Source organism: Enterococcus sp. GC34 (genome assembly GCF_040886645.1).
Classification (GTDB): Bacteria; Bacillota; Bacilli; order Lactobacillales; family Enterococcaceae; genus Enterococcus; species Enterococcus faecalis.
In genome coordinates, this window is the sequence record NZ_JBFOEF010000002.1 from 57,672 (window position 1) to 115,342 (window position 57,671).

At 36.4% G+C, this 57,671-nt stretch carries 51 protein-coding genes and 1 other RNA gene (2 of these 52 cut by a window edge); 40 read left to right on the forward strand and 12 right to left on the reverse strand.

Translation table 11 applies throughout. The annotated features are described in order from the left end of the window. The 8 genes from AB3I72_RS02700 to trpS form a co-directional block, all read left to right on the forward strand. Positions 1–1,087: the 3' portion of a glycoside hydrolase family 88 protein gene (locus AB3I72_RS02700; protein ID WP_368023531.1), read on the forward strand. It extends 56 nt beyond the left edge of the window; 1,087 of the gene's 1,143 nt are visible here — the last part of the coding sequence; its start codon lies beyond the left edge, outside the window; it ends in the stop codon at positions 1,085–1,087. A 50-nt stretch (positions 1,088–1,137) separates the two neighbouring features. Further along, positions 1,138–2,415 carry a sugar ABC transporter substrate-binding protein gene (locus AB3I72_RS02705; RefSeq protein WP_002356838.1) on the forward strand — a complete coding sequence of 426 codons (1,278 nt, stop codon included), beginning with the start codon at positions 1,138–1,140 and terminating at the stop codon, positions 2,413–2,415. Positions 2,416–2,565: 150 nt separating this feature from the next. Further along, entirely contained in the window at positions 2,566–3,468 is a 903-nt protein-coding gene (locus AB3I72_RS02710; RefSeq protein WP_002356840.1) for a carbohydrate ABC transporter permease, read from the forward strand. Continuing rightward, positions 3,441–4,358, forward strand: coding sequence for a carbohydrate ABC transporter permease (locus tag AB3I72_RS02715; protein ID WP_002383582.1), 918 nt, complete (start codon positions 3,441–3,443; stop codon positions 4,356–4,358). Before AB3I72_RS02710 ends, AB3I72_RS02715 begins: the two co-directional genes overlap by 28 nt. A gap of 12 nt (positions 4,359–4,370) precedes the next feature. Beyond that, positions 4,371–5,042: a hypothetical protein gene (locus AB3I72_RS02720; protein WP_002389950.1), complete on the forward strand. Its 672-nt coding sequence runs from the start codon at positions 4,371–4,373 to the stop codon at positions 5,040–5,042. Positions 5,043–5,142: 100 nt separating this feature from the next. After that, complete coding sequence (locus AB3I72_RS02725) at positions 5,143–6,111, forward strand: hypothetical protein (RefSeq protein ID WP_368023532.1); 969 nt, start codon at positions 5,143–5,145, stop codon at positions 6,109–6,111. Between the two features lie 10 nt (positions 6,112–6,121). Continuing rightward, on the forward strand, positions 6,122–9,901 hold the full coding sequence (locus tag AB3I72_RS02730; protein ID WP_368023533.1) for an Ig-like domain-containing protein: 3,780 nt from the start codon (positions 6,122–6,124) through the stop codon (positions 9,899–9,901). A gap of 161 nt (positions 9,902–10,062) precedes the next feature. Next, positions 10,063–11,067, forward strand: a complete 1,005-nt coding sequence (trpS, locus tag AB3I72_RS02735; protein WP_129193858.1) for a tryptophan--tRNA ligase — start codon at positions 10,063–10,065, stop codon at positions 11,065–11,067. A gap of 53 nt (positions 11,068–11,120) precedes the next feature. Here the strand turns inward: trpS and AB3I72_RS02740 are convergent, their stop codons facing one another. Next, positions 11,121–12,899, reverse strand: coding sequence for an ABC transporter ATP-binding protein (locus AB3I72_RS02740; RefSeq protein WP_002388273.1), 1,779 nt, complete (start codon positions 12,897–12,899; stop codon positions 11,121–11,123). Between the two features lie 52 nt (positions 12,900–12,951). Further along, on the reverse strand, positions 12,952–14,679 hold the full coding sequence (locus AB3I72_RS02745; protein ID WP_061101274.1) for an ABC transporter ATP-binding protein: 1,728 nt from the start codon (positions 14,677–14,679) through the stop codon (positions 12,952–12,954). Between the two features lie 66 nt (positions 14,680–14,745). Between AB3I72_RS02745 and AB3I72_RS02750 the strand changes: the two genes are divergently transcribed. Together AB3I72_RS02750 and AB3I72_RS02755 are read left to right on the forward strand one after the other, a co-directional pair. Further along, a complete protein-coding gene (locus AB3I72_RS02750; RefSeq protein WP_002395516.1) occupies positions 14,746–15,561 on the forward strand; it encodes a MerR family transcriptional regulator in 816 nt (271 codons plus the stop codon). 475 nt (positions 15,562–16,036) lie between these two features. After that, positions 16,037–20,143, forward strand: a complete 4,107-nt coding sequence (locus AB3I72_RS02755; RefSeq protein ID WP_368023535.1) for an isopeptide-forming domain-containing fimbrial protein — start codon at positions 16,037–16,039, stop codon at positions 20,141–20,143. 93 nt (positions 20,144–20,236) lie between these two features. Here the strand turns inward: AB3I72_RS02755 and AB3I72_RS02760 are convergent, their stop codons facing one another. After that, positions 20,237–20,824, reverse strand: coding sequence for a CPBP family intramembrane glutamic endopeptidase (locus tag AB3I72_RS02760; protein WP_002419528.1), 588 nt, complete (start codon positions 20,822–20,824; stop codon positions 20,237–20,239). Positions 20,825–21,174: 350 nt separating this feature from the next. On the opposite strand from AB3I72_RS02760, the gene AB3I72_RS02765 reads away from it, so the two are divergent. The 6 genes from AB3I72_RS02765 to AB3I72_RS02790 all read left to right on the forward strand — a co-directional run bounded on the left by AB3I72_RS02765 (position 21,175) and on the right by AB3I72_RS02790 (position 28,439). Beyond that, the gene (locus AB3I72_RS02765; protein WP_002356852.1) at positions 21,175–22,131 is read left to right on the forward strand and encodes a sugar ABC transporter permease; all 957 of its coding nucleotides are present in this window, start codon (positions 21,175–21,177) and stop codon (positions 22,129–22,131) included. A gap of 11 nt (positions 22,132–22,142) precedes the next feature. Continuing rightward, positions 22,143–23,066 (forward strand): carbohydrate ABC transporter permease, encoded by a 924-nt coding sequence (locus tag AB3I72_RS02770; RefSeq protein WP_002359877.1) that lies wholly within the window; start codon positions 22,143–22,145, stop codon positions 23,064–23,066. A gap of 23 nt (positions 23,067–23,089) precedes the next feature. Continuing rightward, complete coding sequence (locus AB3I72_RS02775; RefSeq protein ID WP_002369012.1) at positions 23,090–24,556, forward strand: ABC transporter substrate-binding protein; 1,467 nt, start codon at positions 23,090–23,092, stop codon at positions 24,554–24,556. Between the two features lie 70 nt (positions 24,557–24,626). After that, positions 24,627–25,262 (forward strand): YesL family protein, encoded by a 636-nt coding sequence (locus AB3I72_RS02780; RefSeq protein WP_086280156.1) that lies wholly within the window; start codon positions 24,627–24,629, stop codon positions 25,260–25,262. Beyond that, positions 25,216–26,946, forward strand: coding sequence for a sensor histidine kinase (locus AB3I72_RS02785; protein WP_002356857.1), 1,731 nt, complete (start codon positions 25,216–25,218; stop codon positions 26,944–26,946). Before AB3I72_RS02780 ends, AB3I72_RS02785 begins: the two co-directional genes overlap by 47 nt. A gap of 11 nt (positions 26,947–26,957) precedes the next feature. After that, positions 26,958–28,439 (forward strand): response regulator transcription factor, encoded by a 1,482-nt coding sequence (locus AB3I72_RS02790; RefSeq protein ID WP_002356858.1) that lies wholly within the window; start codon positions 26,958–26,960, stop codon positions 28,437–28,439. Positions 28,440–28,479: 40 nt separating this feature from the next. Here the strand turns inward: AB3I72_RS02790 and AB3I72_RS02795 are convergent, their stop codons facing one another. Further along, the gene (locus AB3I72_RS02795) at positions 28,480–30,621 is read right to left on the reverse strand and encodes a GH92 family glycosyl hydrolase (RefSeq protein ID WP_002374433.1); all 2,142 of its coding nucleotides are present in this window, start codon (positions 30,619–30,621) and stop codon (positions 28,480–28,482) included. Positions 30,622–30,793: 172 nt separating this feature from the next. Between AB3I72_RS02795 and AB3I72_RS02800 the strand changes: the two genes are divergently transcribed. After that, a complete protein-coding gene (locus AB3I72_RS02800; protein ID WP_086280159.1) occupies positions 30,794–31,906 on the forward strand; it encodes an FUSC family protein in 1,113 nt (370 codons plus the stop codon). Positions 31,907–31,949: 43 nt separating this feature from the next. Here AB3I72_RS02800 and AB3I72_RS02805 read toward each other — a convergent pair whose 3' ends face one another. Together AB3I72_RS02805 and AB3I72_RS02810 are read right to left on the reverse strand one after the other, a co-directional pair. Further along, positions 31,950–32,432: an SRPBCC family protein gene (locus AB3I72_RS02805; protein ID WP_002356863.1), complete on the reverse strand. Its 483-nt coding sequence runs from the start codon at positions 32,430–32,432 to the stop codon at positions 31,950–31,952. 21 nt (positions 32,433–32,453) lie between these two features. Beyond that, positions 32,454–32,834: a VOC family protein gene (locus AB3I72_RS02810; protein WP_002356864.1), complete on the reverse strand. Its 381-nt coding sequence runs from the start codon at positions 32,832–32,834 to the stop codon at positions 32,454–32,456. A 211-nt stretch (positions 32,835–33,045) separates the two neighbouring features. Between AB3I72_RS02810 and treP the strand changes: the two genes are divergently transcribed. After that, the gene (gene treP / locus AB3I72_RS02815) at positions 33,046–34,512 is read left to right on the forward strand and encodes a PTS system trehalose-specific EIIBC component (RefSeq protein WP_002388267.1); all 1,467 of its coding nucleotides are present in this window, start codon (positions 33,046–33,048) and stop codon (positions 34,510–34,512) included. Positions 34,513–34,639: 127 nt separating this feature from the next. Then, positions 34,640–35,644, forward strand: coding sequence for a nucleoid-associated protein (locus AB3I72_RS02820; protein WP_002356866.1), 1,005 nt, complete (start codon positions 34,640–34,642; stop codon positions 35,642–35,644). Between the two features lie 40 nt (positions 35,645–35,684). Here AB3I72_RS02820 and AB3I72_RS02825 read toward each other — a convergent pair whose 3' ends face one another. Further along, positions 35,685–36,038 carry a YxeA family protein gene (locus tag AB3I72_RS02825; protein ID WP_010822997.1) on the reverse strand — a complete coding sequence of 118 codons (354 nt, stop codon included), beginning with the start codon at positions 36,036–36,038 and terminating at the stop codon, positions 35,685–35,687. A 198-nt stretch (positions 36,039–36,236) separates the two neighbouring features. Here AB3I72_RS02825 and AB3I72_RS02830 point away from each other — a divergent pair, with 198 nt between their 5' ends. Then, positions 36,237–36,941 carry a zinc metallopeptidase gene (locus tag AB3I72_RS02830; protein WP_002384290.1) on the forward strand — a complete coding sequence of 235 codons (705 nt, stop codon included), beginning with the start codon at positions 36,237–36,239 and terminating at the stop codon, positions 36,939–36,941. Positions 36,942–37,024: 83 nt separating this feature from the next. Beyond that, positions 37,025–37,363, forward strand: a complete 339-nt coding sequence (locus AB3I72_RS02835) for a hypothetical protein (protein WP_002356871.1) — start codon at positions 37,025–37,027, stop codon at positions 37,361–37,363. A 25-nt stretch (positions 37,364–37,388) separates the two neighbouring features. On the opposite strand, the gene AB3I72_RS02840 is transcribed toward AB3I72_RS02835, so the two are convergent. After that, entirely contained in the window at positions 37,389–38,234 is an 846-nt protein-coding gene (locus tag AB3I72_RS02840) for a PhzF family phenazine biosynthesis protein (protein WP_368023536.1), read from the reverse strand. A gap of 56 nt (positions 38,235–38,290) precedes the next feature. Continuing rightward, positions 38,291–39,142 (reverse strand): CdaR family transcriptional regulator, encoded by an 852-nt coding sequence (locus AB3I72_RS02845; protein ID WP_061101269.1) that lies wholly within the window; start codon positions 39,140–39,142, stop codon positions 38,291–38,293. 77 nt (positions 39,143–39,219) lie between these two features. On the opposite strand from AB3I72_RS02845, the gene tadA reads away from it, so the two are divergent. Both tadA and ffs read left to right on the forward strand, forming a co-directional pair. After that, complete coding sequence (gene tadA, locus AB3I72_RS02850) at positions 39,220–39,741, forward strand: tRNA adenosine(34) deaminase TadA (protein ID WP_002362126.1); 522 nt, start codon at positions 39,220–39,222, stop codon at positions 39,739–39,741. 40 nt (positions 39,742–39,781) lie between these two features. Beyond that, an RNA gene (ffs, locus tag AB3I72_RS02855) (signal recognition particle sRNA small type) lies at positions 39,782–39,866 on the forward strand. A gap of 87 nt (positions 39,867–39,953) precedes the next feature. Here the strand turns inward: ffs and AB3I72_RS02860 are convergent. Continuing rightward, the gene (locus AB3I72_RS02860) at positions 39,954–41,192 is read right to left on the reverse strand and encodes an aminopeptidase (protein ID WP_010713248.1); all 1,239 of its coding nucleotides are present in this window, start codon (positions 41,190–41,192) and stop codon (positions 39,954–39,956) included. A 250-nt stretch (positions 41,193–41,442) separates the two neighbouring features. Here AB3I72_RS02860 and AB3I72_RS02865 point away from each other — a divergent pair, with 250 nt between their 5' ends. Next, positions 41,443–42,015, forward strand: a complete 573-nt coding sequence (locus AB3I72_RS02865) for a TetR/AcrR family transcriptional regulator (protein ID WP_002356883.1) — start codon at positions 41,443–41,445, stop codon at positions 42,013–42,015. A gap of 157 nt (positions 42,016–42,172) precedes the next feature. Beyond that, positions 42,173–42,646, forward strand: coding sequence for a TspO/MBR family protein (locus tag AB3I72_RS02870; RefSeq protein WP_002356884.1), 474 nt, complete (start codon positions 42,173–42,175; stop codon positions 42,644–42,646). A 73-nt stretch (positions 42,647–42,719) separates the two neighbouring features. Here AB3I72_RS02870 and AB3I72_RS02875 read toward each other — a convergent pair whose 3' ends face one another. Further along, positions 42,720–43,163, reverse strand: a complete 444-nt coding sequence (locus AB3I72_RS02875; RefSeq protein WP_176944577.1) for a flavodoxin — start codon at positions 43,161–43,163, stop codon at positions 42,720–42,722. 174 nt (positions 43,164–43,337) lie between these two features. Between AB3I72_RS02875 and map the strand changes: the two genes are divergently transcribed. The 12 genes from map (at position 43,338) to AB3I72_RS02935 (ending at position 53,423) form a co-directional block, all read left to right on the forward strand. Continuing rightward, on the forward strand, positions 43,338–44,102 hold the full coding sequence (gene map, locus AB3I72_RS02880; RefSeq protein WP_002356886.1) for a type I methionyl aminopeptidase: 765 nt from the start codon (positions 43,338–43,340) through the stop codon (positions 44,100–44,102). 15 nt (positions 44,103–44,117) lie between these two features. Then, complete coding sequence (locus AB3I72_RS02885) at positions 44,118–45,026, forward strand: YihY/virulence factor BrkB family protein (RefSeq protein WP_002383768.1); 909 nt, start codon at positions 44,118–44,120, stop codon at positions 45,024–45,026. 110 nt (positions 45,027–45,136) lie between these two features. Then, a complete protein-coding gene (locus tag AB3I72_RS02890) occupies positions 45,137–46,273 on the forward strand; it encodes an MraY family glycosyltransferase (RefSeq protein WP_002366956.1) in 1,137 nt (378 codons plus the stop codon). A gap of 121 nt (positions 46,274–46,394) precedes the next feature. Next, the gene (locus AB3I72_RS02895; protein WP_002359892.1) at positions 46,395–47,183 is read left to right on the forward strand and encodes a glycosyltransferase family 2 protein; all 789 of its coding nucleotides are present in this window, start codon (positions 46,395–46,397) and stop codon (positions 47,181–47,183) included. After that, positions 47,183–48,010 carry a glycosyltransferase gene (locus AB3I72_RS02900; protein WP_176944578.1) on the forward strand — a complete coding sequence of 276 codons (828 nt, stop codon included), beginning with the start codon at positions 47,183–47,185 and terminating at the stop codon, positions 48,008–48,010. Before AB3I72_RS02895 ends, AB3I72_RS02900 begins: the two co-directional genes overlap by 1 nt. A 3-nt stretch (positions 48,011–48,013) precedes the next feature. Further along, the gene (locus tag AB3I72_RS02905) at positions 48,014–48,727 is read left to right on the forward strand and encodes a glycosyltransferase family 2 protein (protein WP_010822994.1); all 714 of its coding nucleotides are present in this window, start codon (positions 48,014–48,016) and stop codon (positions 48,725–48,727) included. A 122-nt stretch (positions 48,728–48,849) separates the two neighbouring features. Continuing rightward, positions 48,850–49,716 carry a glucose-1-phosphate thymidylyltransferase RfbA gene (gene rfbA / locus AB3I72_RS02910; protein ID WP_002364387.1) on the forward strand — a complete coding sequence of 289 codons (867 nt, stop codon included), beginning with the start codon at positions 48,850–48,852 and terminating at the stop codon, positions 49,714–49,716. 12 nt (positions 49,717–49,728) lie between these two features. After that, the gene (gene rfbC / locus AB3I72_RS02915) at positions 49,729–50,301 is read left to right on the forward strand and encodes a dTDP-4-dehydrorhamnose 3,5-epimerase (protein ID WP_002356893.1); all 573 of its coding nucleotides are present in this window, start codon (positions 49,729–49,731) and stop codon (positions 50,299–50,301) included. A 24-nt stretch (positions 50,302–50,325) separates the two neighbouring features. Beyond that, positions 50,326–51,354: a dTDP-glucose 4,6-dehydratase gene (gene rfbB, locus AB3I72_RS02920; RefSeq protein ID WP_002359895.1), complete on the forward strand. Its 1,029-nt coding sequence runs from the start codon at positions 50,326–50,328 to the stop codon at positions 51,352–51,354. A gap of 92 nt (positions 51,355–51,446) precedes the next feature. Then, on the forward strand, positions 51,447–52,289 hold the full coding sequence (gene rfbD, locus AB3I72_RS02925) for a dTDP-4-dehydrorhamnose reductase (protein WP_061101265.1): 843 nt from the start codon (positions 51,447–51,449) through the stop codon (positions 52,287–52,289). A 58-nt stretch (positions 52,290–52,347) separates the two neighbouring features. Then, positions 52,348–53,073: a glycosyltransferase family 2 protein gene (locus AB3I72_RS02930; RefSeq protein WP_002366952.1), complete on the forward strand. Its 726-nt coding sequence runs from the start codon at positions 52,348–52,350 to the stop codon at positions 53,071–53,073. After that, positions 53,073–53,423 (forward strand): DUF2304 domain-containing protein, encoded by a 351-nt coding sequence (locus AB3I72_RS02935; protein ID WP_002356898.1) that lies wholly within the window; start codon positions 53,073–53,075, stop codon positions 53,421–53,423. Before AB3I72_RS02930 ends, AB3I72_RS02935 begins: the two co-directional genes overlap by 1 nt. Before the next feature lie 73 nt (positions 53,424–53,496). Here AB3I72_RS02935 and AB3I72_RS02940 read toward each other — a convergent pair whose 3' ends face one another. After that, positions 53,497–53,838 carry an EamA family transporter gene (locus tag AB3I72_RS02940; RefSeq protein ID WP_002356899.1) on the reverse strand — a complete coding sequence of 114 codons (342 nt, stop codon included), beginning with the start codon at positions 53,836–53,838 and terminating at the stop codon, positions 53,497–53,499. Positions 53,839–54,085: 247 nt separating this feature from the next. Here AB3I72_RS02940 and AB3I72_RS02945 point away from each other — a divergent pair, with 247 nt between their 5' ends. The 3 genes in view from AB3I72_RS02945 to AB3I72_RS02955 are tightly spaced (at most 12 nt apart) and all read left to right on the forward strand, a layout consistent with a single transcriptional unit that may run on beyond the window. Further along, the gene (locus AB3I72_RS02945; RefSeq protein WP_002356900.1) at positions 54,086–54,880 is read left to right on the forward strand and encodes an ABC transporter permease; all 795 of its coding nucleotides are present in this window, start codon (positions 54,086–54,088) and stop codon (positions 54,878–54,880) included. A gap of 12 nt (positions 54,881–54,892) precedes the next feature. Next, entirely contained in the window at positions 54,893–56,110 is a 1,218-nt protein-coding gene (locus tag AB3I72_RS02950) for an ABC transporter ATP-binding protein (RefSeq protein ID WP_002356901.1), read from the forward strand. After that, positions 56,100–57,671, forward strand: the 5' end (the start) of a protein-coding gene (locus AB3I72_RS02955; protein ID WP_368023537.1) for a glycosyltransferase. The gene runs 1,572 nt beyond the window's last position; 1,572 of the gene's 3,144 nt are visible here — the first part of the coding sequence; it begins with the start codon at positions 56,100–56,102; its stop codon lies off the right edge, out of view. Before AB3I72_RS02950 ends, AB3I72_RS02955 begins: the two co-directional genes overlap by 11 nt.

Genomic DNA, 57,671 nt, shown 5'->3' on the forward strand with positions numbered 1-57,671 from the left:
CAAAGTTCGAGGAAATTTAGAGATATTTAAAGAATTAGTTCCGCCCGCGGCAAGTTTAAATCAAATTTATTATCCTGAAGAAAATATTGACTGGACGGCCAGCTTTTGGCCAGGAATGTTATTTTTAGCAAAGGAATTAACAAATTCAACAGAGTTCGATGAAGTGATTACCACACAGATGGCTTCTTTTCAACATCGCTTGGATGAACAAATTGAGCTGGAAACACATGATATAGGCTTTTTGTATATTTTAACAGCCATTGCCGATTATCAAGTCAATGGTCATGAGGCCTCAAAAGAAATGGCCTTGCAAGCTGCGGACTTATTAATGAAACGTTATTCACCAAAAGCCAAGATTATTCAAGCTTGGGGGAATTTAGACGATCCAGAGCAACGAGGTAGAATGATTATTGATTGTTTAATGAACTTACCATTATTATACTTTGCAGCAAAAATGACTGGCAAGCAAGAGTATTATGAAGCTGCCTACAATCATGCGAAACAAACACAAAAATATATTGTGCGAGAAAATCACACTACGTTCCATACGTATTATTTTGATACGGAAACAGGCGAAGCCTTGTACGGGAAGACACAGCAAGGATATTCAGATGATTCTTGTTGGGCTCGCGGCCAAGCCTGGGGAATTTACGGCTTTACGTTAAGTTATTTATATACAGGAGATAGTAGTTTTCTGGAAACAGCAAAAAATGTTGCTGATTACTTTATTCAAGAATTACCAGAGGACAAAATCTGTTACTGGGATTTAATTTTCAATGAAGGGAGTGAAGAAGAACGTGATAGCTCATCTGCTGCAATTGCTGCATGTGGCTTACTAGAATTATCTCGTCAGCTTCCATTAAATGATGAAAAACATGGCTATTATGAAAAGGTTGCGCTAGAACTATTACAAGCATTAGCGGAAAAGTATACAACGGTTTTACGACCAGAGTCGAACGGCCTATTGCTTCATGGTGTCTATGATAAAAAAACAAATACAGGAGTCGACGAATGCATGATTTGGGGCGACTACTTTTATTTGGAAGCGCTAACTCGTTTAGCGAAAAGCTGGTATTCTTTTTGGTAATTCATGGAGGAAAACTCCTAAAAAAATAATAAATAGCGGAGGTAGTACAAATGAAATTTTGGAAAAAAGGCTTAACAGCGGCAGCGTTGTTAGCGGTGGCGGCAGTAACTTTAACAGCATGTGGTGGTTCAAGTGAAAAGAAAGCAACTGAAAAGAGTGAAGATGGCAAAACAAAATTAACAGTAACTACTTGGAATTATGACACGACCCCAGAATTTGAGAAATTATTCAGAGCTTTTGAAGCGGAAAATCCTGATATCACTATTGAACCGGTGGACATTGCTTCAGATGATTATGACACAAAAGTAACAACGATGCTTTCATCAGGAGATACGACGGATATTTTAACCATGAAAAACTTACTTTCATATTCTAATTACGCGCTACGCAATCAATTGGTGGATTTAACCGATCACGTTAAAGATTTAGATATCGCACCTGCCAAAGCAAGTTACGAGATGTATGAAATCGATGGTAAAACCTATGCTCAGCCTTACCGTACAGATTTCTGGGTATTGTATTACAATAAAAAAATGTTTGATGAAGCCGGAATTGCCTATCCCGATAACTTAACTTGGGATGAATATGAAGCGTTAGCGAAAAAATTATCTAAACCAGAAGAACAAGTATATGGTGCCTATCAACATACTTGGCGCTCAACCGTTCAAGCGATTGCTGCTGCTCAAAATAATGCCAATTTGATTGAACCGAAATACAATTATATGGAAACTTATTATGATCGCGCATTGAGAATGCAAAAAGATCAATCACAAATGGATTTTGGAACAGCAAAATCAACAAAAGTAACGTATCAATCACAATTTGAAAATTCAAAAGCGGCGATGATGTACATGGGTAGCTGGTACATGGGGACTTTATTAACCAACATTGATGATGGCAAAACAAATGTCGAATGGGGGATTGCCGAAATACCACAACAAGAAAAAGGCAAAGCAACTACCTTTGGCTCACCGACAAGTTTTGCAATTAATAAAAACAGTAAAAAACAAAAAGCTGCTCAAAAATTCTTAGACTTTGCTTCAGGTAAAGAAGGTGCAAAACTTTTAGCAGAAGTAGGGGTGGTTCCTTCTTATAAAACAGATGAAATTGACAAAATCTACTTTGCAAGAAAAGGAATGCCTTCAGATGAAGTCTCACAAAAAGCCTTCAACCCAGATACAATTAATTTAGAATTCCCATCTGATAAAAACGGTGCCGCAATTGATAAAGTATTACAAGAAGAACATGATTTAATTATGGTCGGCGACGAAAAACCAAAAGATGGTATTGCTAACATGGAAAAACGTGTCAAAGCAGAGATAGACTAACTATTATTTCCTGCAAAAACACAAAAGATTGATGAAAAAAATAAGCTGAAATGAGTAACCTACAATGAATTTCAGCTTATTTTTTTAAATAAAGAATGTAGCTTGAGTTTGGAAGGAGGGCCTGTTAAGTTCACTTAACAGAATACAATTATGGAAATTACTTCAAAAACAAAAACAGCAAATAAATTGAGACGAAAAAATACGTGGACTGCGTTATCTTTTATCGCACCAAACTTTATTGGCTTTTTCCTCTTCACTTTAATCCCGGTTATCTGTTCACTGATTTTAGCTTTTATGAGTTGGGATTCTTTTTCAACCCCTGAATTTGTCGGAATGAAAAATTTCACCAAAATGATTCATGATGATACGTTTTGGATTTCGTTAAAACAAACGTTTATCTATACGATTGGTGTTGTTCCGTTAACATTGATTTGCTCATTAGGACTAGCGATTTTGTTGAATCGTAAAATTAGAGGGATGAAATTTTTTAGAACGGCTTTTTTCTTTCCTTATGTAACGTCATTAGTTGCGATTGCGGTCGTTTGGAATATGCTATTTCATCCAACAATGGGACCAATTAATCAATTTTTGAAATTATTTATTGAAAATCCTCCTGGCTGGACATCTAGTTCTACTTGGGCTTTACCAGCAATTATCATCGTTAGTGTGTGGCGCTTTATGGGGTATTATATGATTTTGTATTTAGCTGGTTTACAAAGTGTGCCAAGAGAATTATATGAAGCAGCGTCAATGGATGGCGCGGGTAAATGGAATCAATTTTTAAATGTTACCTTACCTTCATTACGACCAACGACCTTTTTCGTGACTATCATGCTTGTAATTAACTGTTTCAAAGTGTTTGACTTAGTTCAAGTTATGACTGGTGGTGGACCAGGACGTGCAACGAATGTGTTAGTTTATGAAATTTACAATGAAGCCTTTGTCAAATTTAATTTTGGTTATGCATCAGCCATTGCGATGGTCTTATTCATCATCGTTCTAGCGATTACTGTGGCCCAATTTAAATGGAATCAACATCAAGAGAAAGTTTAGGAGGAGAAAAGATGGAAGCAACTTTTTCAAAAAAAGAAAATACTCGAAAAGCAAAAACGAAAAAAGCAGAAAAAGTCACACCTGGTGGGATCCTTGTAATCATTCTCTTAACTTTACTTGCGTTAATTACTTTGGTGCCTTTCATTTGGATGGTTTCAGCATCATTTAAAACAAACAATGAAGTTTTCACCATTCCAATTCAATGGATTCCTAAAAGTTGGCATCCAGAAAACTATTCCGTTATTTGGGAACGCATTCCGTTGTTAACTTTCTTTAAAAATACGTTATTTTTAAGTATTGTGATTACGATTATTCAACTATTTACTTCAAGTTTTGCAGCATATGGCTTTTCAAAAATGAATTTTAGAGGAAGAGATACACTTTTTATTACGTACATCGCAACAATTGCTATTCCTTGGCAATCGTATATGATTCCACAATTTATTATGATGCGTCAATTAGGTTTGACTGACACGTTATGGTCACTTGTTTTATTACAAGCATTTAATGCATTTGGAGTCTTTTTACTGAAACAATATTACAGCAGTATTCCAGATTCACTATGTGAAAGCGCGCGGATTGATGGGTTAAGTGAGTGGGGAATTTATTGGAAAATTATTTTACCATTAACTAAACCAGCTTTAGCTAGTCTCACGATTATTACTTTTGTGAATACATGGAATGACTATATGGGACCTTTCATTTATTTATCTTCTACTGAGAATAAAACGATTCAGTTAGGTTTGAAAATGTTCGTCGGTTTATTTGATGCTGAATATGCCTTAATCATGGCCGCATCAGTGGTTTCTATTTTACCAGTAGGGATTGTCTTTTTAGCAATGCAAAAATACTTTGTTGAAGGTATTGCTACATCTGGAATGAAGAATTAGGAGGAAGTTTGAATGTTTACTAAGCAAACCTTTGATAATAATATCTATATGAAAATTTTTCGCTGGCTTTACATTTTATTTATCGGTAATCTAGGGCTTCTCTTAGTGAACATTCCTTTTTTCATAGCGGTGATTAGCTTAGACATTGATCCACGAAACCTCCCACTTTTTGTAGTAACGTTGCTGCCGATGGGGGCAGGGATGATTGCACTTTTAGGCTTAATCGATACTTTTAAAGAAGAAAAGGAGCTGGATCCATTTAAAACTTTTTTCCAAAAGTTTCGTCAGTTTGGGTTAAGAGGCTTTCTTATCAGCTTGCTAGGCTTAGGAAGTAGCATCATCAGTGTGACAGATATATTCTTTTTTGCCAAAACAACGATTGGTAAATGGTTTATTCCATTGATGGTCCTTCTGCTAATTTTTGGGTTAGCTATTATGCTGAATGCTTGGTATTTTCAAGTACGAAACCCGCAAGCTTCTTTTAAAGATGTGTTTCGGATTTCAATTTACTATGGACTGCGGAAATGGTATGTCAGCTGTCTAAATGTTTTTTTACTATTCTCAATGTTTGCAATGATGTTTTTGAAGCCACAGTTTGGGTTTGTTGTAACCCCTGTCCTTTTCCTAGGGATTATTTATTTAAATACTGGGAAATTGCATGAAAAGCAAAAAAAGAATAAATAATTTTTACATAATAAGTAATCTCGATTTTCAGGAAAATGAATGAAGGTGGGGTTGCTTATTTTGTTCTTGCCTTGTGTATTAAAGTGGAGGGAGCGAACGAATGAAGAAAAAAATAATTATTTTAAGTAGCTTTTTGATAAGTGCTATTTTTGTGCTCGTTATTTTTACTACCAGCCAGCAAAGTATGATTAATAACGAAGCAATCCAAGTCGAAGAATTAATTGTTTATGGCGATAAAAATATGAATCGTGTAGCGAAGCAATTCTCTGATCAGAATAATTTAACTTCGTTTGGGAAAAATTTCTGGCGCAAAACGTATAACGGAAAATCACCCACTCAGGAACTACTGAAGGTTGCAACGGAGGATTTAGTACAACATAAAATGATTAAACAGCTGGCAACGGAGTTAGAAATAGCCCACTCACAAACATTTGGGCAAGAAAAAAAAGAATGGCAAGACCAAAAGAGCAGTTTAACGCTCTGGCAATTTTTAGATGCAAAAGATCAACAATTACAGGACCAAATAAAAGAGAAATTAATGGAGAAAGAAAAGCCAACGCAAAAAGAATTGCGGCAGGCCTTTGAGCAATTGGATGATAAATATAAAAAGACCGATTACTTTGTTGAAGCAATTGAAATTCCAACTTTTTCAGGTAAGCAAGCAGAATTAGAAAAAATAGCCGAAGCAATCTCTCCGAATCTATCTTATGAGGAGACGTTATTGGAGTGGCAAAATAAATTACCTAATCTTGTTATTGAATCGTATCAATTGAAGAGTGCAGAAATCCAAAAAGAGGATATTTATTCGTTGTCTGTTGGGGAGATTCTTAGTGAAAAAGCTGTTAGTACCGTGGTGAAAGGATACCACGAAAACCAATACTTTTATATTTTTAATAAGGAAGGAGGGCAACTTTTACAGTTTGAAGAAGCACCACAATTTAGCAAAAATGCCTATATCAACACGTGCTACAAAGAGAAATTAGCTACGTATCAACAAGCAACCAAAGTGGACTTGTTGGAGAAAGACAGAGAAAAGTTTTTTCAAAATTATCAAAATAAAAACAGTTAAGGAGCAGAAAATGAGAAAAAAAGCGTATTTTAAAAGTGTAACCATCTTCCTTTCTATTTTGCTTGTTTTTTCCCAGCTTCAATTATTTAGTCTTCCTGCTTATGGGGAAACAGTGAGCGATCAACCGTTACTTTTTCGTTCAGTAGGTGTCGCTCAAAATGGGACGACCTACTATGTGGATGGGGAAGGAGGAAATAATGCCAATGATGGGCAGTCTCCAGCCAGTGCTTGGCGTGATTTTGAAAAAGTGAATCAGACGGAGTTTCAGCCAGGCGACCATCTTCTGCTGAATGCGCAAAGTACCTGGAATAACCAATTGTTGCATCCAAAAGGGAATGGGACAGCGGCACAAAAGATTGTCATTGATTTTTATGATACGAATGACAGAGGAGAAACCATTTTTGAAACCACACGGCGTCCGATTATTAACGGTGGTGGCACCTACAGCACAGGGACTTTCAAACGTGCAATCTCAGGGACCGTACAGTTAGTGAACCAAGAATATTGGGATATTTCAAACTTAGAAGTGACAAATACACCAGAGCTAGATAATCTCGAAGGCTATAAGAAACCAGGAGATGCTCAAAGAGCGGGGATATTAGTCCTAGGATATGAACAAAATCGAACGTTCAATAGTGTTACGATACGGAATAACTATGTTCATGACGTTCAAACAGAATATTATTTGAATCTAAGTGGGAATACTGCAACCAAACGATTAAAAGCGGTAGGTGGAATTATTGTTTTAGGAAGTTGGTTTGATGAGAATGGCAATGTAGTAACGGCAGCCAATGATCATCGAACAACGACTGGATTTAATGATATTTTGATTGAAAATAATGTGATTCAACGAGTGGGACTTGAAGGAATTCGAACAAAAGCTGATTCAGATACCTCAAGAGGCAACACTTTCTACAAAACGTTTTCTAATATTACGATTCGTAATAACTATTTAGAAGATATTGCTGGCGACGGGATTGTCTTGTCAGAAGCCAAAAGTGGCGGTGTCGTCGAAGGAAATGTTGCTGTCCGAATGTGCAATGCCGATTATGGTACACAAAATTACGCGGGCGTTTGGGCAATGTCTGTAGATGACGGACTGTTCCAATATAACGAAGTATACGGAATCAAATATGGATTTAACGATGCTGAAGCTTATGATGTGGACATGCAGTCAAACAATGTTATTTATCAATATAACTATTCACATCATAATACTGGCGGCTTTTTATTGCTTATGTCTGATCAAAAAAATTCGGTTATTCGTTACAATATCTCAGCTAATGACGGCGGTGGTAACCGAGGAACAGGTAAAGACAATCCAGGCGGAGCTGGTGGCTACAATTATAAAGAACAAAGCATTTTCCATTATTGGGTAAAAAATGATGGAGCGGCAATGCCAACTATCCACAATAATACGATTTATGTTGGCGACGGCATTTCAACGTCATTATTTGGTGAAGGAAATAGTTCTGACAACAGTGGTACAGTAGCCAATTTTTACAATAATATTTTATACAAAGAAGGTACCGGACAATTAAAATTCTTATCTAATTATCCAACAAATGGGACACAACCAATTGAACGTAAAATGGTCGATAATCCAGAAAAATATTTCAAAAATAATGTTATTTGGCCAAAAGAAATTGCTACAGAAAAAAGTGGTGCAACTGTTGCAAAATTAGTATCAAGTGGAAACATTTTTGAAAAACCACAATTAGAAATCACAGATAACCCTGAAAAAGTGAAAGAGTTGGCAGAGCAAGAATTTACGACAATGAAACCAACAAAAGATAATGTGGTTGAATTTACTTCTAAAGAACGCTTACGTCAGCGAGCACAAATGTTCCAATTAAAAGAAACCTCGCCAGCGATTGGTAAAGGCTTGTCGGAAGTGAACAGTGCGGCCGAAGACTTCTTTGGAAATAGCTTGAAAAATAAAGTTTTAGATATTGGCGCGCAACAAGCGTCCACAATTGAAAAAAGTATTCGTTATCAAAATCAAGTGTTAGAAATTAGTTCGGCAACAGGTGTATATCCTAATTTGCCAGAGCAAGTTGAACTAACGTACGAAGAAGTCGTTAATGAAGAAGTGGTTGCGACAGGCAAAAAAGAATTTAAGTTACAATGGGAAGCAATCCCTCAAGAAAAAATTAATACAGCAGGTACAATTGAAGTTGCAGCAACAGTTATCGGCTTACCGATAGATGCTGTCAAAGTAACAGCCAAGCTCTCTTTTGAGGGCGAACTTGGTGAAGGAAAAGACACCGTTAAATTAAAAACAGCCCAAACAGCCTATGTTCAAAAGAGTGATGGTAACCGAGCATACTCTGCTATAGCAGGCGGTACTGCTGCCATTAGTTCAGGAGACGCCTATAAATATCCTTATGGAGTAAACTATACGGGCAATTACGCATTAAAATTAAAAAATGCTAGTTCTGCAGGGTATAATCGCCGGATTTACGTTGAAATTGATACACAAGAATTTAAGAACTATCAATCACTAAAAAGTGCTAATTTAGAATTAAATGTGATGCGTTATGATGCGTGGAATGGTGCTGGCAATACAAATGATGAACGTTTGAAAAATACGCAGTTCCAAGTAGATGTTTATGGAACAGATACTAATTGGATGAGTAACACCATTACTTGGAATAATGGTCCAAATAATTTAAATGTACCAAATGAAGAATTTATTGCTCGACAATCTTTTACAAATAGTTCAATTATGAATAATCAAAATACAATCTCTATTGATATTAGTAACTATCTACGGAAGCTAATTCAAAGTGGTGAGAAAATTCCAGCCAAGTTAAGTTTCTTATTAGCGATTACAGACAGTCGTTTGCCTGGTTATGATTCTGATAATGCTGGGTTTGATGCTTTTTCAAAAGAAGGTGCACAAAAGGCCTATCAAGACTTTTTAGCAGGCAAATTGACCTTGCCAACTGGTCAACAGCTAACAGAGGATAGTTTAGTTCCTAAAATTGTTTTATCGAATGTTTTCGAAGTCAAACATGAGTCGATTGAGATCACGACAGAAGCGGGTCAAGCCCCTAATCTACCAGAAAAAACAACTATTTTTTATTCGGATGGTTCACAACGAGAAGTGACTGTCAATTGGTCAGAAGTTCCAGCATCTTCTTATCAAAAAGAAGGAACATTCACTGTTGTAGGACGAGCAGCAGGTGTCTCAATGCCAATTATTGCCAATGTAAAAGTCACCGCTAAACATATTGTTGGATTCAAGGAATTGCCTACGCTGGATCGACTAACAGGCACCTCGCGAGGCGAACTGAATTTGCCAACTGAAGTAATTGCAAAATTAGATGATGGTAGCGAAACGAAATTGAAGGTTATTTCTTGGGATGACGATGTTAGTAATTATTCACCAAGTAGCCCGCCAGGTACTTACCAGTTCCCTGCTGCAGTAGAAGAAAAAATAGGAATTGCGAATCCTGATGAACGAAAAATTTTCCAAGTCGTGCAAACTCATGCGATTCCTGAAAGAATTCAATTTGCTGCAGAAACAGCCACTATAAAATCAGGCGAAAATTATCAAATTCAATCTAAAGTGATTGGTCAAGCGCCGCACACAGAAACGGATGCTTGGAGCTCGCAAGTCACGTATGAGTTGGTTACACCAGATGCTGGCAATACAGTAAGTGTAGATGAAAACGGTCTGATTAGGACAGAAGCAACGACTGCTGCAGGAAATTATCAAATCAAAGTAACAAGCAAAGTCTTGCCGATAGTAACTGCACAATTTTCAATTAAAGTCACAAAATAAATAAACTGTTTGAAGAGACTGGAACAAGAATTGCTGTAGCTTGCAATCTTTCTAGTCTCTTCGATTATCTAGAATCAATAAATATTCTTTTGCCTACTATTCATTCTTTTTAAAACAAGGTAAAATAATAAATGAAAGTAAACGATAAAGGTGTGTAGACAATGAATACTATCTTAACAGGTGATCGTCCAACTGGTAAATTGCACCTAGGACATTACGTAGGTTCTTTAAAAAAACGAGTAGAAATGCAAGCAGACCCTACAAATCAATTATTTGTCATGATTGCAGATTTACAAGCATTGACAGATAATGCAAAAAATCCCGAAAAAGTTTCAGCCAATGTTTTAGAAGTTGCTTTGGACTATTTAGCAGTTGGTTTAGACCCTACGAAAACAACAATTTTTATCCAATCGCAAATTCCACAGTTAGCTGAATTAACAATGTACTATCTAAATTTAGTGACCACGTCACGTGTTCGTCGGAATCCAACGGTCAAAGCAGAAATTGAGCAAAAAAAATTTGGGGAAGGTGTTCCGACAGGATTCTTTATTTATCCCGTTTCACAAGCTGCTGATATTACTGCCTTTCAAGCGAATTTAGTCCCTGTTGGGGAGGATCAAAAACCAATGTTGGAACAAGCGCAAGAAATTGTGCATAGTTTTAATCAGACGTACAGTGAAGTTTTAGTTAGACCGGAAGCTGTGTTACCACCAAAAGGCATGGGACGCTTGCCAGGAATTGATGGCAACGGAAAAATGAGTAAGTCGTTAGGTAATGGTATTTATCTTTCAGATCCAGCTGAAGTGGTACAGAAAAAAGTAATGAGTATGTATACCGATCCAAATCATATTCGTATAGAGGACCCAGGACAAGTTGAAGGAAATATGGTCTTTACTTACTTGGATGTTTTTGGGAAAAATAAAGAATATATTGAAGAATTAAAAGAGCACTATCGTCATGGCGGTTTAGGAGATGTGAAAATTAAACGTTACTTAATTGATGTCCTAGAAGAAGAACTTGCACCGATTCGTCGACGTCGTGAAGAGCTGGCTAAAAATCCAGAAGCGATTATGGAAATGTTGCATAAAGGAAGTCTTGCTGCTGAAAAAGTGGCAGCACAAACCTTAACAGAAGTCAAAAAAGCGATGGGAATTCAATATTTCTAAGCAATAAAAGAACTGGAACAAGTCAAAAGAAGAATGACTTGTTCCAGTTCTTTTTAAGTGGTTTGAAATTGACTATTATATAAGCTGGCGTAAAGAGTCGGAGCTTGTAATAGTTCCTGATGCGTTCCTTTTTCAATAATATCGCCATTTTTCATCACTAAAATTAAATCAGCATTTTCAATCGTGGATAATCGATGAGCGATAACGAAGCTTGTTCGATTTTCTGTGACAGTTTCCATCGCTTTTTGAATATGGGCTTCTGTTCGTGTGTCCACACTCGAAGTTGCTTCATCGAGAATAACAACGGGCGGATTTGCTAAAATGATTCGGGCGATGGTTAATAACTGTTGTTGCCCTTGTGATAATGCACCATTTTCGCTAGAAATAATTGTGTCATATCCTTGAGGAAGGGTCCGAATAAAATGATCACATTGAGCAATTTTAGCTGCTTCAATTATTTCTTCACGAGAAGCGTCTTTTTTTCCATAGGCAATATTATCTGCTACGGTTCCTTCAAATAGCCAAGTGTTTTGTAATACCATGCCAAATAAATTTCTTAGATTTTGTCGAGAAAGTTTCGTAATATCAATCCCATCAAAAGTAATGGCGCCTTGATTTATTTCATAGAAACGCATCAATAAGTTGACTAATGTTGTTTTACCAGCGCCGGTGGGTCCCACAATGGCCACTGTTTTTTTCGGTTGAACAGAAAAATCAACATTCTTCATTAAAATTTTTTCTGGTGTGTAGCCAAATTGAACATTTTTAAATTCAATGGCTCCTTTAGGAGAAGAAATAGTTTCTAAATGAGTTGCTTCTGGTTGTTCATCAGCTTCATCTAAGATAACAAAAATCCGATCAATGGAAGCCATCGCTGCTTGAATTGAGTTAATGACATAAGAAGCGGTAGAAATCGGCTCAGAAATTTGGTTGATATATTGCAAATACGCTTGCAAGAAACCAATCGTAATACCACCAGATAAAACGAGCATTGCGCCTAAGATAGCACTGATAATAAAAGCCAACTGATTAATAAAACGAATAGCTGGATAAATCGCAAAATTTAGAAACTGTGCTTTTTTAAAGGCACGATAATGTTGTTGATTAACAGCAGCAATTGTTTTTTCAGCATTTTGCTGTTGATTAAAGGTTTTTGTGACCAAATTTCCTGCTAAATATTCTTCCATTTTATTATTTAATTGACCTAATTCAGCTTGACTTTGATCAGCAAACACCTTGTTTTTATTCGCAATTTTCGTCGTCATGAAAGTACTACCGCCAATTAGTAGCAACACTAAAATAGTTAATTTTGCATCAATATAGAACAACATAATTCCTGCAAAAAGGATAGTCACGACGGAAGTGAAAAATTGGTTGATGCCTGTTAAAAGAACTTGTGACAATTGGTTTAAGCCAGTTGTTGAACGACTAATGATATCGCCCACTTGGTGATTGTCAAAGAAGGCCATTGGTAAAGTTTTAAACTTTTTTGTCACTTCTTTTCTAATTCTTAAAGTAACCCGTTCGCTTAAAGAAGCCATTGCTCGTTCCTGGATAAAAGAAGTGATACTACTAATGATTGAAAAGAGAATTAAAAGTAAGACGGGACCTAAGAGTGCTTCTTCAACTAAAGGAAGTGTCATGCCTTTGAGCCCGACACGCTTGATCGCTTCTAAGAGGTTATCAATCCCGATTGCCATAATATAGGTCATGGCAACAATTAATAAGTTTCCAATTAAACTGCAGATCATTAGACCATAAAAGATTGGATGCTCAGGTTTAATCATTTTCCAGAAACGTTTAAAGCTTTGAAGATTCATTGTTTTTTTCATTGTATAGCTTGAAAAGAAAATTTTCTTTCAAGCAGTCACATCCTTTCTTTAGTTACTTGGGTAAGATACCTTGCGATTTAGCAAAGTCTTGGTAATAGCTATTAGTGGTAAGTAAATCAGCGTGGGTGCCTTGACCAACAATCCTTCCTTCATCTAAGACGATAATATTGTCAGCGTTCATGATTGTACTTAACCGTTGAGCAACAATGAGTAAAGTTTTGTCTGCCATTTGTGCATGTAAAGCGGCACGTAGAGCGGCGTCAGTTTTGTAATCTAATGCGGAAAAGCTATCATCGAAAATATAAACATCTGCCGGTTTGATTAAGGCTCGTGCAATACACATTCTTTGTTTTTGACCACCAGAATAGTTGGACCCGCCTTGTGCTACGAAACTTTCAATCCCTAGTGGTAAGGAATCGATAAATTCAGAAGATTGTGAAATTTCTAGTGCCGTTCTTATTTCTTCTGTAGTTGCTTCGGCATTTCCCATTAATAAGTTTGATAAGATTGTCCCACTGAAAAGAAAGGCTTTTTGTGGCACATAACTGATGACTTGGCGAATCGTTTGCTGAGATAATGAGCGGATATCTGTGCCAGAATAGCTAATCGTGCCGGCTGTGACCTCATTTATTCGTAAAAGTAACTTAACTAAAGTACTTTTACCAGCGCCAGTTGCCCCAACAATCGCCGTTGTTTTTCCTTTAGGGATGACAAAACTAACATTTTCTAAAACAGGATCAGCTGTTTCTGTGTATTGAAACGTGACGTGATCGAAGCAAATCAAGGCTTTCTCAGGATGATAAGCAATGGTTGCTTCAGTATGAGGATCGCTAATTTCAATTTCTTCTGACAAAACTTCTTGCAAGCGATTCAAGGAAGCAACGGACCGTGGAATGACAACTAATACCATAGCCGCGATCATTAAGTAGGCCAAAGTTAGAAGCGTATATTCAATCACAGCTGTAACGGTGCCAATTTGTAGGGTGCCTACCGCCACTAAATTACCGCCAAACCACAAAATAGAGGCATATACAACGCCCATTAATAAAAAGGCAACGGGAGTAATCCAAGCAAAGATTCGATTCACTTTACTCATGCGTTCAGCATAATTTTTAAATGTTTGATTGGTTCGCTGCTCTTCAAAGTCTTGATTATTGAACGCACGAATCATATTAATTCCAGTAAAGAACTCTCGTAAAGTCGTAGTAATTCGATCCATTTTTGGTTGAATTTTTAAAGATAAAGGGGTACCTTTTTTCATTAAAAAATAAACAACGACTAAGTAAAATACGATGGAAGCCAATGTTACCCAAGCGAGTGAAACTGAATAAGAAAATGTCATCACTAAGGCAAATAAACTAATAATAGGCGCTGGAAAGATTAATTGGCAAAATAGCACAATCATTGTTTGAACATTATCTACATCGTTGGTTATTCTAGTTAGCAAAGAATTTGAACCAAACTTATCAACATTTTTCATCGAGAATTGTTGAAATTTTTTAAAGAACAATCCTCTAACTTGAAAACCAAATTTAGCAGCTACTAAAGCAGACAAATAGCTAGAAATAATTGCGGCAATTGTTCCAATGAATGCCACAAGAAACATTTGTATGCCAATCGTTTTAATTACTTGTTGGTCACCGCTAACGATGCCCACATCAATCAACTTGCCAACTAATTTAGGGACGCCAAGGGTTCCTGCGATTTGCAAACAGATGGTTAAAGTTGTCGCAAGAACAATCCATTTATTTTCTTTAATAAACTCTTTCATTAATTTCATGAAATTTCCTCCTTAAACAATACCGTTTTAGCTGTTACAAAGAGTCATTGTACACGTTCAAGTAACTTGAATGTCAACAGTAGAAATGCTAAACTTTTTGATGGAGGGAACAGTATGGAAAAAAATTACACAATAAAAGATGTTTCTGAGTTGTTAAATATCCCTAAGTCCACGATTCGTTATTGGGACGAGCAAGGGTTGATTAGTACAACACGCAATGAAGAAAACGGATATCGAACCTTTGATTTAGAAGATTTGTTCAAAATATATGATATTGATTTTTATCGAAAAATGGGGATTCCTATCAAAGATATGTTGAATTTGTATAAAAAGACGCCTACCGATCTCTATGCCACCATGGAAGCAACAGAAGAACAACTGGGGCAAGAAATAAAAAGGCTTCAGCATAAATACAAAGAAATTAAGAAAAGAAAATTACATTTACATGCGTTAATTGATTTAGAAACATTGGTTTTTTCAGATGAACCAATTCCTTTTGATAAAATTGTTGTTGTTGATATTGAGGATCCAGAAGAGATGAAAGTTTACATGGAACACATTTCAACTTTAGGTATTTACGGGGATTTAAGTGAATCCAATGAACTGACGTATGGGATTTGTTTGGCAAATCATGTGAATAAAAAAAGTTTAGACAAAGTGATTTGGCTCAAAGAACCAAGTAGCCAATACAAAGGCTTTATTTTAAAAGTCAATACACAAGATACCCGTTTAAATAATATCGAAGAAGTAAAAAAGCGTTTAGCAAAACAAGGATTTGAAACAGGCATCGTTGTCGGAGAGCATATCTTGACACAACTAGAAGAGGAAAATCAATATATTGAATATTATTATGGTTGGATTGAAATTTTAGGGGAAAAGTAAAACAATTTAAAAAAAAGAAACTAGTAATAGCAAATGTAGCTAAGCTAGTTTCTTTTTTTGGTAAATGTAATGAAAATTACATGAAAAAAAATTTAGTTTTTAAAACAATTTAGAACGAATGTTATTAAAGGGAAAACAATAAAAAAATTACTCTTAAAGCTAGAACTTACCTATATTTGTATTTTTTTAGGGAAAGTCAATATATTTGCTTCATATAAAACGTGTTATTTAATTCGTAATTTTTTGTTGAAATATCGGGTTTTTTTCTTTTTTTAGCCAATATAATGTGTTACTTTTTGATTATAAGGAGAAACGGAAAATCGTACGTTAAAAAAAGTTGTTGTAGCTAAATAAAGAAAGAATTGAAGGTTGAAAAATATTTTATGGAGGTGGATATTGAGAAACAATGAGTAATTGTAAAAGTTGTTTGAAGATGATTTGTTTAAGTAAATGAAAAGAACGAAGGAGAATGTAAATGAATAAAGCGGTTAAAAATTTTGTGAGTTACCTTATGATTACCATGCTGTTTATTTTAAATTTGTTACCAATGATGAACGCATTTGCTCAAGAAGTAACAAGTGATGCTGAGAATACTGTTGAAAAAGACGGGCTCAAAGTAATAGGAAAAATAGAAGATACATCGTCTCAAGAAGATATTAAAACGGTCACTTACGAAATAACAAATACACGAGATGTACCAATCAAAGATCTCATTTTAAAACAAAAAAATAACAATGATAGTCCAATCAAATTTGTATTAGATACTTTAAGCGAAGAGCGAGGACCTACGTCTTTAGAAGAACAAGCAAAGGTTGAAACAAATGAGAAAGATCAAACAACCGATATTAAACTGCTTAACCTTCAACCAAATTCGACAAGAAAGATTACCATAAATGGGCAAATAACTACAAAAGCGTCGAGCAAGTTATTGGTCAGCGTACTAATAGAAGATAATGAAAAAGGAACACTAGTAATTGATTTACCTAGTAAAGATATGCTAGCAGATAAAGAGTCGGTTTCGAAGGAAAAACAGGAAACTTCAGAAACAAAAGTAGAAAATCAGGCAAACGAAACAGCCTCTTCTACAAATGAAATGACCGCAACTACTAGTAACGAAACAAAGCCTGAAGCAGGAAAGGCGACAGAAAGTATTCAAGAGACAGCACTAACGCAGGCTACCGAAAGTCCTGAGCAACCTCCATTAAAGGCGCAACCTACTGGTCCGTTAGTGCCACCAACACCTGGCCGGGGGTTTAATACACCGATTTATCAAAGCGTTCATAGAGGAGAACTTTTTTCAACGGGAAATACCAACTTAAAAATTGCGAATGAAAATACGGCGGCTGCGCAAACATTTTTAAACACACGAGGAGCAAGTAGTGGTTATGCAATTAACAATTTTCCTTTAGAATTTGCAGATGTTGACAATGATCCAAATACGTATAACTCTAGTCGGGCTTATATTGATTTAAATGGTGCAAAAGAGATTGCTTGGGCGGGCTTATTTTGGAGTGCGTCTAGATATAAAGGCCCTGCTTACGGAACAAATCTTTCTGATGAAGAAATTAGTGCACCAGTTCAATTTACAACACCAAATGGAACCGTACAGCGCGTTTCGCCCCAAAGGTACCATCGTATCGATCAAGATGCAACAAACCCAGGACAACGTTTCGGGTACAATAACACTGGATTTTCTAATTATGCAGATGTAACTTCAATTTTACAAGGGGATAAAAGTGCGACAGGAAGTTATACGTTAGCAGATATTCCTATGACAAGTAGTTTAAATGGTCAATATCAATATTATAACTTTAGCGGTTGGAGTTTGTTTGTTGTTACAAAGGATCAGGCAAGTAAGTCAAGAGCTTTTAGTATTTACTATGGAGCACGTGGCAATGCTGCTGGAACTAATAATGAATTCACTATGAGCAACTTTTTAACAGCAAAACAAGGAAAGCTTGATCCAATTGTGACCTGGTTTACTGTTCAAGGAGATAAATACTGGACTGGAGACAACGCACAAATTAAAAATAGCGCAGGAACTTGGGTAAATATTTCGAACACGCTCAACCCAGTTAATAATGCTATGAACGCAACTGTGACAGATAACGATGAACATATGGTAGACAAGTATCCAGGTAAATTTGCGCCGGATCATCCTAATTTTTTAGATATTGATATCGATCGTATGGCAATTCCCGAAGGTGTTTTAAATGCTGGACAAAACCAAATTAATTTTAGAACAACAAGTAGTGGTGACGATTATTCTACGAATGCGATTGGTTTTGCTGTAAACGCAGAAACACCTGAATTTGAAATTAAGAAAGAAATTGTGGAACCAAAAGAAACTTACAAAGTTGGTGAAACAATCACGTATCGTGTCTCACTAAAAAATACAAAAGCTGATTCAGAAGCGATAAATTCAGTCTCGAAGGATGCGTTAGATGCTCGCTTAAATTATTTACCTGGCTCTTTAAAAATTATTAGTGGACCAAATTCTGGTGAAAAAACGGATGCTTCAGGCGATGATCAAGCTGAATATGATGCAACCAATAAACAAATTATAGTCCGTGTCGGCAATGGTGCAACTGCTACACAAGGAGGTAGCTACAAAGCTGATACAGCTGAAACAATTTACGAATTTAAAGCGCAGATAAATGAACGAGCAAAAGCAAATGAATTAGTGCCTAATAGCGCAACCGTTGAGGCAGTAGATATTTTAACATCTGCAAAAGTCAACGAAACTTCTAATATAGTAGAAGCAAAAATTGCGGACGAACAAGTAACTGGCAAATTAACCGCAACAAAAACCGTTAATAACGCTAAACCAAAACTAGGCGAAACTATCGAGTACACCATTAGCTTCCGCAACACTGTCGAAAATGGCGTCTTAAACAAAGTGGTTATCACAGACCAACTACCAAAAGGACTGACGTATGTCAAAGATAGCCTAACAAGTGTCGGTGATGAACCCAAGCCAACCAGCTTGAAAGAAACCAACGGCATAATCACGGCGGAATACCCAAGTATCACTGATACAAAAGAGCGGAGTATTCGCTTCAAAGTGATTGTTAATGAAGAAGCCAAAGCGGGCGAAACAATTCTCAACAAAGCCAAAGTAGATGACACAGTTAATCCGCCCGAAGAACCAGAGGTGCCTGTGGTACCAGAAGCGAAAGCAGGCAAACTAACCGCAACAAAAACCGTTAATAACGCCAAACCCAAACTAGGCGAAACTATCGAGTACACAATCAGCTTCCGCAACACCATCGAAAACGGCGTTTTAAACAAAGTAGTTATCACAGACCAACTACCAAAAGGACTGACGTATGTCAAAGATAGCCTAACAAGTGTCGGCGATGAACCAAAACCAACCAGCTTGAAAGAAGCCAACGGCACAATCACAGCGGAATACCCAAGTATCACCGATACGAAAGAACGGAGTATTCGTTTCAAAGTGATTGTTAACGAAGAAGCGAAAGCGGGCGAAACAATTCTCAACAAAGCCAAAGTAGATGACACAGTTAATCCGCCCGAAGAACCAGAGGTGCCTGTGGTACCAGAAACGAACGCAGGCAAACTAACCGCAACAAAAACCGTTAATAACGCTAAACCAAAACTAGGCGAAACTATCGAGTACACAATCAGCTTCCGCAACACCATCGAAAACGGCGTTTTAAACAAAGTAGTTATCACAGACCAACTACCAAAAGGACTGACGTATGTCAAAGATAGCCTAACAAGTGTCGGCGATGAACCAAAACCAACCAGCTTGAAAGAAGCCAACGGCACAATCACAGCAGAATACCCAAGTATCACCGATATGAAAGAACGGAGTATTCGTTTCAAAGTGATCGTTAACGAAGAAGCGAAAGCGGGCGAAACAATTCTCAACAAAGCCAAAGTAGATGACACAGTTAATCCGCCCGAAGAACCAGAGGTGCCGGTGGTACCAGAAGCGAAAGAAGGCAAATTAACCGCAACAAAAACTGTTAATAACGCTAAACCAAAACTAGGGGAAGAAATCGAATACACCATCAGCTTCCGCAATACCATCGAAAACGGCGTTTTAAACAAAGTAGTTATCACAGACCAACTGCCAAAAGGACTGACATATGTCAAAGATAGCCTAACAAGTGTCGGTGATGAACCAAAACCGATCAGCTTGAAAGAAGCCAACGGCACAATCACAGCGGAATACCCAAGTATCACCGATACGAAAGAGCGGAGTATTCGTTTCAAAGTGATCGTTAACGAAGAAGCCAAGGCAGGCGAAACAATTCTCAACAAAGCCAAAGTAGATGATACAGTTAATCCACCAGAAGAACCAGAGGTGCCTATTACACCCGAAGAACCAGCGAAAAATAAAAAGGAAACAAAAAAAGTTGTTACAGACCAGAACAAACCTACAAAAAATAGTAAAAATGAAATTGCCATAAACAAGAAAGAAACGTCTAAATCATCCTATTTACCAAAAACAGGAGAAAAAGTCCAAAAAATATTTGCGTATCTGGGTGTAGGACTGATCTTAATTGTATTAATTCTCTATGTTATAAAGAGAAACAAAGAAAAAGAGGAGTAAACAAAATCGATTGTTTTAGAACGACTAATTAGCTGAAAATTTAAGAGTTGGCAACATAAGTCATAATGACCTATGTCGCCAACTCTTTTTGATTTATAACAAGAAACCCAACATATTATTAACAATATGAATAGCCATAACAAATACAAGCGAACGATTTGATTTTAAGTAAGCTGCAGATAATAAAATAGCTCCTGGCAGATAAATGAGAAAATCAAGGGGCTGTTGTGTGTGCATAAAGGTGAATAAAAAAATTGAAATTATAGTCGCACTGGCTATACCAATTGTTTCCGATAAACAATTCATTAATACTTGCCGAAAAACTAGTTCTTCAGCAATTGGCCCCACGATTGCTAAGAAAAATAGAGTAACAAGCAATGGGACTTGTGCACCAAATGAGAGAACATCTTGTTGATTAGCAATTGGATTATTACTCATGATTTTTTGAATAATAACATCGACTAAAAAAATCAGCCCCACCCATAAGAAAATGCTAAAAATACGCCAAAGAGTCTCTTCTTTAAAATAGTCGAACCCAGCAACGATTTCTTTCCAAAATAAAACTATTCCCACAATAGCAGTAATAGTTAAACCTGTTACGAGATTTGCAAAAGATGATTCTACTAAATTATTATCAAATAACAGTGAAATAGCTAATAATAATAAAGAACCAGCTTGCATTAAAACTGTGAAAAAATATACCACAATTAAACTAATTGCTCTAGTGTTTTTACGGATAAAATTCAAAAATAGTCCTCCTCAAAAATAATTAGATAATATCCTTTGTGAAAATAACAAGTTCTCAGCTTTTATACAACAAATACGCACAAGTGAAACCGCTTTATGAGTGGAATTTATCCAATTATTTTTAATGTTCTTAAGAGGTTATAAAAAAAATATCAGATAAACGTTTTCACAAAGAACGGTCAATTCGGCAAATTTTTACCTTAAATGACACAAAATCTATAATTTGTTTCTCAAATCCTATAATTTGTTTCTTAAAAAGATATTATGAAAACGCTATTATATTTATGAAAGGAGCGAAACGAATGAAGAAGAAAAACGGGTTTTTTCAAAATGTATGGCGTTATAAGGCCTTAATCCTTATGGCGTTACCAGGATTTATCTGGTTTATATTTTTCTTCTATATACCAGTCTTAGCCAATGTGGTCGCATTTAAAGATTTTCATATTTCACCAGATGGTTTCTTAGCTAGTCTAAGAGAAAGTCCTTGGGTTGGTTTTGAAAACTTTAAATTTTTATTTGCGTCAAAAGATGCTTGGTTAATTACTAGAAACACCATTTTGTACAATGTCGTCTTTTTAGCCTTTAACTTATTCTTTGCGATTGCTTTTGCTATTATTATGAGTGAATTAAGAAATCGTCGCTTGGTTAAAGTTTATCACACGATGTCATTGCTACCATATTTCTTATCTTGGATGGTTATTAACTATTTTGTTTATGCCTTTTTAAGTCCGGATAAAGGGATTTTGAATCAATGGATTACTGGTAATGGCGGCACAATGATTAACTGGTATGCAGATCCACGTTGGTGGCCAGTAATTTTTGTCTTCCTAAATGTTTGGAAGAGTCTAGGCTACAACAGTATTATCTACTATGCTTCTGTGATGGGGATTGATCCGACATACTATGAAGCAGCGATGGTAGATGGTGCCAACAAATGGCAACAAATAAAAAATGTTACGATTCCACAAATTTTACCAATGATGTCTGTTTTATTAATTTTAAACATCGGCGGTATCTTCAGAGCAGACTTTGGTTTGTTCTACATCGTACCAAGAAATTCAGGTGCGCTTTACAACGTGACAAGTGTGTTAGATACCTATATTTACAATGGCTTAACGGCTACTGGTGATGTAGGCATGACGGCAGCTGCAGCGTTATATCAATCTGTCGTTGGGGCATGTTTATTATTAATTGCGAATTTAGTTGTTCGTCGAATTGAACCAGATTCAGCACTATTTTAGGAGGAAGGATTATGAAAAAGAAAAAAGTCACTAGCGTTAACGTTCGATCCTTCAACCCGACAGCGAATTTGATTTTCAATATTGTCATTGCTATTTTTGCTATTTCCTGTGTGGTTCCGTTTTTCTTTGTTATTATGATTTCATTGACAAGTGAAGGATCATTAGCAGCAAACGGCTACCGGTTTTGGCCAAAAGAATTTTCATTGGAGGCCTATCGTTACATTTTCCAAGGGGCAATGAGTCAACGCATTATTCATGCCTTAGGGGTAACGGTCTTCATTACGGTGACAGGGACGATTGTCAATGCAACAATGACGTCATTATATGCCTATGTCATTTCTCGTTCCAACTTTCCATTTAAAAAATTCTTTACATTGTTTGCTTTAATTACAATGTTATTTTCACCAGGGATGGTTGCGAACTATTTAGTAATGACAAACTTATTGCAATTGAAAGATACAATTTGGGCGTTAATTTTGCCTTTAGCTTTAGGACCATTTAATATTTTAGTGATGCGAACGTTTTTCAAGAAAACCGTGCCTGACAGTATTATTGAATCGGCACGTATTGATGGCGCAAGTGAAATGCGCATTTTTGTCAGCATTGTGCTACCACTAGCAGTTCCAGGGATTGCCACAATTAGTTTGTTTGCGGCTTTGGGTTATTGGAACGATTGGTTCAATGCGTTACTTTACATTCAAAAAGATACCTTGGTACCATTACAGTATTTATTGATGAAAATTCAAAACAACTTAGAGTTCTTATCAAGAAGTACGGATATGGGTGCAGCAGCACAAGAAGGATTAGGCGTTCTACCAAGTGAATCGGCTCGAATGGCGATTGTTGTCTTATCTACGTTACCAATTGCGTTAACTTACCCATTCTTCCAAAAATATTTCGTGGGTGGTTTAACAATCGGCGGCGTGAAAGAATAAAATTGTACAGGAGGAAATAAGGAATGAAAAAATGGCAAAAAGGATTAGCCGTAGCTGGCGCAGCAGCTTTAGCTGTAGGACTAAGCGCGTGCGGTAAATCTTCAAAAGATGCAGCGTCAAAAGGTGATGATAGTACACCAACGTTATTAATGTATCGTGTTGGGGACAAACCAGATAATTATGACCAATTAATCGATAATGCGAATAAGATTATCGAGAAAAAAATTGGGGCAAAATTAAAAATGGAATTTGTTGGTTGGGGCGATTGGGACCAAAAAATGTCAACAATCGTTGCTTCTGGTGAAAGCTATGATATTTCATTAGCACAAAATTATGCAACGAATGCACAAAAAGGCGCCTATGCTGATTTAACTGATTTAGCACCTAAATATGCCAAAGAAGCCTATGATCAATTACCAGATAACTATATTAAAGGAAATACGATCAATGGAAAACTGTATGCGTTCCCAATTTTAGGTAACTCTTACGGTCAACAAGTTTTAACTTTTAATAAAGAATATGTCGATAAATACAATTTAGATATTAGTAAAGTTGATGGTAGTTATGAAAGTGCAACGGAAGTTCTAAAAGAATTCCATAAAAAAGAACCAAATATTGCTGCTTTTGCTATCGGCCAAACATTCTTTGCAACAGGTAATTATGACTTCCCTATTGGTAACCAATATCCATTTGCAGTAAAAACAACTGATACTGGCTCACCAAAAATTATTAACCAATATGCCGACAAAGACATGATTAATAACTTAAAAGTCTTACATCAATGGTATAAAGATGGCTTGATTCCAACAGATGCTGCTACAAGTACAACACCATATGACTTAAATACCAATACTTGGTTCATGCGTCAAGAAACACAAGGTCCTATGGATTATGGTGATACAATCTTAACACAAGCTGCTGGCAAACCACTTGTTTCTCGTCCACTAACAGAACCATTAAAAACAACAGCACAAGCGCAAATGGCTAACTATGTTGTTGCAAATACGTCTAAAAACAAAGAAAAAGCTGTTGAATTGCTAGGCTTATTAAACAGCAATCCAGAATTGCTAAACGGACTTGTTTATGGTGAAGAAGGCAAACAATATGAAAAAGTTGGCGATGATCGTGTGAAATTATTGAAAGATTACACACCAACAACTCATTTGAGTGCTTGGAACACAGGAAACAACTTAATCATTTGGCCAGAAGAATCTGTCACTGAAGACATGGTTAAAGAACGTGATAAGAGCATCGAAGAAGCAAAAGATTCACCAATTCTTGGTTTTACTTTTGTAAATGATAAAGTGAAAACTGAAATCACTAACGTTGCTACAGTTATGAATCGTTACGCAGCAAGCTTAAATACAGGAACTGTTGATCCAGAAGAAACACTTCCAAAATTAATGGATGACCTAAAAACAGCTGGCTGGGATAAAGTTCAAAAAGAAATGCAAACACAGTTAGACGAATATATCCAATCTCAAAAATAATCACAGGAGGCTGAGGCATTAGCTGAGCGCTTTTGGCTCAGCCTTTTACATAATAGAAAGGAAGAGGAAGATGGAAAGTACAGGGATTCAGCGGTTGTTTTACCTTTCCTGGACAGTAATCAAACTAAATTTACTGTTTGTTTTATTTAGTTTAACTGGAGGGATTATTTTTGGTGTTGGTCCAGCACTCCAAATGATGACGGATTTCATTTTGGAAGAGGGCATGAATTATCAAGCAATCACCGTTAAACGAGCATTTGAATCATGGAAAGCACATTTTAAAAGAAGTAACTGTTATTTTCTACTTTTTCTCTTCACTTTAGGATTTGTTTTTTATAATATTTATTTAGCCGTTCAATTTACCGGAATAATGTGGTTAATTATTACATTTATTTTATTTTTTGTTTCCCTAATACTCGTTATTTTTTACATTTATATGCTACTATATGAAGGAAGCTATTTTATCTCAACTATTGATTTAATGAAGCTTTCATTTATCAGTATCTTTTTAAACCTCGGTGTATTTTTTAAAGTCTTATTCGGTGTAATTAGTATCGTTGCTTTAACTTGGAAAATGAAAGGACTGCTACTATTTGCTTCGTTTGCCTTAATTATGATGTGGTGTGCCTATGTCACGCGTAAAAATCGCCAGTTTATTGATGGAAAGTTGGAACAAAATGAAGCGAATCTTCAAAAAACTGTTTAAAAAAAAATATTTATTAAATCGATTAGTACAAAAATACAGTCTACTGTTAACAAGTATTATTTTGTTAACGGTGGCTGCTTTGTGCGTTTATGTTACTTATACAATTAACTTATCAATTGATTCACAAAAAAATAACGCCGTTTCCCAAATTGACAGCTATGTAACGAATAAAAATAATGCGGCGACGAATATGATTAATGAATTAGCTGGCTCTGCAAGTAAAATTGAAAACATGCGAAAATATATGGAACTTTCTCCTCCTGAGTATTTTGACTATACTTACAGCCAATGGTCGGAAGATCGGGTCAGTACCCACTTTGGAAATAATTTAAGTACATTATTTAGCACCTTTCCTGACTTAGAAGAAGTGATTATTCGCTTAGATGAATTTGATCAGGTTTTGTTCGCCAATCGCACAGCTACAAATGGGAAAAAAATGGATATGTCATCAATTAAAAAACATGGCTTTCAACTAATGCGAATTATCTCCGATCCTTATACAGGACAACCGCTGGGAGAGTTGTACACTGTGTTTTCAAGTCAAGAGTTGCTAGGCAACCAAGCAGACTTATTGAAAAAATCAGGTATTAATGCGTTTATCTATGATAGTGCTGGAAATCAAATTTTTTCTGAAAAAGCACAATTTACCAAAGAAGAAGAGCGGCAACTAGATAAAAGAATGCACACCGATAGTGACATTCAACAGGTTTTTCATAATCGCTACGATATTACGGAAATAGAAAGCAGTGGCCGGAGTACCATTCTCTTATTAACAAGCCGCCGAGTCTTATTTCAACAATTGTTTATGAATTATGCAGCCATTTTAGGGATTGGGTTACTTTTGATTGTTATTTTATTAGTGGGCTTAAACCGCCTATTTAAACGCTATTCTCAACAAGTCCAATTAATTTTAGAAGCGACACGAGCCATTGGCGATGGCAATTTAAAAGAACGAATTGACACGAATCAAGTTCAGGAAGAGTTGAATGATATTGCTTCCGCGATTAATTTTATGGTAGACAGTTTAGATCAATACATTCACGATATTTATACTTTAGAAATTAAGCAACGCGATGCCCACATGAGAGCATTACAGTCGCAAATTAATCCTCATTTTCTTTATAATACGTTGGAATATATTCGCATGTATGCCTTGAGTCGGCAACAAGAAGAACTAGCTGATGTTGTCTATGCTTTTTCAACGTTACTTAGGAATAATATTAACCAAGAAAAAACCACGACCTTGGCAGAGGAAATCTCATTTTGCGAAAAGTATGTGTATTTGTATCAAATGCGTTATCCCGATCAATTTGCCTATAAGTTCGAAATAGAAGAAACAATTGCTGATGTTGAAATTCCTAAGTTCATCATTCAGCCGCTTGTCGAAAATTATTTTGTGCATGGAATTGACTATCAACGACAAGACAATGCTATTAAGGTCCACGCCTACCGAGAAGGCGAAAAAATTATTGTGGCTGTTGTAGATAATGGAAAAGGAATTACCGCCAATCGGTTAGAGGAAATTCGCGAACGTTTAAATCAAACAGAAATAGAAACGGAACAATCCATTGGGTTAAGAAATGTTCATGAACGTTTACAACGCTTTTTTGGGGAGAGTTATGGTTTAACCATTGAAGGGAAAGAAGGAGAAGGGACGACAATTCGTCTTTCGTTTGTAGCATAAGGGGTGAAAAGATGTATCGAGTGATGTTTGTTGATGATGAATATATGATTTTAGAAGGCTTAAAATGGATTATTCCTTGGCAAGAGTTAGGTTTTGAAATTGTTAAAACAGCGCGTAGTGCGCAAGAAGCATTGGCTTTTTTAGAAACAGAATCTATTGATGTTTTATTAACAGATATTACGATGCCGGAAATGAGTGGGATCGAATTAATTGAGCAAGCAAAGAAAAAAGGACATCAATTTATTAGTTTAATTTTATCAGGTTATCAAGAGTTTGATTACGTCAAAAAAGGCATGGCTTTGCAGGTCCAAGATTATCTTTTGAAACCAGTCAATAAGCAAGAACTATTAGCCAATATCCAAAGAATCAAAACAGAATTGGACCAACAAAAAAAATCCCATGCTCGCGTGCGTCTATATTTAGAAAATGGCTTGATGCGTTGGCTTAATGATGAAATCAGCGAAGGGGAATACGAAGAGTTAATGCAGCAATTTACGACTATAAAACCAGGTGATTTTACCGTTTTATTGGTTGAAGCTGAGATGCCATTTTTAGAAACAATCAAGGAACTATTTATGAAAAAAGGTCAACTGTTATTCATTGAAAGTTGGATGAGTACGTACCACCAATTGTTACTTATCTATAAAGGGGCCAGACAAGAAGCGTTCTTATTTATTCGTGAAATTGAAGCGATTCTAGCTGGTCAAGGTCAGATTTTTGTAGGGGAATCTGTGAATGAATGGGAAACGGTTTATGAAAGTTATGAGAAAGTAAAACAGTTGCAAGCAATTGAAACGTTCTATCAAGAATTTCTGCCAAATAATCAAAAAGAACAAATGAATCGTTCGGCAGAAGATTTTACTTTTCTAGCGTTTAACCAAGCCTTGATGATTGGGGATATGCAGACCATTCAACGGGAATTAGATGCTATTTTCAATCAGTTAAGTCAACAACACGCTACGCCAGAATATGTACGCTATGTAGTCTTCTTACTTTTTTCAGATATTTCCCGTCAGTATCCAACTGTGTTAGAAGAAAACTATGAAAAAATCGTGGAAGAAATTCGAGCCAGCAACAATCTTAATACACTGTATGCGTTAATGCAGCAAGTCTTGGCAGAAGTGAAAAATAAACCTAAAATAAAAAAATATTCAGAAAGTGTTAGCCAAGCTGTAGAAAGAATTGAACAAGGTTATTTAGAAGAATTAAACTTAAAAACGGTGGCGGATGAGCTCCATTTGAACCCTAGTTATTTAGGCCAAATTTTCAAAAAAGAAACCAAGCGGAGTTTTTCTCAATATTTGAATCAAGTGCGTACCAAGCATGCCCAGAAATTATTATTGTACACGGATGATACAATCAACGAAATTTCAGAAAAAGTAGGATTTAACAATACCAACTATTTTTCAAAAATGTTTAAAAAATTAAATGGAATTACGCCAAAAGAATTTCGAGAGCAATACCAATCAAATTACGCAGGTGTCGAAGAATAAAAAGAAAGATGTTCAATTTTTATGAACATCTTTCTTTTTATTATTTTTCTGTACTTAATGAAAACGGTCGTTCTGCTGTGTTTTGTGGATTCGGGACAATCCCTAATTGATAATCTAAAGTCCCGCCGTTTAATAGTTCTTGATGAGTAAAATAAGGCGCAGTATGTTTTTCTTGGTTTAACTGAATTTCATGAATAAATTGTTGTTGGACTTTGTTTGGTGATGTCTGAATGGTTAATTGTTTACCATTTGATAGTTTTACTTCCGCCGTCTGGACTAAAGGCATCCCGATTACATATTCACCAGTTCCTGGTGTGACGGGATAAAAGCCTAAGCTATTAAAAATATACCAAGCAGACATGCTACCATTGTCTTCATCACCTGGATAGCCAGTTGGTGAAGCATCAAATGTTTGCATTAGTTGTTTTAAAAGTGGTTGAGCCATCTCTGGTTTGCCGATGTAGCTGAATAGAAACGGATAATGGAAACTTGGTTGATTTGAGATGGCTAATTGACCAAAATCAATTGCCGCCATTTCACTCATTTCATGAATTTCAAAACCATAGCCTTCAACGTTAAAGTTAGGCGCTTGATTGCAGAGCTGAATTAATTTTTTTTCGAAAGCTAACTCGCTACCATATAGTTTAATCAAACCTGCAAAATCTTGATAAACCGCAAAACTTGATTGCCAAGCACTTCCTTCGGCGTAATCTTTGCCCCAACGAATATCTAAAAAGTCAGGACGGAAATTGCCTTCAGTATCCTTGGCTTGCATAAAGCCAGTTTCAGGATTAAAAAGTTGTTGATAATTCAAGGCTTGTTGACGATAAAACGTTGCGGTCTCTGAATCATTCAGTGTTTTTGCAACTTGCGAAATACAGAAATCGCTGTACGCATAGTCTAAGGTATGATTGACAGATTCATGATAGGTTGAAGGAACATAGCCATATTTTAGATAATCCAGAGTTCCTTGACGTCCATAATTTTCTCGTTCGCTTTGTTGTGTGGCGCCTTTTTTCATCGCTTCTAGGAACTGAGGCATCAAGTCAGGACGAATCTTTTTCACGGCGGCATCAGCAATGACAGCGTCAATCAAGGTGCCGGGCATTAAACCACGCTCATCTGGCGATAACCATTTTGGCAAGAAACCTGTTTCGTTGTAACTATTTAAAAAGCCTTCTAGCATCTCTTCGTATTTTTCTTGAGCAATTAGTGAGAACAATGGGTAGACCGTTTTATAAGTATCCCAAAAGCCATTATTGGTATATAGTACACCAGGACGAACCGTTTGCGAGAACGTATCATAATGAATCGGCTGCTGATTTTCGTCCAATTCATAAAAGGTTTGCGGAAATAGGAATGTTCGATACAGTGTATGATAAAACGTTTTAGTATGTTCAGGATTTTCATGCGTTACTTTAAGGCGATCGAAATAATTATGCCAATCTGCGATTCCTTGTTGCAGCATCTCAGTAGAACGCAAAGAGATTTCTCGCGCTAAATTTAACTGCGCTTGTTTTTCAGAAATAAATGAACTACTAAAATGAACAACTTGTTGAGCAATATTTCCAAAAGAAAGAAGGATTTTGCCATCTTCACCTGAAGAAGGGGCAAACCATTTGGTTAAAGGCTGTTCAAAATGAAGCACAAAATAAAAACTAAAATCTGGATCTTCACAACCAGAATAGTTGATGACTTTTACAGCCACTTGATGGTCATCTAATTGTTTTACTTGATAACGTCCAGGCAGAGTTAGCAGTAAGTGATTATCTTTTTGTTGATAATCAATGGTTAAGATACCACCATACATGCTTGGGATTAATTGAGAAGTTATTTGATAGCGTAATTGAGTTAAGTTAATTTCGACAGGAGAAAAAAGGCTTTCTTCTGGACGATAAGAACTTTGGGCATGGAATAAAGAAAGTTCCGACAATGAACCACTGACAGGGGTCATTAATAAATGGCTAAAATCACCCATCCAAGGACTTGGTTGATGCGTTACTCGATAGCCTTGAAATGTTCGATCTTCTGGATGAAACCACCAGCTGCCTTTTTGGTCAGTTGTTTGCGGGGCGTAAAAGTTCATCCCAAATGGCACGCCAGTATAGGGTAGACAATTTCCATTTGAAAAACTATGTTGGTTGGCAGTTCCGTGTCGCGTATCAATCGCTTGAATATTCATGAAAGTAGCTCCTTTGTTTTAAATGATATATCATATAGGCTGATTATAGCACAAAAAACGAGAAATGAAAGCGTATTTATTTGCTTTTTTATTTATTTTTAACGAATTGGTATATTCAATTTGGAAAGGGAATTGACAAGCATGTTACAATGGATAAGGAATCGATATTGGAGTGATTGTTATTTATTTTCTTAGTACAAAAAGTCAGCAATTTTTTGCGTATGTTTGGGCCATTTTCCCAGTCATCGCCTTTTTTTTGGTTAGTTTTTATACATTGGATTTTTTATTTTCCCCAAGCTATTTAATTATGGTGCCTGTATTTACTATTATGTTTAAAATTAACTATAAAAAAGATTATTCGTTTGTAGCGCTGCTCAAAATGAGTATCAGGCAATTTGTGATCAGTTTTTTAGCATTTATAGCCAGTAGTTCCTTTAGCTGGTCTATTATTTTAAATAGTAGTGTGACATTTTTAATTGTTTATTTATTTTATTCATCTGCGACACCGATGCGGTATCATAGTTATTTGATGATGTTTACGTTTTGTCAGTTAATCCAGGTTAAAGGAAATACATTTTTGATGCAATCTCAAGTTGTGGCCTTTTTAATTGGTCTTTTTTTATTGGCTTTAACATTAAACGCTTGGTGGCAAACAGGATTAAGTCAGCTAACCAGCTTAAAGAGTAGAGGCCATGTTCGCTTTTTTAAAAGCATTCAATTAAATATGAAACAACAAAAATTGGCGGTTATTAATTTCTGGCACGACTTACAACAGACTTTTTTTGGGATCACAAGTTTCAAACAATTTTTAGAAAGTCCTGACGAAAGGGTGCAACGATTTCGTTTAGCTGTTCGTATGAGTTTCACCATTACGCTGAGTTTTATTTTAATGTGGAGTGTAGGAGGCATTAAAATAATTTGGATTCCGATGAATGTTTTTCTACTCTTGCATCCAGTGAAAGCAGAAATGAACACGCGTATTAAGACACGTTTTTGGGGGACTCTTTTAGGATGTTTCCTTAGTCTGTTTGTTGTCAATTGGCTTCAATTGCCAATGACACACCTCGTTGTTTCTAGTTTGATTGGCATTTTTGTTTATGCCCTAAAACCAGGAACCGTGTTACAAGTGACAATGGCAACGATTTTTGGGTTATGTTTGGCAACAATTAGTTTACGAGGGATGTACGCCGCAGAGTTGCGGGTCTCTTTTGTATTATTGGCAATTTTTGTTGTTTGTTTAATTGATTTAGGTTTATTTGTTTATCAGCGTATTTTACGTTTTTAAAAAGTGTGGCACAAAGGGTTATTTACCCGTTGTGCCACACTTTTTAATTTTCTAAATTCGTTAATTTTTCCAAGTAATGATTTTCTATTTGCGGAAAATCTATTTTTTCTGGTGCTGCATCAGGGGTTTCAACTACTTGCTTCAAGCGGTTGAGAACAATTGACCAACCAGCGATATCTTTATGGCGAGGTGTTGTAAAATTTTCTGGGAGAGATTCTGAGAAGACTAACAGGGTCTGATGAGGTGCTTGTTCTTTTAAGTCAAAATAGATGATACCAGTATCCCAAGTCACGCCCAGATATTTTTCCTCTGCATAATCAGTGAAAGGCATCGTTTCTTCAAAATCGGGCAGAATAAACCGCCAAAACCCGTTAACACCTAATTCACCAATCTCTAATTCTGGAAACCATTGTTTTAGCTTGTCTGTCTCAGTGAGGTAGCGCCAAATCGTTTGAGGGCTGGCTGAAATTGCCCGTTCTGTACCAAAATAAATCGTCTGGTTTTCTAAGCGAAAGGTATCTTTCATTTTGTTTCTCTCCTTTATTTATTATTCATGAAGTTCTAAAGGTAGTCCATCTGGATCAAAAAAGAAGGTCATTTTTTCACCCGTAAAATCATCTACTCGTAGCGGTTCTGTTTCAATTCCTTGCTCATTTAAAAAAGCAATCACTTCTTCAATATGTTCAACTTTAAAAGCTAAATGACGTAATCCTAAAGCTTCAGGATAAGAGGGGCGAGCGGGAAATTGATCAGAAATGAAAATTTCCAATTCTTGGCTGCCTAATTTTAAATCTAATTTAATATCGTTTTTTTCGGGACGATGATTTTCGCGAAGAACTTCAAAGCCCAACTTTTCGACATAAAAATTTTTAGTTGCTTGATAATTTGAGGCATTGATTGCCACATGATGAATTTCTTTAAAAAACATTTTTCATACTCCTTTTCGTTTTTTCCCTCTGTAGTATAGCAATAAAGAAGCAGCTAAAAAAGCGTTCTGTTTGACTCTTTAAGAAAAGACAAGGGATTTGTAAAAAAATAAAATTATTTTTTCGAAAGAAAGCGCTTGCCAAAAAAAGAATAATCGAGTATGATGTATATACAACTTAATTGTATATACAAGTTTGAGAGGAGAATGTAAAATGGGTAAGTTTCAAAGCGATGCACAACAGTTGTTGAAAGCAGTAGGAGGCAAAGAAAATATTTCAGCTGTTTCTCATTGTGCAACTCGAATGCGTTTTGTATTAAAAGATCCAAAAAAAGCGGATGTACCTGTGATTGAAGATATTCCTTCTGTAAAAGGAACCTTTACCAATGCTGGACAGTTTCAAGTAATTATTGGGAATGAAGTCCCACAATTTTATAATGATTTTTCTGCAATTTCCGGTTTAGAAGGGGTTTCAAAAGAAGAAGGGAAAGCAGCTGCCAAAAGTAATTTGAGTCCTGTTCAACGAGTTGTTTCTGTTTTAGCTGAGATTTTTACACCATTGATTCCTGCACTTGTTATCGGGGGATTGATTTTAGGGTTCCGCAATATTTTGGAAGGGGTTCCATTTGGCTTTCTTGATGGTCAAACAATCGTGGAAGTTTCTCAATTTTGGAATGGAGTCAATTCATTCTTATGGTTAATCGGCGAAGCAATTTTCCACTTCTTGCCAGTTGGGATTACGTGGAGTATTACGAAGAAAATGGGAACCACACAAATTTTGGGGATTGTCCTAGGGATTACATTAGTCTCACCACAACTTTTGAATGCTTATTCAGTTGCGACGACTAAAGCAGCAGAAATTCCTTTCTGGGATTTTGGGTTTGCTCAAGTTAACATGATTGGTTATCAAGCGCAAGTTATCCCAGCCATGTTAGCCGGCTTCTTACTTGCCTATCTTGAAATTTTCTTTAGAAAAGTGATTCCTCAAGCAATTTCAATGATTTTTGTCCCATTGTTTGCTTTAGTACCAACAGTATTGGCTGCACATGTCATTTTAGGACCAATCGGTTGGACGATTGGTAGTTGGGTTTCTGATATCGTAAATGCAGGATTAACGTCAACATTTAATTGGTTATTTGGCGCCGTCTTTGGCTTTATGTACGCACCATTAGTCATCACTGGGTTGCATCATATGAGTAATGCGATTGATTTACAGTTGATTGCTGACTTTCAGTCAACCAACTTATGGCCAATGATTGCTCTATCAAATATTGCACAAGGTTCAGCGGTTTTAGCAGTTATCTTTATGCATCGTGGAAACAAAAAAGAAGAACAAGTTTCGATTCCAGCGATGATTTCTTGTTACCTAGGTGTGACTGAACCAGCGATGTTTGGGATCAACTTAAAATATGTTTATCCATTTGTTGCGGGCATGATTGGTTCGGCAATGGCCGGAATGTTTGCCACTTTAATGGGCGTTCGTGCGACAAGTATCGGCGTCGGTGGCTTGCCAGGAATTTTATCTATTGTGCCACAATATTACTTGCCGTTTTTAGTCGCAATGGTGATTGCCATTATCGTACCAATGGGCTTAACTTATATTTTCAGAAAGAAAGGCATCTTTAATAAAGTCGATCCAGTTGATGAAGCAACAGGGATGTTATACAGCGAAGAAGGGTAATCGCTTTTTGAAGTTAAGAAGAATTCGTAGACATTTGTCTACGAATTCTTCTTCTTTTTATAGAAACTATTGGCTTTTTTCTCTCTTTCAGTTAGACTAAAAAGGTTGAGAAAAGGAGAGCGTAAAAATGGATATTTATTTAAAAAAAGCAATTTTACACATTATTGATCGAGAAACTGGGACGCCGGTTTTCTCTGAAAAGGAACTAGATTTAACCACTGAGTATATTCGAACGTATTTAACTGCAAAAATTTCAAAACTTTCGACTGCACAAACAAAGACTGGAACATTGGCGGAAAATAGTTCCTTTGTTGACACGTTACGTGGGATTCCTAGTGATTTTGTGAAGAAAAGCCAAGAAGTTACCCAACATTGGTATGATGTTTATTCAGGAAGCGAAGATGCGCCTAGTGCTGATATTTTGTTCATTTTATATGAATTAGATACGGTGTTACATGTCGCAATGATTAAATTAAACTATAAAGAAAGTTACACGCATTACGTCGACTATGAAGAAGAATCCGTTTATAACAAACTGATTATCAATCGAGCAATTTTGTCTTCAAAATCACAAAAACCAGATGAAGGGATTACGGTTGACTTAGATACATTAGCGTTTGAATTACTAGAGAAAAGATATGAATTTTCAGGAGAAAAAATCTGGTATTTCTCTGAAAAAGTGATTGAGACGCAAGCGGCGCCTTCCATGGAAGAAAATATCAAAGAAATTAAAAAAGCAGTCAAACGTATTGGAAAGAAATTTAACGAAGATGAGTTTGAACTAATGGCTTCTGTAAAAGAAGCGGTATATGATAGCATTGAGGAAACGGGAACGATTGACAATGAGCAGATTGCTGAGCAAGTGTTTAAAGAAAATGTATCAGCTAAATTAGCTTACCAAGAAGAAGTGAATGAGTCGAAGTTTGTCGACAAAACACCGCCAGTCAGAGAATCTCGCGAAATTTCTGAAAAGAAATTTGGCAAACAAAAGTTAAAAATGGATAATGGTATTGAATTAATTGTCCCATTAGATGTTTATCGCAATGGCGATTTAATTGAATTCGTCAATAATCCAGATGGCACAGTGTCCATCATGCTAAAAAATATCGAAAAAATTAGTAATCAATTATAAAGAAAAAAACCGTTGGTCGCTTACCAACGGCTTTTTTTCTTTATTTTAATTTTTCTAAAGCTTTTTCAGGGACTTCTTTTTCTGTCACTTCATTCCAGCTGATCACGCCTTTACGGGGATTAACTTTCAATTTTAGATAGGCTTTCATACGCAAAGGTTGATCACGGGATTCGTTTAATTCCACGGTTTTTTCTTCACCGTTTTTATTAAACGCAGATTGTTGATAGTAATAAATGGTCATTGCTTCACCAGAATTTGTTTTTTCATCTTTCTTTTCACCAGATGTTGTGATTTGTGTATAATAGGCTTCTCCACCGTAATAGTAATTATAAACACCCCAGCTACCACCGGCTAAAATGACTATGGGAATTAATATTTTTAGTAATGTTTTCATTTTCCTCACCTCAAGGAATAGTATGCCTTTTTTTTAGGAAATTCGCCATATTTTTTTCCGTTAATTGAGTGACAATTTTGTTAGTTTCGGCACTTTCTTGAAAAATTCATCATTTTTTTAAACAAAAGACAACGTTTGTCGCTCCCTTTTTTTCACTATCATGCTACAATAAAGAAAAAAAGATGGAGGTAGAGGACAATGATGCCCTTTTATTTTGGAATCGATCCAACCTATATATTGGTAATTATTGGAATTGCGATTTCTGGTGCGGCCTCCGCATATGTTAACAGTACCTTTCGTAAATATGATCAAGTACGAAGCAGTAAACATGTTACAGGCACGCAGGCAGCACAATATATTTTACAAAAAGAACAAATTAATGATGTTGGAGTTCAGCAAATTGCTGGTGATTTAACCGACAATTATAATTCTGGAAACAAAATGTTGAGCTTATCCGAAGCCACTGCTCAATCGACATCGGTCGCGGCTATTGGCGTGGCGGCTCATGAATGCGGACATGCGGTACAAGATCATACGAACTATGTGCCTTTACGTCTTCGTGCAGCCATTGTTCCAGTTGCCAACATTGGCTCAACCATCTCCTTTCCACTAATTTTGATTGGTGTATTATTTAGTTGGAATCAAACGTTAATCAACATTGGAATTTTGGCTTTTTCATTAGCCTTGATTTTTCAATTGGTGACCTTACCAGTGGAGTTTAATGCGTCTAGACGTGCATTAAGTATTCTTTCTGAAGGTGGGTTATTAACAGAAGAAGAAGTCCCTATGGCCAGAAAAGTTCTTTTTGCAGCAGCACTTACCTACGTAGCAGCGGCGCTTTCGACCTTTTTACAACTTTTACGTTTGGTTATTTTATTTGGTGGCAATAACCGACGAGACTAAGTGCTAGTAAAGGTCTTTCTATTACGCATAAAAGTAATAATATGTTATGATTAAAGTAGAAAATAACAGAGGAGCTGAAGGAAATGAAAGCATCAACAAAAATTGGTATCGGTTTAAGCATTGCTGCAGTTGCAAGTGTCTCTGTTGCAGTCATCGCTTCTGAAAAAATTATTAAGAAGGTATCTCATGTTTCCAATCGTTATAAAGTTAAAAAGTTTGTAGACGATAAATTTGATGGAAACCAAAAATTATTATCGATTGTCGATGATTTATCCGATGATGAATTAGATTCTGTTTTAAATGTTGTTGATCGTGTGAAAGATGGCGGTTCAAAATTAGCTGAATATGGCGAAAAAGTTAAAGACAATACAGATTCTTTAAAAGAACGCTTTTTCACATTTATTGAAGATGCAATGAAGTAAAAAAGATGGCCTAGGCCATCTTTTTTTATAAAAATAATTCTTTTGTTTCAACATAATAGCCTCTGCCACCAACTAGAACTTGATCAATTTTCTTTTGGGATGTAGTGTTCAAACGCACTAAGACTTCTGAAGGAGCGTTTAAGGTATAACCTTGGGCAAAGGTGTAATTGGTTTTTTGTAAAATTTGGTGATGGTACAGATAACAAGCTAACGCACCGTTTGATGTACCAGTAGCGGCTTCTTCATCGATGTCATAAAGGGGCGCAAAATTCCTACAAATGATATTTTCTTCAGACAAAGCAAAAAGATGCATCCCGATAACTCCGTACTTTTGACTAAGTAACTTAATTTTTGCAGAGTTTGGTTGTAAATCCTGTAATAATTGCGCATTTTTAATGGGAACCAAAATATCTTTTAGACCCGTTGACACAATCTGGATAGGAAAAGCAGTTGCCACTGCGTTTAAATCAAAGCAGCCGCTCAATTCTTCTAAAGTGAGCGTATCATAAAAAGTTGGGACAGTTTGTTCCATAAATAGTTGTTCATCGTTCGCCGTGATTGCGAGCAAACCGCTGTTCGTTTCGATTGTATATGCTGTTTGCAATAATTTATTTAAGTGCTTCATAATGGTGAAAGCGCCAATTGTCGCGTGGCCACACAAGTCGACTTCTTCTTTTGGTGTAAAATATTCAAGGCGGAAATCAGCAACCTTTGAGTCTGAAATAAAAGCAGTTTCTGCAAATCCTAGTTCTTTGGCGATGGCCATTTTTTGGGTTCTCGTTAAGGGCTGTGTCATAAAAACAACGCCTGCTTTGTTGCCACCTTCGTGGTTTTTACTAAATGCACTAGCGACATATGCGGTAATTTTCATTGGAACGCCTACTTTCTAATTGGGAATAAAAAACATACGAGTAAAAAACGGACGTACTACTTTCTTAATAACAAATAACAAAAGATTAAATCATCCATTTTTTTTAATGATAAGCCAGTTTGTTCAAAAAACTTTTCCAAACGATAGTGTAAAGTATTTCGATGCATAAATAAATCTTTTGCAGTGGAGCTGATATTGCCTTGATTTTTCCACAAAGCGCTGATGATTGGCTGAATATCGGTGTCTTTATTTAATAAACGACGATAATACTCAACAAGTACATTTTGGCTCATGGCTTCCTTGGTAAAATAGTGGAGGGCGACATCGGTTAAACTAAAAACAGTCGTCCGACTAGAGGAATTAAGTTCTTCTGAAAAAATACGTTGTTCTTCATGGAAACAACGCCGGAGAATGTCTTCAGAGGAATAAAAATTGCCAACAAATACAGCACTAGTGCAATCAAAGTCTGTATCTAATGTTAAAAAGATCCCTTGAATTTCTTCTTGTTGAAAGGTATTTTTTGACTGTTCTTCAACTAAAATATACATATTATTACTTGGACTGAAACAATCAACTGTATCTGGAAACATCTTTGTTAAATTAAATTGCCATTCGGCTTGTAATTCTTTTGTGACATTCGTCTGAATTTGCAACATACGAAAGGTCCCTTCGGCAGGTAATTTTGCCTGTTGAAATAAGTAACTGAACCAAGGATGGTTACCAGTAATGGTTGGGTTTTCAGAAATCGGGAAAAGCGCTTCCAACAAATGCTGTTCTTTAATACTTAAGAAAGCTTTATTCACAATGAAAAATTGTTCGTCAACAGGAATTGAATAGGTGGCTTCGGAACCAATTGTTTTTGATAAATAGCCTTTGGGATAAAGCTGAGATAAATTTTCAATAATCATAGACACACCTCACTGATTTATTGTACCATGAAGCAAGACAGAAGTTTAGTGGGAAAAAGCCGAAAGGTGGAAATTAATTGGGAAAAAAAGAAACAACGTTAACACAAGAAGAAAAAGAATTTTTTATGCGAGAAGCCATTGCAGAAGCGAAAAAAGCAGAAGGTTTGGCTGAGGTGCCTATTGGAGCTGTAATTGTTCGGCAAGGGGAAATTATTGGCCGCGGGCATAATCTGAGAGAAGCACGGCAAGAAGCAACGGCGCATGCAGAAATGTATGCAATCCAAGAAGCGTGTCGCGGGATAGAAAATTGGCGTCTAGAAGAAACCCAATTATTTGTAACTTTAGAGCCTTGTCCAATGTGTAGTGGGGCGATGCTTTTAGCACGAATTCCAGAAGTTTATTATGGCGCAACTGATCCTAAAGCAGGCACTGCTGGGACTTTGATGAATTTATTAGAAGATGAACGCTTCAATCATGTGGCCTATGTCGAAGCAGGCGTTTTAGAAGAAGAGTGTCGCTTATTGCTAGTTCAGTTCTTTAAAAAGTTACGGGCAAAGAAAAAAGAAGAGAAACTTTTAAAAAATCAAAAGAAAGACTAGTCAAAAGAATAAAAATACGTTATACTAGGTTTTGCCGAAAGGCTAGGACAATGGCGGGCTAGTGAATTGTGTCAGATCCGGAAGGAAGCAGCACTAAGCAAGTGCCGCCATGTGTCTGATTGAATAAGGAACGTATCAAGGCTGAGAAGCCTTTTTTTATTTGAAATAAAAAGAAGCAAGCCGTAAAAATAACGGCTTGCTTCTTTTTAAATTTATGCCCAATCGCCATTTCTAAAAACAGGAACAATCGTCCCGTCTTCTTTAATGCCGTCAATATTCATTTTGTCAGATCCTACCATAAAGTCCACATGCGTTTGGCTACGATTTAAACCAGCTGCAGCTAATTCTTCTTCGCTCATCTCCGTGCCACCTTGTAAGTTGAAGGCATAGGCCGAACCAAAGGCTAAATGATTAGAGGCGTTTTCATCGAACAATGTATTATAAAAAATCAAACCGGATTGTGAAATTGGTGAAGGGTCTGGCACTAAAGCAACTTCTCCTAAGTGTTTGGCACCTTCATCAATAGCTAAGAGATTTTTCAATGCTTCTTCACCTTGTTCAGCTGAGAAGTCAACAACTTTTCCATCTTTAAATGTAAATTTCATTCCCGAAATGATTGTGCCAGCATAACTTAGTGGTTTTGTACTAGAGACATAACCATCAACGCGGCGACTATCTGGAGCGGTGAAAACTTCTTCTGTTGGCATATTAGCCATGAATTCTTCTCCACGCGCGTTATAACTACCAGCGCCTTCCCATAAATGGTTTTTAGGCAAACCAATCGTTAAATCTGTCCCAGGAGCTGTGTAGTGTAAAGCAGTAAATTGTTGTTCGTTTAATTCAGCCGCTTTTTCTTGTAATTTTTTATCATGGATATCCCAAGCAATGACTGGGTTTTCTTCATAAATTCGTGTTGTTTTAAAAATTTCATTCCAAAGTGCATCAACTTGTTCTTCACTTGTTGCTAATTCTGGAAAGACTTTAGCTGCCCAGCCTTCACTAGCAGCAGCTACAACAGTCCAACTTACTTTGTTGGCTTGCGTTGCTTTTCGTAGGTTAACCAATGCTTTCCCATTAGCCGCTTGGAAAGCTGCTACACGTTGTGCATCCACGCCAGCTAATGCATCAGGATTAGAAGAAACCACGCTAATTCGGCTTGCGCCTTTGGCAATCCAATCATCGGTTTGATCAATTTTATATTGAGGAACATTTTCAATACGATCAGTTGCAGCATGAGCTAAAAATTCACGTTGAATGGTTTCGTCGCTCCATTGAACAATTACTTCGGCCGCGCCTAAGCGATAAGCTTCTTCCGTAATTAAGCGGGCAAGGGGCGCTTGATCGACACTGATTTGTAAAACAACCGTATGATTGTCCTGAACATTGACACCCGTTTCAGCAATTAAACGTGCATATTTCTTTAGATTTTCATTAAAATTCTCTAAGGTCATTCGTGATTCCTCCTTCATTTTGATGGGTAATGACTGCTCATATCATAACACGGAAGAACAGGGAACTCAACGAAATAAAGCCTTTATCAACTGTTATTTTAAGTCGGGGTAAAAGTTGTCGTGCTCCCGCTCAGTGAACTTTTGTACAAAGAGTTGTTCTAATTTTGCATAATAGAAAAATCGTGTTACAATAACCATAAGCATTTATTTGGAAGCGTTGTATATGAATGAATAAAGGGGATAGGGAATTATGGCAAGAAAAAAAACCATTACGAAAGAGCAGATTTTAACAGCTGCCTATGAAGTAGTCGCCACTGAAGGATTTTCGAAGTTCACTGCACGTAATATTGCTAATAAAATGAAATGTTCCACCCAACCGATTTATTTGGAATTTAAAAACATGGATGATTTACGCGATGCTTTATTCCAAAAAATTCATAAATACTTAGCGAAAGAAGTATTTCCAGTAAAACATACCGGGAATACAATTGTTGATTTGGCTTTAAACTATATTCATTTTGCGACAAGTGAAAGTAAGTTATACCGTGCGCTTTATTTAGAAGAATATGGTGGCGGCAAAAAAATGCAAGAATTCTCTTATCACTATTTTACTGAAGCGGTAAAAGCTGATCCTGAGTATGCTAATTTAAACGATGTTCAAATTGACTCTTTACACATGGGAACATGGGTGGTCGCTACTGGTGTGGCTGCATTGATGACTTCTGGAATTATCCATCCTTCAGAAGAACAAATCATTCATTTAATGAAAGATAGTATTGAAGCAATTCTTGAACGAGATGAACCAATTGATATTGACCTATAAAAATTAAAAAAAGTGTAACCTCATGCTGATAACTTCTGTGAGGTTACAGCAAAAGACTGTTTCTTAAAAGAACGGTCTTTTTTTGTTAAGTGTATTAATGGTAGATTATTCGCAACCATGCTACAGTAAAGAAGAGAAATGGAAAGGGGCAAAAAAAATGAACCGAGTGAAAGATAAGCGTTTATGGCTAAGTATTGTAGGAATTACCGGACTAGGGCTCTTGTCGGGCTTATTTTCAGTAAATGCGAGAGAATATTATCAAGCGTTGAGATTACCAAGTTTTGCTCCGCCAGGCTGGTTATTTGGACCGGTGTGGTTGGTGTTGTATATTTTTATGGGCATCACTTTTTATTTCATCTTAGTTCATCCAAATAAACAACAGAAAAAACGGATGATTACGCTATTTATTTTACAATTTATTGCGAACTTTTTCTGGACATTTTTCTTTTTTTCTTTACAAAATAATTTATTATCTGTGATTGATATCTCATTGTTATGGCTATTATTAATAGTTCAACAGTGGGACTACTTGCGTTATAAATTAATAACGCGTGGCTGGTTGATGATTCCTTATATTCTTTGGGTTACTTTTGCGGCAGCTTTAAATTACAGTATTTTATTTTTAAATTAGGAATATCAAAACACCAGAGAAAAATGGGAACTAGCCATTTTTCTCTGGTGTTTTTTTATTTATTTCAACGTAGTTATTCTGCGGCAGTTGCTAATTTTTTCGCAAATTCTTCTAAACGTTGGATGTCGTCTTCTTCAGCGGCTAGATCAACTTTAACGCTGTCGGCGCCTTTTTTTGCCCCAATTTGAGTAAAGGCTGATTCGAAGTCGTCCACCGATTTACAAAAATCATCATAAAACGTGTCTCCTGAACCACAAACGCCGAAGATTTTTCCTGATAAGTCAATCTCTTGTAAGTCTTCATAAAAGTCGACAATTTCATCAGGTAAATCGCCATCGCCATACGTATATGTAGCTACTACACAGATATCGGCCTCTTCAAAATCAGCGGCATCGACTTGCGTACACTCATCAATTTCGACCTCTAATTCTAAATCTTCAAATGCTTCTGCAACAATGTCGGCAATTTCTTCTGTATTCCCAGTCATGCTTGCATACACAATTTTAGCTAACGTCATAAACTTTCTTCCCCCTCATACAATTCTGTCACTTATTATAGCAGATGCGCATTTCTTATAAAAGACTAGCGAGTGCTTTTATTAAGGGACTTTTTGAAAATTGGTGTTTGAACAATCTTTTTTGCAAAAAATGTGATAAAATAATTTGAATGAAACAAGTTTAGGAGAGATAGTATGATTACATTAAAATCACCACGAGAAATTGAAATGATGGATGAATCAGGGGAATTATTAGCGGATGTTCACCGTCATTTACGGACGTTTATTAAACCTGGCATTACAAGCTGGGATATTGAAGTATTTGTGAGAGACTTTATTGAAAGTCATGGTGGCGTGGCGGCTCAAATTGGCTATGAAGGTTACAAATATGCTACTTGTTGTAGTATCAACGACGAAATCTGCCACGGATTTCCTCGTAAAAAAGTATTAAAAGATGGCGACCTAATCAAAGTAGATATGTGTGTCGACTTAAAAGGCGCAATCTCTGATTCATGCTGGTCTTATGTCGTGGGTGAATCAACACCTGAAATTGATCGCTTGATGGAAGTAACCAAAAAAGCGCTATATCTTGGGATTGAACAAGCACAGGTAGGAAATAGAATTGGCGACATTGGTCATGCAATTCAAACGTATGTAGAAGGAGAAGGCTACGGGGTAGTTCGCGATTTTGTAGGCCACGGCATTGGCCCAACTATCCATGAAAGTCCAATGATTCCTCACTATGGTGAAGCAGGTAAAGGACTACGTTTAAAAGAGGGAATGGTTATTACCATTGAGCCAATGGTTAACACAGGAACTTGGCGCATGAAAATGGACCCAAATGGTTGGACTGCTTATACTGAAGATGGCGGTCTAAGCTGTCAATATGAACATTCATTAGCGATTACGAAAGAAGGTCCAAGAATCTTAACGTCACAAGGCGAAGAATTGACTTATTAATAAGGAGAGTGTGTGATGAAGTTTCTCGACAACATCAAAAAGAATCAATCTTTGATGCGTTTTATTGAGACAACGCAAAGTCACATGGTCACAGCCGAAATAGGCAACAGCTCAGTGGTTGTTGCCTATTATTTATTACTCTCGCTGTTTCCATTACTGATTGCGGTAGGTAATGTCTTACCTTATTTAAGAATCGACCCTAATTCTGTGTTGCCTTATATTGCAGAGGCGATTCCGAAAGATGTTTATAAGAACTTAGAACCAGCGATTCGTTCATTGTTGACTCAGCGTTCAGGGGGGTTGCTTTCTGTTTCCGCTTTAGCAGCATTTTGGAGTGCCAGTCAAAGTATTAATGCACTACAAAACGCGATGAATAAAGCTTTTGGTGTCGAACAAAGGAAAAATTTTATTCTCGTAAGAGTGGTCTCATTTTTAGTTATTTTGTTATTTATGGTAGCGATTGTTGGTGTAGTAGTAATTTTAGGTTTAGGGCAGTACATTATTGAATTACTGCAACCAATTTTCCATTACTCAACATCTGTAATCGATACTTTCCAAGCGTTAAAATGGCCGTTAACGACCGTTGTTTTATTAGTGATTATGTGTTTGATTTATGCGGTCGTTCCTAATCGGAAATTATCGTTACGTTCCATTTTGCCAGGGGCTATTTTTTCGACAGTCGGTTGGATGTTATTATCACAAATTTTTGGTTTGTACGTAAAATATTTTAGTTCTAGAATCGCAAGTTATCAAATCATCGGGAGTTTTATCATCTTGATGTTATGGCTGAATTTTGCTGCCACGATTATTATTTTAGGAGCAATTGTCAACGCTGTTGTCGATGAATACTTATCTGGAGATAAAGAAAAAAAACAACCAAGTTTTGAACAACGCTTGTTTAGATGGTTTAAAAAGAAAAAATAAATGGATTTCTTTAAAAAAGTCTAAACCGTTGCCAGAACACATGTTTCAGCTTGTAAATGCTTCAGTTTACGGTATAATATACCCTGAACGAGAAGAAAGTGGGTTCGACTATGTCACTATTTATTTATGAAGTTTTGATACGTTTATTTATGACATTTATCTTATCTTTGCTATTAACACCACTTGTTAAGCTTCTAGCGTTTCGGATTGGCGCCTATGATGCACCAGGAGAGCGACGAATCAATACCAAAAATATGCCTACAGCAGGAGGACTTGCAATCTACATTGCTTTTGCTAGTTCATGTTTATTGATTTTTCGTTCGATTATCCCACAAGATTATATTTGGCCGATTATTTTGGCTGGTGGAATGGTTGTTTTGACAGGCCTCATTGATGATATTAAAGAGATTACTCCAATGAAAAAAACAATCGGTATTTTGTTAGCAGCATTAGTTATTTATTTTGTTGCTGGAATTCGGATAGATTTTGTGACGTTGCCAGTCGTTGGAATGATTGATTTGCGCTGGTTTAGTTTACCATTAACTTTATTGTGGATTTTAGCGATTACGAATGCAGTAAATTTAATTGATGGTTTGGATGGTTTAGCATCAGGCGTATCCATTATTGGATTAACCACGATTGGTATTACAGGGTATTTTTTCCTACATGCTAAAACGGTCTATATTCCAATTGTTATTTTTATTTTAGTTGCGAGCATTGCGGGATTTTTCCCATACAATTTTTATCCAGCTAAAATATTTCTAGGAGATACTGGGGCGTTATTCCTCGGGTTTATGATTGCGGTAATGTCGTTACAGGGATTGAAAAATGCTACGTTTATTACGGTAATTACGCCAATGGTGATTTTAGGTGTGCCAATTACGGATACGGTTTATGCAATTATTCGACGGCTATTGAACAAGAAGCCCATTTCCTCAGCAGATAAAATGCATTTGCATCACCGCTTGTTATCTTTAGGTTTTACCCATAAAGGGGCGGTCATGACTATTTATGCATTAGCGTTAGTTTTTTCCTTTGTCTCTTTATTGTTCAGCTATTCAAGTACAGTAGCATCAATTTTATTAATTGTCTTTTGTTTAATTGGCTTAGAACTATTCATTGAACTAATCGGTCTAGTTGGCGAAGGGCATCAACCGTTGATGTATTTGTTACGGATTTTAGGGAATCGTGAATATCGTCAGGAGCAAATGAAAAAGCGACTTGGCAAGCATTCTAAGAGAAAGTAAAGAAATCTTTAGGTTGCTTTGCGAGAGCGTAAACCTATGATATAATTCCATTAAACTTAAAAAAGTATATGTGTGAAACATATGCTTTTTTTTTAAGACGATGTTTCAGTAGTAAGGAGAAATGAGCATGCAAGAAATGGTAACAATCTCGATTGTCACTTATAATAGTCGTTACATTTTTAATGTACTAGACCAATTAAAAGCCGAACTAGGTACTGATAGTATCTATGATATTCATATCTACGACAATCATTCTGAAACAGCGTATCTTGAAAAATTAACAACATATGAACCATTTATTACTATCCATCGCGCTGAAGAAAATCAAGGGTTTGGTCATGGTCATAATCAAGTGTTATTCAATGCTTCGACAAAGTATGCAATTATTTTTAATCCCGATGTTTTGGTTACTAAAGACGTGCTTGATCGTCTATTAGACCGTATCAAAATAGATAAGAACATTGCAGTCGTTAGCCCCAAAGTGTTAAATGAAGATGGCACGACGCAATATTTAGTTCGTCAAAAATTAGATGTCTTCGATTATATGTTACGTTTTATTCCCTTTCAATTTGTAAAGAAAATTTTTGATAAACGTTTGAGTATTTATGAATGTCGCGATTTGTCGGATACAGAAACAACGGATATTAAAATGGGCTCAGGCTGTTTTATGTTGATTGATCGTGAAAAATTCGTTGAAATTGGTGGGTTCGATGAACGTTTCTTCATGTACTTTGAAGACAACGATTTATGTTTACGTTTTGGCAAAGCAGGCTATCGGATTCTCTATACGCCTTTTGAAACGGTTGTTCACATGTATGAAAAGGGCGCCCATAAAAGTCGGAAATTATTTAAAATCTTTATGCAATCAATGGGAAAATTTTTTAACAAATGGGGCTGGAGGTTCTTTTAATGAGTCAAAGATTAGCGGTAGTCATCGTCTTATATCAAATGAAAATGGCTGATACACCGAATTATTTGTTATTAAAAGAAGTGGTAAATCATCCCGAATTGCACTTATTTATTTATGACAACAGTCCACTTCCTCAAGAAGATGCATTATTTTTACAACAAAATGTTACTTATCGACATAATCCTGATAATCCAGGCCTAGCGACCGCTTATAATGAAGCGATTGCTTTTAGTCAAGCGAATCAATGTGAATTATTGTTGCTCCTTGACCAAGACACAGAAGTGCCAGCCTCTTATTTTGATACGTTGATCATCATGCCATTAGATCCGACTGTGGCAGTCTATGTTCCAATTGTAGAAGCAAATGGACAACAAATTTCGCCAGTATATAGTGATCAATACGTTGGGCTTAAAGGAGCAAAGCCAACAGCAGGGATAGCCAACCAACCGTTGATGGCTATCAATTCTGGTACAGTCATTACGGCAGAAACACTGCGCTGGTTGGAAGAATTTTCGGAAGAATTTCCTTTGGACTATTTAGACCATTGGTTCTTTTATCAATTAAATCAAGCCAATAAAAAGATTGAAGTCTTACCAATCCACCTAAAACAAGAATTGTCTGTTTTAGATTATCGTACAATGAGTCCTCAACGTTATCGCTCTATTATTGAAGCAGAAACGTTATTTTATCGTCGATATGATCAAGAAAAGTTTTCCCATCATCGACGCCATTTATTTTTACGCAGTAGTAAGCAATTTTTAACTGTCAAAAATCGCCAAATTTGGCGGCAAACATTGGCAGAATTTCTCAAGTTAATGAAAGGATAATCTATGATCTCAGTTTGTATTGCGACATATAATGGAGAAAAATATCTCGCGGAACAATTAGATAGTATTCTTTTACAAGTCAGTGAAGAAGATGAACTAATTATTTCAGATGATGGTTCTACTGATCATACGTTGGAAATTTTGAGGACGTATGCAGCGAATTATCCCCAAATTCAATTGTTACAAGGTCCAGGGCAAGGAGTGATTGCTAATTTTGCATTTGCGCTTACGCATACGAATGGCGAAGTAATATTTTTAGCAGATCAAGATGATGTTTGGTTGCCAAATAAAGTAACGACGGTGACAGAATATTTTGAAACGCACCCTGACATCCAAGTGGTTATTAGTGACTTGAAAATTGTTGATGCGGATTTAGAAGTTACCAATCCCTCTTATTTTAAGTTTCGAAAAGTCAAACCAGGGTTTTGGCGAAATGCGATAAAAAGTGGCTATATTGGGGCAGGTATGGCCTTTCGTCAAGAGATGAAAAACGTCATTTTACCCATTCCGCCAGAAGTTCCTATGCATGATATGTGGATTGGCTTATTAGCTGCACGGAAGAAGCAAACGGGTCTCATTAAAGAACCACTAGTGCTTTACCGAAGACATGGAGCGAATGTCAGCCCCATTATTACCAAAACAAGTTTCCAACAAAAATTAAATTGGCGTGTGAATTTATTAAAAGCTTTACATCAGCGTTTAAAGGAACAGCGCTAAACTTTTACAGATTTGTAAAATTTACGTAAAAAACATGACAAACCCTATGCTTAATGCGATAATAGGGAAGGATATTTGGTTTTATAGAAACTAAAAATAGAAGTTATTTAAGGAGATTGTTCATGAAAGGAATTATTTTAGCAGGCGGAAGCGGGACACGCTTATATCCGTTAACAAAAGCAACATCAAAACAATTAATGCCAATTTACGACAAACCAATGATTTATTACCCAATGTCAACGTTAATGTTGGCGGGAATTAATGAAATTTTGATTATCTCTACACCAGAAGATACACCACGTTTTGAAAGCTTATTCGGCGATGGCCATGATTTAGGCATTCATATCGAATACGCGGTGCAAGAAAGCCCAGATGGTTTGGCGCAAGCATTTATTATTGGTGAAGAATTTATTGGTGATGATAGTGTCTGCTTAGTTTTAGGGGACAATATTTATTATGGTGGTGGCTTATCAAAAATGTTGCAACGAGCGGCTTCTAAAGAGTCAGGGGCAACAGTCTTTGGTTACCATGTAAATGATCCAGAGCGTTTCGGCGTGGTAGAATTTGATGAAGAGATGCGGGCGCTTTCTATTGAAGAAAAACCAGCACAACCGAAGTCAAATTACGCAGTGACAGGTTTGTATTTTTACGACAATGAAGTGGTTGAAATTGCGAAAGGGATCAAACCGTCAGAACGTGGGGAATTAGAAATAACAGACGTTAATAAAGTCTACCTTGAAAAAAATAAACTTTCTGTTGAGGTAATGGGCCGTGGCTTTGCTTGGTTAGATACAGGCACACACGAATCCTTATTAGAAGCGTCAACATTTATTGAAACAATTGAAAAACGTCAAAATTTAAAAGTCGCTTGTTTGGAAGAAATTGCTTATCGAATGGGCTATATTACAAAAGAACAATTGGTAGAATTGGCACAACCATTGAAGAAAAATGGCTACGGCCAATACTTGCTACGTTTAGCAGCAGAATAGGAGCGAAGAAACGTGAAAGTTATTGATACAAAATTACAAGATGTCAAAATTATCGAAATGGATGTTTTCGGTGATCATCGTGGCTTTTTTACAGAAAGTTATTCCAAAGCTAAATTTGCAGAACATGGATTAGACTTTGATTTTGTCCAAGATAATCATTCATTATCAACAGAAGCAGGTGTCTTGCGTGGATTGCATTTTCAAAAGGGCGAAGCTGCGCAAACAAAACTAATTCGTGTTGTAACAGGTGCGGTATTAGATGTGATTGTTGATATTCGTAAAGGGAGTCCAACCTATGGCCAATGGGAAGGCTACATTTTATCAGAACATAATCACCGTCAACTTTTAGTACCAAAAGGTTTTGCCCATGGTTTTGTCACTTTGACACCGAACGTGAACTTTATGTACAAGTGTGACAATTACTACAATGCGGCAGCAGACGGCGGTATTGCTTTTAACGATCCAGCGTTAGCTATTGATTGGCCAATTGCGCCAGAAAAAGCGATTACGTCAGAAAAGGATCAAAAACATCCAACCTTAAAAGAATTTGAAGCGGAAAATCCGTTTATCTATGGCGAAATTTAAGAAAAAAGTAGGAGAGTTTCAATTATGAAAAAAATCATCGTAACAGGTGGAGCTGGTTTTATCGGCTCAAATTTTGTTCATTATGTTGTAAAGAATCATCCAGAAGTTCATGTAACTGTATTAGATAAATTAACGTATGCAGGAAATGAAAAAAATCTTGAAGGTCTACCAAGTGATCGCGTGGAATTAGTCGTAGGAGATATCGCTGATGCTGAATTAGTTAATCGTTTAGTCGCTGAAACAGATGCGGTCGTTCACTATGCTGCTGAATCGCATAACGACAACTCATTAAACGACCCATTCCCATTTGTACAAACCAATCTGATTGGGACGTACACATTGATCGAAGCTTGCCGTAAAAATAATGTCCGTTACCACCATGTATCGACTGATGAAGTTTATGGCGATTTACCTTTAAGAGAAGATTTACCAGGACATGGAGAAGGCGAAGGGGAAAAATTCACTGCCGAAACGCCTTACAATCCTTCAAGTCCTTATTCTTCAACAAAAGCAGGATCTGACTTGTTAGTCAAAGCATGGGTTCGTTCTTTTAACTTACAAGCAACAATTTCAAACTGTTCAAATAACTATGGTCCATATCAACATATTGAAAAATTTATTCCTCGTCAAATTACCAATGTCTTAAGTGGCATTACACCAAAACTTTATGGTGCTGGTAAAAATGTTCGTGACTGGATTCATACAAACGACCATTCTTCGGCTGTTTGGGCAATTTTAACAAAAGGGCAAATTGGCGAAACATATTTAATCGGAGCCGATGGTGAAGAAGACAATAAAACAGTGATGGAATTAATTTTAGAATTAATGGGACAACCTGTTGATGCCTATGAGCATGTCAACGATCGTGCAGGACATGACTTACGTTATGCGATTGATTCAACCAGATTACGCGAAGAATTAGGTTGGGAACCAGAATTCACGAATTTCCGTGAAGGCTTGGCAGAAACAATCAAGTGGTATACAGAAAATGAAGACTGGTGGCGTGCAGATAAAGAAGCTGTTGAAGCAAAATATGCACAAAATGGTCAGTAATTTTTTCTGACATGTGAGATAACAGTCGAAAGGCGATGGCAAAGTACAAAAGCTACTTTGCCCTGCCTTTTTTTCAAGAAGGAGCGAAAATAATGATTTTAATTACTGGTGGAAATGGCCAATTGGGCACAGAATTACGTCACCTATTAGATGAACAAGGAATTGAGTATGTTTCAACGGATTCCACAGAATTAGATATTACTGATGCGAATAGTACGTTGGCAAAAGTGAAAGAAATTCAACCAAGCGTCATTTATCATTGTGCTGCTTATACAGCTGTTGATAAAGCAGAAGACGAAGGCAAGGAATTAGATGAAAAAGTGAATGTAGATGGCACACGTCATGTTGCAGAAGCTGCTAAAGCAGTGGGGGCGACACTTGTTTACGTAAGTACAGATTATATTTTTGATGGAACTAAAAAAGAAGGCGTCTATGCGATTGATGATCAACCGAATCCTTTAAATGAGTATGGTCGGACGAAGTTATTAGGTGAACAAGCGGTCCAAGAAATCCTGGATGACTATTATATTATTCGAACATCATGGGTATTTGGCCAATACGGTCATAACTTTGTCTTTACCATGCAAAAATTAGCGGAAACAAGAGACCAACTAACGGTAGTGGACGATCAGTTTGGCCGCCCAACTTGGACAAGAACGTTAGCCGAATTTATGGCATTTGTTATTGCAGAAAAAGCGCCATTTGGTGTTTATCATTTGTCTAATGAAAACAGCTGTAGCTGGTATCAGTTTGCTAAAGAAATTTTAAAAGATACTGAAGTGGAAGTACTGCCAGTGGATTCAACTCAATTTCCACAAAAGGCGCAAAGACCACAATATTCTGTCATGGATTTAAGTAAAACAGAAGCGTTAGGCTTTAAAATTCCTACTTGGCAAGAAGCCTTAGCACAAATGTTAGAAAATGTTCAACAATAAATTGTTTTGTGTAAGTGAGGGGTTTTGTTAGAGAAAAAGTGGAAAGGTGTTTCTCTTTATGAAGGTACTTTTAATCATTCCTGCTTACAATGAGGAAGAAAACATTTTGCGGACGATTGCTTCCATTGAAACATTTAAACAGGAAGTTACGCATTTTCAACATGAATTGGATTATGTGGTAATTAATGATGGCTCGACAGATGGAACCAAACAAATTTTAGAAGCCAACCAAATTAATGCCATTCATTTAGTGTTGAATTTAGGTATTGGCGGGGCGGTACAGACCGGCTATAAATATGCCTTAGAAAATGAGTATGATGTGGCGGTTCAGTTTGATGGCGATGGTCAACATGATATCAATAGTCTACCTATTTTACTGGAACCATTAGCAGAGGGTAAATGTGATTTTTCGATTGGCTCTCGTTTCATTCCTGGAAACGAAGCGGCTTTTCAAAGTACGAAAATGCGCCGTTTTGGTATTCGTTTGTTATCTTTTTGCATTCGAATGGCTTCTGGTAAAACAATTTATGATGTGACTTCGGGGTATCGAGCAGGAAATCGGAAAGTGATTGCTTTTTTTGCAAAGCGTTATCCGACAAATTATCCTGAGCCAGAATCGATTGTTCACTTAATTAAAAAACGCTTTGTGATTGTTGAAAGACCTGTCAATATGATGGAACGGCTTGGTGGTGTTTCTTCGATTCGTGCATTGGCTTCTGTGAAGTATATGCTGGAAGTCGGCTCAGCAATTCTGATTGCTGCCTTTATGAAGGAGGGAGATTAATGCTACCAACCGTGTTATGGCTAGCTTTATTTTTATTTGCAATTGGCTTTTTCTTATACATTATTCGAGGGATTAATAAAAATATTTTTCTCCTAAAAAATGCTTTGATTTGGTTATTAATCTCAATTGTCTTAATTATTTTTGCTATTTTCCCGCATGTGGCAGAATGGTTAGCAATGGCCTTTGGGTTTGAAACAACATCAAACTTCTTATTATCAGCTGCGGTGATTGTCCTGTTAATCATGGAAATTAAAAATTCTGTGTTGATTTCAAAACACGAAAATCGCATTAAAACATTATTGCAAGAATTATCTATCATGAAATCTGAAGAAAATAAAAAAGATCGCTAATGTGTAGTGACCCTTAAAAGTTGGACCTGAAAGTCTAATATTTAAGGGTCAGCTCAATGAATAGCGATCTTTTTTATTTAAGATTCATAATCACAATGCCGACAATAATAACCACAGCACCAATAAGGGCATTCGTTGTGATCGTCTCTTTTAGAATCAGATTTGAAGCAATTAAAATAGCGATGTTTGTACAGGCAACGCCTAAAGGAACAATGTAAGAAACATCGGAACGACTAATAATTAACATCCATAAAATAAAACTAATTAAATAACAAAATAAACCTAATAAAGATATAAGTGAGATATTCATTGAAAAGATTGTTTGTTGGAGTTGGATGTTCAAACTGCTAGAACCTAGTTTAAATAAGACCAGACCAGCAGAAGACAGAAATACGTAAATAATAAAAAGAACCATAATTTCCCTTCTCTCAAAAATAGTTTCCGTGCAAAAAAATGCAAGACCTCCATTATTGTAGCATAATCTCCTAAAAATTGGACAAGATTTTTTAATATAGCGAAATCAGTTAAATTTTTCTTTATAAAAAGGGGTCTACTATTGAAAAGCTAGGCGTTTATCGATAAAATAGAAATGTTGTTTAAAATGGCATTTTTGTATCCAAAAATTTTAGTTAAAAATAGTTTATTACGGAAGGAATAAGTATATGTTTAAAGAAACATTTTCAATTTTCAAGAATATTTTTCAGAACAAAAAATTGTTATTACAATTTTCATTTAATGATTTTAAGGCCAAGTATGCTGGTTCAGCACTAGGAATTGTCTGGGCATTTTTAACGCCATTAGTAACTGTTTTGACGTATTGGTTTGTCTTTTCTGTAGGCCTTCGTTCTAGAGCTGGCGACAATATGCCATTCATTGTCTATTTAGTAACAGGGATGGTACCTTGGTTCTTCTTTTCAGATTCGTTATTATCAGCCACGAATGTGTTTCGTGAATATAGTTATTTAGTTAAAAAAGTCGTGTTTAATGTACAAATTTTACCAACGTCTAAAATTTTATCGAACTTGTACACCCACTTGTTTTTCATTCTAATTGGTTTTGTAATTACTACAGCTAACGGTTATTACCCAAGTCTGTACAGTTTGCAATTAATTTACTACTTAGCTTGTTTATTAGTCTTTTTAACAGCAATTACGTGGATTACTGCTTCAACACAACCATTTTTACCTGATATTATGCAATTTATCAATATCATTATGCAAACAGTTATGTGGACATTGCCAATTTTATGGCAACCAACTGGAATGATTGCGACAATCTTAAAAATCAATCCATTATATTATATTGTTCAAGGATACCGCGAATCTTATTTAGGCGGTGCATGGTTCTGGGAACATTGGCAATATAGCTTATATTTCTGGGGAGTTACTATTGTTTTACTATTAATTGGCTCAACCGTGTTTAGACGCTTAAAACCACATTTTTCAGATGTACTATAAGGAGAGAACGACATGTCAGAATATGCAATCGATATCCAACATATTACCAAAACATACAACATGTATAAAAAGCCGTCCGATCGGTTTAAAGAAGCGCTTAGTCCAACCAAAAAATCCTACCACGATTTGTTTTATGCGTTAGACGATGTCACGATGCAAATTAAAAAAGGCGAGATGATTGGCTTTGTCGGCGAAAATGGCTCTGGGAAATCAACCATGTTAAAAATTATTACAGGAGTACTGACACCAACCTCCGGGTCCATGGTGATTAATGGGAAAATTTCAGCGTTGCTTGAATTAGGTTCAGGTTTTAACCCTGAATATTCAGGATATGAAAATATTTTCTTAAATGGAATGGTCTTGGGTTTTTCCCGAGAAGAGATGGAAGAGCGTGTCCAAGATGTCATTGATTTTGCTGACATCGGCGATCATTTGTATCAACCAGTTAAGACATACTCTAGTGGTATGTTTGTCCGCTTGGCTTTTGCGGTAGCTATTAACGTGGATCCCGATATTTTAATTGTCGATGAAGCGTTGGCTGTCGGGGATTTAGAGTTTCAATTAAAATGTATGGAAAAATTTACGGAAATTAAAAATTCTGGTAAAACAATTTTATTTGTTTCTCACGATGTAAACTCCATCCGCCGTTTTTGTGATAGAACTTTTTGGTTGCAACACGGGAAAGTCGTTGAATATGGAGATACGATGGACGTGACGACCAATTACGAAAACTTTTTGAAAAAGAAATCAATTAAAACAGTTGACCGCGAAGCGACCATGAAAGATGAAACCCCAACACCAGATATTATTGAGGTGGATCATGCGGAACTTTTAAATGCGGATTATGAACCATTAGAAATGGTAACGCAAGATGAAAAAGTGATTGTAAAAATTGAATATACTGTCAAAAATGACCAAATTAAGAAGCCTGTTTGTGGGGTCGCTATTCGAACAGTGGACAATCATTATGTCTGTGGCTTAAATACGTTGTTAGATGGCGTGCAAATTCCTTGGAAAAAAGGACGGAATGTTTTTTATTTAGAATATGAAAAAATGTCATTATTAACAGGTGAATATTATTTTGATATTGCTTTCTTTGAGGAACATGCAACGGTACCATTAGTCTACAAAACAAAATACGTGACGATGTTTATTACCGGTCGTTATGCCGGAGAAGGAATTGTCATCTTAGATCATAAATGGAAGGATACGACAAAAGATGAAGTATGATTTTGAAATGGAAACAGACGAGAGTACCAGTGTTGGGAAAATCGTAGCACAAATCAAAGAAAATAGTGATGTCTTGGAATTTGGTCCAGGTAATGGGCGGATGACTAGCTATTTGATGGAAGAAAAAAAGTGCCAGGTCTCAATTGTTGAATTAGACAAAGAACTTTATGATCATGTCAGTCAATTTTCAACAGATGCCTTTTATGGCAATATTGATGAAAATGATTGGGTCGAATACTTTGCTGGTAAGACGTTTGATTATATCGTTTTTGCAGATGTGTTGGAACATTTAATGAATCCTCAAAGCGCCTTAGCAAAAGTCAAACCGTTTTTAAAACCAGGCGGTCAAATCTTAATCACTTTCCCTAATTTGGCGCATAATTCTGTCTTAATTGATTTATTTAATAATCGTTTAACGTGGAATGAAACTGGGCTGTTGGATGCTACGCATAAATCATTCTATTTACAAGAAGGATTTGAAAAAGTTTTTGCAGAAGTTGGTTTATACATTGCCAAAGAAGATTTTACATTTAATCAAGTTGGCTACAACGAAATTCCTACGACGTATGAAGCGTTACCTGTAGAAGTACAAGCAGCTTTTAAAGCGCGTCCCTTTGGCGAAGTGTATCAGTACTTTTTTGCCTTGACTGCTGAACCAGTAGAACAGCCAGAGCGAGTGACACCTGTAAATTCATACAATGAAAAAAACGTTCATATTTTAATTAATTGCGGCGAAGAAAAAGAGACTGAGTTGGATCAACCGGTTGATTTACAAAAACCTGAAACAAAACAGTTCCAACTGAAGATACCAGAAGACGTCCAACTGATAAAATTATTCCCAAGTTTAACGGGGGCAATTGTCAAATTATCCATGACGATAGACGGCCAGACAGTCCCAGTCGCAGCCACGAATGCTTTTCTGGTACAAGAGAATGTCTATTATTTCTTAGATACGCAAGTACCTGTAATCGAAGTAACCGATGCACAAATGGCAGGCAAAGACCTGACAGTAGACATTGATTATTTCTTTGAAGGCAACTATTCAGAACGTGAAAATACCTTTATTCATGCACTGTTAGATGAAAGAAATCAATTTTTAGAAGAAATGAATAAACAGACGGAGACTGCCCCTATGCCTACTGGAAAATATAAACGAATCACGTTAACTAAATTTGATAAAATGATTAATTTAACCATTGATGATATTGCTCGCGATGTAGAAAATAACGTTTCTGTTATCAGAGGGTGGGCGTATGACAAACAAACAAATTATCCGCTAAGATTCAGCATTGCAGAAGCTAGTGAATCAGTCACTTATACGGTGGAAACAGAATATCGTCGGGATGTTATTGATATGTTTGAATTAGAAGGCGATCAAGATTATGGTTTTGTCATTACGATTAAAGATCCAGAAGATTTACCAGCCTACACGTTAAACATTGATACCAAATCAGGCCAGAAGGTTCAATACGTGGTGGAGCGTCCAAACATGGTTCAACCGGGCACGAAATTTGATCGAGCATGGCGTTCGATTCAGACACGTGGCTTCATGGGCTCAGTG

What these genes read in the sequence shown, in the direction of transcription:
- AB3I72_RS02705 (WP_002356838.1), top strand. Translation starts at nt 1,138, where the DNA reads ATGAAATTTTGGAAAAAAGGCTTAACAGCGGCAGCGTTGTTAGCGGTG.
- AB3I72_RS02710 (WP_002356840.1), top strand. Translation starts at nt 2,566, where the DNA reads ATGGAAATTACTTCAAAAACAAAAACAGCAAATAAATTGAGACGAAAA.
- AB3I72_RS02715 (WP_002383582.1), top strand. Translation starts at nt 3,441, where the DNA reads ATGGAATCAACATCAAGAGAAAGTTTAGGAGGAGAAAAGATGGAAGCA.
- AB3I72_RS02720 (WP_002389950.1), top strand. Translation starts at nt 4,371, where the DNA reads ATGTTTACTAAGCAAACCTTTGATAATAATATCTATATGAAAATTTTT.
- AB3I72_RS02725 (WP_368023532.1), top strand. Translation starts at nt 5,143, where the DNA reads ATGAAGAAAAAAATAATTATTTTAAGTAGCTTTTTGATAAGTGCTATT.
- AB3I72_RS02730 (WP_368023533.1), top strand. Translation starts at nt 6,122, where the DNA reads ATGAGAAAAAAAGCGTATTTTAAAAGTGTAACCATCTTCCTTTCTATT.
- trpS (WP_129193858.1), top strand. Translation starts at nt 10,063, where the DNA reads ATGAATACTATCTTAACAGGTGATCGTCCAACTGGTAAATTGCACCTA.
- AB3I72_RS02740 (WP_002388273.1), bottom strand. Translation starts at nt 12,899, where the DNA reads ATGAAAAAAACAATGAATCTTCAAAGCTTTAAACGTTTCTGGAAAATG.
- AB3I72_RS02745 (WP_061101274.1), bottom strand. Translation starts at nt 14,679, where the DNA reads ATGAAATTAATGAAAGAGTTTATTAAAGAAAATAAATGGATTGTTCTT.
- AB3I72_RS02755 (WP_368023535.1), top strand. Translation starts at nt 16,037, where the DNA reads ATGAATAAAGCGGTTAAAAATTTTGTGAGTTACCTTATGATTACCATG.
- AB3I72_RS02760 (WP_002419528.1), bottom strand. Translation starts at nt 20,824, where the DNA reads ATGCAAGCTGGTTCTTTATTATTATTAGCTATTTCACTGTTATTTGAT.
- AB3I72_RS02765 (WP_002356852.1), top strand. Translation starts at nt 21,175, where the DNA reads ATGAAAGGAGCGAAACGAATGAAGAAGAAAAACGGGTTTTTTCAAAAT.
- AB3I72_RS02770 (WP_002359877.1), top strand. Translation starts at nt 22,143, where the DNA reads ATGAAAAAGAAAAAAGTCACTAGCGTTAACGTTCGATCCTTCAACCCG.
- AB3I72_RS02775 (WP_002369012.1), top strand. Translation starts at nt 23,090, where the DNA reads ATGAAAAAATGGCAAAAAGGATTAGCCGTAGCTGGCGCAGCAGCTTTA.
- AB3I72_RS02780 (WP_086280156.1), top strand. Translation starts at nt 24,627, where the DNA reads ATGGAAAGTACAGGGATTCAGCGGTTGTTTTACCTTTCCTGGACAGTA.
- AB3I72_RS02785 (WP_002356857.1), top strand. Translation starts at nt 25,216, where the DNA reads ATGGAAAGTTGGAACAAAATGAAGCGAATCTTCAAAAAACTGTTTAAA.
- AB3I72_RS02790 (WP_002356858.1), top strand. Translation starts at nt 26,958, where the DNA reads ATGTATCGAGTGATGTTTGTTGATGATGAATATATGATTTTAGAAGGC.
- AB3I72_RS02795 (WP_002374433.1), bottom strand. Translation starts at nt 30,621, where the DNA reads ATGAATATTCAAGCGATTGATACGCGACACGGAACTGCCAACCAACAT.
- AB3I72_RS02805 (WP_002356863.1), bottom strand. Translation starts at nt 32,432, where the DNA reads ATGAAAGATACCTTTCGCTTAGAAAACCAGACGATTTATTTTGGTACA.
- AB3I72_RS02810 (WP_002356864.1), bottom strand. Translation starts at nt 32,834, where the DNA reads ATGTTTTTTAAAGAAATTCATCATGTGGCAATCAATGCCTCAAATTAT.
- treP (WP_002388267.1), top strand. Translation starts at nt 33,046, where the DNA reads ATGGGTAAGTTTCAAAGCGATGCACAACAGTTGTTGAAAGCAGTAGGA.
- AB3I72_RS02820 (WP_002356866.1), top strand. Translation starts at nt 34,640, where the DNA reads ATGGATATTTATTTAAAAAAAGCAATTTTACACATTATTGATCGAGAA.
- AB3I72_RS02825 (WP_010822997.1), bottom strand. Translation starts at nt 36,038, where the DNA reads ATGAAAACATTACTAAAAATATTAATTCCCATAGTCATTTTAGCCGGT.
- AB3I72_RS02830 (WP_002384290.1), top strand. Translation starts at nt 36,237, where the DNA reads ATGATGCCCTTTTATTTTGGAATCGATCCAACCTATATATTGGTAATT.
- AB3I72_RS02835 (WP_002356871.1), top strand. Translation starts at nt 37,025, where the DNA reads ATGAAAGCATCAACAAAAATTGGTATCGGTTTAAGCATTGCTGCAGTT.
- AB3I72_RS02840 (WP_368023536.1), bottom strand. Translation starts at nt 38,234, where the DNA reads ATGAAAATTACCGCATATGTCGCTAGTGCATTTAGTAAAAACCACGAA.
- AB3I72_RS02845 (WP_061101269.1), bottom strand. Translation starts at nt 39,142, where the DNA reads ATGATTATTGAAAATTTATCTCAGCTTTATCCCAAAGGCTATTTATCA.
- AB3I72_RS02860 (WP_010713248.1), bottom strand. Translation starts at nt 41,192, where the DNA reads ATGACCTTAGAGAATTTTAATGAAAATCTAAAGAAATATGCACGTTTA.
- AB3I72_RS02865 (WP_002356883.1), top strand. Translation starts at nt 41,443, where the DNA reads ATGGCAAGAAAAAAAACCATTACGAAAGAGCAGATTTTAACAGCTGCC.
- AB3I72_RS02870 (WP_002356884.1), top strand. Translation starts at nt 42,173, where the DNA reads ATGAACCGAGTGAAAGATAAGCGTTTATGGCTAAGTATTGTAGGAATT.
- AB3I72_RS02875 (WP_176944577.1), bottom strand. Translation starts at nt 43,163, where the DNA reads ATGACGTTAGCTAAAATTGTGTATGCAAGCATGACTGGGAATACAGAA.
- map (WP_002356886.1), top strand. Translation starts at nt 43,338, where the DNA reads ATGATTACATTAAAATCACCACGAGAAATTGAAATGATGGATGAATCA.
- AB3I72_RS02885 (WP_002383768.1), top strand. Translation starts at nt 44,118, where the DNA reads ATGAAGTTTCTCGACAACATCAAAAAGAATCAATCTTTGATGCGTTTT.
- AB3I72_RS02890 (WP_002366956.1), top strand. Translation starts at nt 45,137, where the DNA reads ATGTCACTATTTATTTATGAAGTTTTGATACGTTTATTTATGACATTT.
- AB3I72_RS02895 (WP_002359892.1), top strand. Translation starts at nt 46,395, where the DNA reads ATGAGCATGCAAGAAATGGTAACAATCTCGATTGTCACTTATAATAGT.
- AB3I72_RS02900 (WP_176944578.1), top strand. Translation starts at nt 47,183, where the DNA reads ATGAGTCAAAGATTAGCGGTAGTCATCGTCTTATATCAAATGAAAATG.
- AB3I72_RS02905 (WP_010822994.1), top strand. Translation starts at nt 48,014, where the DNA reads ATGATCTCAGTTTGTATTGCGACATATAATGGAGAAAAATATCTCGCG.
- rfbA (WP_002364387.1), top strand. Translation starts at nt 48,850, where the DNA reads ATGAAAGGAATTATTTTAGCAGGCGGAAGCGGGACACGCTTATATCCG.
- rfbB (WP_002359895.1), top strand. Translation starts at nt 50,326, where the DNA reads ATGAAAAAAATCATCGTAACAGGTGGAGCTGGTTTTATCGGCTCAAAT.
- rfbD (WP_061101265.1), top strand. Translation starts at nt 51,447, where the DNA reads ATGATTTTAATTACTGGTGGAAATGGCCAATTGGGCACAGAATTACGT.
- AB3I72_RS02930 (WP_002366952.1), top strand. Translation starts at nt 52,348, where the DNA reads ATGAAGGTACTTTTAATCATTCCTGCTTACAATGAGGAAGAAAACATT.
- AB3I72_RS02935 (WP_002356898.1), top strand. Translation starts at nt 53,073, where the DNA reads ATGCTACCAACCGTGTTATGGCTAGCTTTATTTTTATTTGCAATTGGC.
- AB3I72_RS02940 (WP_002356899.1), bottom strand. Translation starts at nt 53,838, where the DNA reads ATGGTTCTTTTTATTATTTACGTATTTCTGTCTTCTGCTGGTCTGGTC.
- AB3I72_RS02945 (WP_002356900.1), top strand. Translation starts at nt 54,086, where the DNA reads ATGTTTAAAGAAACATTTTCAATTTTCAAGAATATTTTTCAGAACAAA.
- AB3I72_RS02950 (WP_002356901.1), top strand. Translation starts at nt 54,893, where the DNA reads ATGTCAGAATATGCAATCGATATCCAACATATTACCAAAACATACAAC.